This window comes from Cryobacterium sp. Y50, assembly GCF_002929805.1.
GTDB lineage: Bacteria > Actinomycetota > Actinomycetes > Actinomycetales > Microbacteriaceae > Cryobacterium.
In genome coordinates, this window is record NZ_PJJM01000080.1 from 1 (window position 1) to 57,671 (window position 57,671).

The 57,671-nt window shown below is 63.3% G+C and carries 54 protein-coding genes and 1 pseudogene (1 of these 55 running past the window's edge); 40 read left to right on the plus strand and 15 right to left on the minus strand.

Annotated elements, in window-relative coordinates; all coding sequences use genetic code 11:
* The 4 genes from CXY73_RS21885 to CXY73_RS06320 all read left to right on the plus strand — a co-directional run.
* A partial coding sequence (locus CXY73_RS21885) for a hypothetical protein (protein ID WP_158254046.1) occupies positions 1 to 291 on the plus strand: 291 nt, incomplete at its 5' end.
* A gap of 44 nt (positions 292 to 335) precedes the next feature.
* Positions 336 to 989 (plus strand): signal peptidase I, encoded by a 654-nt coding sequence (locus CXY73_RS06310; RefSeq protein ID WP_104177181.1) that lies wholly within the window; start codon positions 336 to 338, stop codon positions 987 to 989.
* A 189-nt stretch (positions 990 to 1,178) separates the two neighbouring features.
* On the plus strand, positions 1,179 to 1,850 hold the full coding sequence (locus CXY73_RS06315) for a hypothetical protein (protein ID WP_104137789.1): 672 nt from the start codon (positions 1,179 to 1,181) through the stop codon (positions 1,848 to 1,850).
* 85 nt (positions 1,851 to 1,935) lie between these two features.
* Entirely contained in the window at positions 1,936 to 2,451 is a 516-nt protein-coding gene (locus CXY73_RS06320) for a signal peptidase I (protein WP_104137786.1), read from the plus strand.
* On the opposite strand, the gene CXY73_RS06325 is transcribed toward CXY73_RS06320, so the two are convergent.
* Positions 2,448 to 3,869, minus strand: coding sequence for a deoxyribodipyrimidine photo-lyase (locus CXY73_RS06325; protein ID WP_104137782.1), 1,422 nt, complete (start codon positions 3,867 to 3,869; stop codon positions 2,448 to 2,450). The two genes, CXY73_RS06320 and CXY73_RS06325, sit on opposite strands and share 4 nt — an antisense overlap.
* Before the next feature lie 475 nt (positions 3,870 to 4,344).
* Between CXY73_RS06325 and CXY73_RS06330 the strand changes: the two genes are divergently transcribed.
* The 5 genes and pseudogenes from CXY73_RS06330 to CXY73_RS22635 form a co-directional block, all read left to right on the plus strand.
* Positions 4,345 to 4,962 carry an alternate-type signal peptide domain-containing protein gene (locus tag CXY73_RS06330; RefSeq protein ID WP_146071656.1) on the plus strand — a complete coding sequence of 206 codons (618 nt, stop codon included), beginning with the start codon at positions 4,345 to 4,347 and terminating at the stop codon, positions 4,960 to 4,962.
* Positions 4,963 to 5,053: 91 nt separating this feature from the next.
* A complete protein-coding gene (locus CXY73_RS06335) occupies positions 5,054 to 5,587 on the plus strand; it encodes a hypothetical protein (protein ID WP_104177183.1) in 534 nt (177 codons plus the stop codon).
* Between the two features lie 3 nt (positions 5,588 to 5,590).
* The gene (locus CXY73_RS06340; RefSeq protein ID WP_146071657.1) at positions 5,591 to 6,904 is read left to right on the plus strand and encodes a fibronectin type III domain-containing protein; all 1,314 of its coding nucleotides are present in this window, start codon (positions 5,591 to 5,593) and stop codon (positions 6,902 to 6,904) included.
* The gene (locus CXY73_RS06345; protein ID WP_104137770.1) at positions 6,901 to 7,647 is read left to right on the plus strand and encodes an LPXTG cell wall anchor domain-containing protein; all 747 of its coding nucleotides are present in this window, start codon (positions 6,901 to 6,903) and stop codon (positions 7,645 to 7,647) included. Before CXY73_RS06340 ends, CXY73_RS06345 begins: the two co-directional genes overlap by 4 nt.
* 86 nt (positions 7,648 to 7,733) lie before the next feature.
* Positions 7,734 to 8,135: pseudogene (locus tag CXY73_RS22635) on the plus strand (signal peptidase I); the annotation flags it as partial.
* A gap of 111 nt (positions 8,136 to 8,246) precedes the next feature.
* Here the strand turns inward: CXY73_RS22635 and CXY73_RS06355 are convergent.
* Entirely contained in the window at positions 8,247 to 9,224 is a 978-nt protein-coding gene (locus CXY73_RS06355; protein WP_233198174.1) for an NADP-dependent oxidoreductase, read from the minus strand.
* A 404-nt stretch (positions 9,225 to 9,628) separates the two neighbouring features.
* Positions 9,629 to 10,222: a YqaJ viral recombinase family protein gene (locus tag CXY73_RS06360; RefSeq protein ID WP_369831219.1), complete on the minus strand. Its 594-nt coding sequence runs from the start codon at positions 10,220 to 10,222 to the stop codon at positions 9,629 to 9,631.
* A 213-nt stretch (positions 10,223 to 10,435) separates the two neighbouring features.
* Here CXY73_RS06360 and CXY73_RS06365 point away from each other — a divergent pair, with 213 nt between their 5' ends.
* Positions 10,436 to 11,551 carry a hypothetical protein gene (locus tag CXY73_RS06365; RefSeq protein ID WP_104177185.1) on the plus strand — a complete coding sequence of 372 codons (1,116 nt, stop codon included), beginning with the start codon at positions 10,436 to 10,438 and terminating at the stop codon, positions 11,549 to 11,551.
* Positions 11,552 to 11,564: 13 nt separating this feature from the next.
* On the opposite strand, the gene CXY73_RS06370 is transcribed toward CXY73_RS06365, so the two are convergent.
* Positions 11,565 to 12,440 (minus strand): hypothetical protein, encoded by an 876-nt coding sequence (locus CXY73_RS06370; RefSeq protein WP_104177186.1) that lies wholly within the window; start codon positions 12,438 to 12,440, stop codon positions 11,565 to 11,567.
* A gap of 198 nt (positions 12,441 to 12,638) precedes the next feature.
* Here CXY73_RS06370 and CXY73_RS06375 point away from each other — a divergent pair, with 198 nt between their 5' ends.
* Both CXY73_RS06375 and CXY73_RS06380 read left to right on the plus strand, forming a co-directional pair.
* Positions 12,639 to 13,385 (plus strand): response regulator transcription factor, encoded by a 747-nt coding sequence (locus CXY73_RS06375; RefSeq protein WP_104137758.1) that lies wholly within the window; start codon positions 12,639 to 12,641, stop codon positions 13,383 to 13,385.
* 23 nt (positions 13,386 to 13,408) lie between these two features.
* Complete coding sequence (locus tag CXY73_RS06380; protein WP_199185300.1) at positions 13,409 to 14,926, plus strand: HAMP domain-containing sensor histidine kinase; 1,518 nt, start codon at positions 13,409 to 13,411, stop codon at positions 14,924 to 14,926.
* 155 nt (positions 14,927 to 15,081) lie between these two features.
* Here CXY73_RS06380 and CXY73_RS06385 read toward each other — a convergent pair whose 3' ends face one another.
* Positions 15,082 to 15,522, minus strand: a complete 441-nt coding sequence (locus CXY73_RS06385) for a MarR family winged helix-turn-helix transcriptional regulator (RefSeq protein ID WP_104137752.1) — start codon at positions 15,520 to 15,522, stop codon at positions 15,082 to 15,084.
* A complete protein-coding gene (locus CXY73_RS06390; RefSeq protein WP_104177201.1) occupies positions 15,519 to 17,156 on the minus strand; it encodes an MFS transporter in 1,638 nt (545 codons plus the stop codon). The genes CXY73_RS06385 and CXY73_RS06390 overlap by 4 nt, the downstream gene beginning before the upstream one ends.
* Before the next feature lie 381 nt (positions 17,157 to 17,537).
* Between CXY73_RS06390 and rplJ the strand changes: the two genes are divergently transcribed.
* From rplJ to CXY73_RS06465, 15 genes are all read left to right on the plus strand, one after another.
* Positions 17,538 to 18,053 carry a 50S ribosomal protein L10 gene (gene rplJ / locus CXY73_RS06395; protein WP_104177188.1) on the plus strand — a complete coding sequence of 172 codons (516 nt, stop codon included), beginning with the start codon at positions 17,538 to 17,540 and terminating at the stop codon, positions 18,051 to 18,053.
* Between the two features lie 54 nt (positions 18,054 to 18,107).
* Positions 18,108 to 18,491: a 50S ribosomal protein L7/L12 gene (rplL, locus tag CXY73_RS06400; protein ID WP_092340409.1), complete on the plus strand. Its 384-nt coding sequence runs from the start codon at positions 18,108 to 18,110 to the stop codon at positions 18,489 to 18,491.
* Positions 18,492 to 18,771: 280 nt separating this feature from the next.
* The gene (locus CXY73_RS06405) at positions 18,772 to 20,079 is read left to right on the plus strand and encodes an ABC transporter substrate-binding protein (RefSeq protein WP_104137747.1); all 1,308 of its coding nucleotides are present in this window, start codon (positions 18,772 to 18,774) and stop codon (positions 20,077 to 20,079) included.
* Positions 20,080 to 20,114: 35 nt separating this feature from the next.
* Positions 20,115 to 21,476 (plus strand): ABC transporter permease subunit, encoded by a 1,362-nt coding sequence (locus CXY73_RS06410; protein ID WP_233198175.1) that lies wholly within the window; start codon positions 20,115 to 20,117, stop codon positions 21,474 to 21,476.
* On the plus strand, positions 21,473 to 22,354 hold the full coding sequence (locus tag CXY73_RS06415) for a carbohydrate ABC transporter permease (RefSeq protein WP_233198176.1): 882 nt from the start codon (positions 21,473 to 21,475) through the stop codon (positions 22,352 to 22,354). The genes CXY73_RS06410 and CXY73_RS06415 overlap by 4 nt, the downstream gene beginning before the upstream one ends.
* 166 nt (positions 22,355 to 22,520) lie before the next feature.
* Positions 22,521 to 23,837: an ABC transporter substrate-binding protein gene (locus CXY73_RS06420; RefSeq protein WP_104177190.1), complete on the plus strand. Its 1,317-nt coding sequence runs from the start codon at positions 22,521 to 22,523 to the stop codon at positions 23,835 to 23,837.
* A 23-nt stretch (positions 23,838 to 23,860) separates the two neighbouring features.
* Positions 23,861 to 25,222 (plus strand): ABC transporter permease subunit, encoded by a 1,362-nt coding sequence (locus CXY73_RS06425; RefSeq protein WP_104177191.1) that lies wholly within the window; start codon positions 23,861 to 23,863, stop codon positions 25,220 to 25,222.
* On the plus strand, positions 25,219 to 26,097 hold the full coding sequence (locus CXY73_RS06430) for a carbohydrate ABC transporter permease (RefSeq protein ID WP_104177192.1): 879 nt from the start codon (positions 25,219 to 25,221) through the stop codon (positions 26,095 to 26,097). The genes CXY73_RS06425 and CXY73_RS06430 overlap by 4 nt, the downstream gene beginning before the upstream one ends.
* A gap of 84 nt (positions 26,098 to 26,181) precedes the next feature.
* Positions 26,182 to 28,092, plus strand: coding sequence for an ABC transporter ATP-binding protein (locus CXY73_RS06435; RefSeq protein ID WP_369831218.1), 1,911 nt, complete (start codon positions 26,182 to 26,184; stop codon positions 28,090 to 28,092).
* Positions 28,093 to 28,329: 237 nt separating this feature from the next.
* A complete protein-coding gene (locus CXY73_RS06440; RefSeq protein ID WP_104137730.1) occupies positions 28,330 to 29,487 on the plus strand; it encodes an extracellular solute-binding protein in 1,158 nt (385 codons plus the stop codon).
* Complete coding sequence (locus CXY73_RS06445; protein WP_104177193.1) at positions 29,484 to 30,425, plus strand: ABC transporter permease; 942 nt, start codon at positions 29,484 to 29,486, stop codon at positions 30,423 to 30,425. Before CXY73_RS06440 ends, CXY73_RS06445 begins: the two co-directional genes overlap by 4 nt.
* Entirely contained in the window at positions 30,425 to 31,270 is an 846-nt protein-coding gene (locus CXY73_RS06450) for an ABC transporter permease (protein WP_233198177.1), read from the plus strand. Before CXY73_RS06445 ends, CXY73_RS06450 begins: the two co-directional genes overlap by 1 nt.
* Positions 31,271 to 31,307: 37 nt before the next feature.
* On the plus strand, positions 31,308 to 32,384 hold the full coding sequence (locus CXY73_RS06455; RefSeq protein ID WP_104177194.1) for an ABC transporter ATP-binding protein: 1,077 nt from the start codon (positions 31,308 to 31,310) through the stop codon (positions 32,382 to 32,384).
* Positions 32,381 to 33,919 carry an inositol monophosphatase family protein gene (locus CXY73_RS06460; protein ID WP_104177195.1) on the plus strand — a complete coding sequence of 513 codons (1,539 nt, stop codon included), beginning with the start codon at positions 32,381 to 32,383 and terminating at the stop codon, positions 33,917 to 33,919. Before CXY73_RS06455 ends, CXY73_RS06460 begins: the two co-directional genes overlap by 4 nt.
* Entirely contained in the window at positions 33,919 to 34,710 is a 792-nt protein-coding gene (locus CXY73_RS06465) for a DUF6454 family protein (protein ID WP_233198178.1), read from the plus strand. The genes CXY73_RS06460 and CXY73_RS06465 overlap by 1 nt, the downstream gene beginning before the upstream one ends.
* Positions 34,711 to 34,804: 94 nt before the next feature.
* Here CXY73_RS06465 and CXY73_RS06470 read toward each other — a convergent pair whose 3' ends face one another.
* Positions 34,805 to 35,497, minus strand: coding sequence for a DUF305 domain-containing protein (locus CXY73_RS06470; protein ID WP_104137928.1), 693 nt, complete (start codon positions 35,495 to 35,497; stop codon positions 34,805 to 34,807).
* A gap of 25 nt (positions 35,498 to 35,522) precedes the next feature.
* The gene (locus tag CXY73_RS06475) at positions 35,523 to 36,203 is read right to left on the minus strand and encodes a DUF3105 domain-containing protein (RefSeq protein ID WP_104177196.1); all 681 of its coding nucleotides are present in this window, start codon (positions 36,201 to 36,203) and stop codon (positions 35,523 to 35,525) included.
* A gap of 269 nt (positions 36,204 to 36,472) precedes the next feature.
* Here CXY73_RS06475 and CXY73_RS06480 point away from each other — a divergent pair, with 269 nt between their 5' ends.
* Positions 36,473 to 37,837, plus strand: a complete 1,365-nt coding sequence (locus tag CXY73_RS06480) for a cystathionine beta-synthase (RefSeq protein WP_104177197.1) — start codon at positions 36,473 to 36,475, stop codon at positions 37,835 to 37,837.
* Positions 37,838 to 37,860: 23 nt separating this feature from the next.
* On the plus strand, positions 37,861 to 39,006 hold the full coding sequence (locus CXY73_RS06485; RefSeq protein WP_104137712.1) for a cystathionine gamma-synthase: 1,146 nt from the start codon (positions 37,861 to 37,863) through the stop codon (positions 39,004 to 39,006).
* Positions 39,007 to 39,092: 86 nt separating this feature from the next.
* Here CXY73_RS06485 and CXY73_RS06490 read toward each other — a convergent pair whose 3' ends face one another.
* On the minus strand, positions 39,093 to 39,911 hold the full coding sequence (locus tag CXY73_RS06490; protein ID WP_199185299.1) for a shikimate 5-dehydrogenase: 819 nt from the start codon (positions 39,909 to 39,911) through the stop codon (positions 39,093 to 39,095).
* A gap of 124 nt (positions 39,912 to 40,035) precedes the next feature.
* Here CXY73_RS06490 and CXY73_RS06495 point away from each other — a divergent pair, with 124 nt between their 5' ends.
* The 11 genes from CXY73_RS06495 to nrdF all read left to right on the plus strand — a co-directional run bounded on the left by CXY73_RS06495 (position 40,036) and on the right by nrdF (position 51,093).
* Positions 40,036 to 41,073 (plus strand): LacI family DNA-binding transcriptional regulator, encoded by a 1,038-nt coding sequence (locus tag CXY73_RS06495; protein ID WP_199185301.1) that lies wholly within the window; start codon positions 40,036 to 40,038, stop codon positions 41,071 to 41,073.
* Positions 41,074 to 41,517: 444 nt separating this feature from the next.
* Positions 41,518 to 41,679: a hypothetical protein gene (locus tag CXY73_RS21890; protein WP_158253134.1), complete on the plus strand. Its 162-nt coding sequence runs from the start codon at positions 41,518 to 41,520 to the stop codon at positions 41,677 to 41,679.
* Complete coding sequence (locus tag CXY73_RS06500; RefSeq protein ID WP_104137709.1) at positions 41,676 to 42,386, plus strand: L-ribulose-5-phosphate 4-epimerase; 711 nt, start codon at positions 41,676 to 41,678, stop codon at positions 42,384 to 42,386. The genes CXY73_RS21890 and CXY73_RS06500 overlap by 4 nt, the downstream gene beginning before the upstream one ends.
* Positions 42,386 to 42,595: a hypothetical protein gene (locus tag CXY73_RS06505; RefSeq protein ID WP_104137706.1), complete on the plus strand. Its 210-nt coding sequence runs from the start codon at positions 42,386 to 42,388 to the stop codon at positions 42,593 to 42,595. The genes CXY73_RS06500 and CXY73_RS06505 overlap by 1 nt, the downstream gene beginning before the upstream one ends.
* A gap of 26 nt (positions 42,596 to 42,621) precedes the next feature.
* On the plus strand, positions 42,622 to 43,746 hold the full coding sequence (chvE, locus tag CXY73_RS06510; RefSeq protein ID WP_304481834.1) for a multiple monosaccharide ABC transporter substrate-binding protein: 1,125 nt from the start codon (positions 42,622 to 42,624) through the stop codon (positions 43,744 to 43,746).
* Between the two features lie 144 nt (positions 43,747 to 43,890).
* Positions 43,891 to 45,420, plus strand: coding sequence for a multiple monosaccharide ABC transporter ATP-binding protein (mmsA, locus tag CXY73_RS06515; protein ID WP_104137700.1), 1,530 nt, complete (start codon positions 43,891 to 43,893; stop codon positions 45,418 to 45,420).
* A gap of 30 nt (positions 45,421 to 45,450) precedes the next feature.
* On the plus strand, positions 45,451 to 46,680 hold the full coding sequence (gene mmsB, locus CXY73_RS06520) for a multiple monosaccharide ABC transporter permease (protein ID WP_104137697.1): 1,230 nt from the start codon (positions 45,451 to 45,453) through the stop codon (positions 46,678 to 46,680).
* Between the two features lie 453 nt (positions 46,681 to 47,133).
* Complete coding sequence (nrdH, locus tag CXY73_RS06525) at positions 47,134 to 47,367, plus strand: glutaredoxin-like protein NrdH (RefSeq protein ID WP_092448338.1); 234 nt, start codon at positions 47,134 to 47,136, stop codon at positions 47,365 to 47,367.
* Positions 47,368 to 47,416: 49 nt separating this feature from the next.
* A complete protein-coding gene (nrdI, locus tag CXY73_RS06530) occupies positions 47,417 to 47,821 on the plus strand; it encodes a class Ib ribonucleoside-diphosphate reductase assembly flavoprotein NrdI (protein WP_104177198.1) in 405 nt (134 codons plus the stop codon).
* Between the two features lie 26 nt (positions 47,822 to 47,847).
* On the plus strand, positions 47,848 to 49,953 hold the full coding sequence (nrdE, locus tag CXY73_RS06535) for a class 1b ribonucleoside-diphosphate reductase subunit alpha (RefSeq protein WP_104177199.1): 2,106 nt from the start codon (positions 47,848 to 47,850) through the stop codon (positions 49,951 to 49,953).
* 165 nt (positions 49,954 to 50,118) lie between these two features.
* Positions 50,119 to 51,093, plus strand: coding sequence for a class 1b ribonucleoside-diphosphate reductase subunit beta (gene nrdF / locus CXY73_RS06540; protein WP_104137685.1), 975 nt, complete (start codon positions 50,119 to 50,121; stop codon positions 51,091 to 51,093).
* Between the two features lie 165 nt (positions 51,094 to 51,258).
* On the opposite strand, the gene CXY73_RS06545 is transcribed toward nrdF, so the two are convergent.
* The 6 genes from CXY73_RS06545 to CXY73_RS06570 form a co-directional block, all read right to left on the minus strand.
* A complete protein-coding gene (locus CXY73_RS06545) occupies positions 51,259 to 52,422 on the minus strand; it encodes a hypothetical protein (protein WP_104177200.1) in 1,164 nt (387 codons plus the stop codon).
* Positions 52,423 to 52,666: 244 nt separating this feature from the next.
* Positions 52,667 to 54,112, minus strand: coding sequence for an ABC transporter permease (locus tag CXY73_RS06550; protein ID WP_233198179.1), 1,446 nt, complete (start codon positions 54,110 to 54,112; stop codon positions 52,667 to 52,669).
* The gene (locus CXY73_RS06555) at positions 54,109 to 54,789 is read right to left on the minus strand and encodes an ABC transporter ATP-binding protein (RefSeq protein ID WP_199184333.1); all 681 of its coding nucleotides are present in this window, start codon (positions 54,787 to 54,789) and stop codon (positions 54,109 to 54,111) included. Before CXY73_RS06555 ends, CXY73_RS06550 begins: the two co-directional genes overlap by 4 nt.
* On the minus strand, positions 54,786 to 56,351 hold the full coding sequence (locus tag CXY73_RS06560) for a hypothetical protein (protein ID WP_233198180.1): 1,566 nt from the start codon (positions 56,349 to 56,351) through the stop codon (positions 54,786 to 54,788). The genes CXY73_RS06555 and CXY73_RS06560 overlap by 4 nt, the downstream gene beginning before the upstream one ends.
* Positions 56,352 to 57,314, minus strand: a complete 963-nt coding sequence (locus CXY73_RS06565) for a hypothetical protein (RefSeq protein ID WP_104137672.1) — start codon at positions 57,312 to 57,314, stop codon at positions 56,352 to 56,354. It lies immediately after the preceding gene.
* 201 nt (positions 57,315 to 57,515) lie between these two features.
* Positions 57,516 to 57,671: the end of an MBL fold metallo-hydrolase gene (locus CXY73_RS06570; protein WP_104137669.1), read on the minus strand. It continues 630 nt past the right edge of the window; only the last 156 of its 786 coding nucleotides appear in the window; its start codon lies beyond the right edge, outside the window; the stop codon is at positions 57,516 to 57,518.

Genomic DNA, 57,671 nt, shown 5'->3' on the forward strand with positions numbered 1-57,671 from the left:
ACCCTCGCCACGCCCGCAACCAAACTCCCACTCAGATTTCACCGACTCCGCACACTCAAGGCGGACCGGTGGATCGAGGCTAAGGCGACCACTGTTGAGGTGGTTGACGGTGGCGGGGTTGGCGCCAGTGTCGGCGTTGGTCGCACCGGGTTCGACCTGGTTGCTGGCGAGCATGAGCTTCTCGTTACCGTCACAATCGCATTCCCAGAAAACGCCGCCGATGACGACGATGCGAAGACCGGGTCGGTCTACCTGTCCGGCCTTGCGGTGATCCTTTCGCAGACGCTGTAATTGCCCCCGTGCCCAGAAAGGAGAGTCGCGTGAGGAGTAAAGCTTTGAGCGCGACTCTCCCGGTCGATCGGCATCCGCTGCCCGAGTCGGCCAGGAAGGCTGCTGGTCTGTGGCGTCAGATCAGGTTTGCACTAAGCCTGGCCGTGTTGCTACTCGTGATCGCAACCGCTGTGGTGCTGATTGTGATCCCAAAGGTCACCGGATCGATCCCACTGACCGTGCTCACCAGCTCGATGGAGCCGGGCTTTCCGCCCGGCACGCTCATCATCGTTCGGCCGGTTGAAGTGGATGCCCTGGTGCTGGGTGATGTCATCACCTACCAAATGGAGACCGGAAAACGCGGCGTCATCACCCACCGCATTATCGCCATCAATACCTCGGCGGGTGGTCGCACGTTCGTCACAAAGGGTGACAACAACGGGGCGGCCGACGCGGATGCCGTGCTTGAAGCGCAGGTGCAGGGCCGGCTTTGGTACTCCGTTCCGCTGATCGGCTACGTCAATAGTGCGGTCAATGGTTCTAACCGGGCCTGGCTAATTCCGGTGGCCGCTTCATTGCTGTTCGCCTACGCGGGCTACATGATCCTGGTCGGCGTTGTAGCCAGTGTGCGCAAGCGCCGCAGAGCGGATCAATTGGGCGGAAAAACGCTCGATTCGGCTGGGGCTGATCCTGGCGTGAAAGTCGACGAACGAGGCTAAAAAAACGCTATCTTGTGCACTGGTCGGTTTCGATGCCGCAGTCAGCAAGCGGTCCAGCCCCCAGATTGGGGGAGGGAAACACCCAATGGGGGGCATACGTGAGCATTGCTCCACCCTATCGTTCTGGGTGGGGATAGTGAAAATACGTCATTATCCACTCCAAAACTGACTATTTGAGATGAGACTGACGTGAAACTTCTGTTAAACCGCAAGAAAACCATCATTGGGGCCGGAGGCGTCGCCGTAGCGCTGACCATGGCCCTCGCGGCATTGGGCCCGACCGGTGCGTACTTCAGCGACACCGAGCAGGGCCGCATCGACGGCACCATCGGCTCGATCCAGGTCGATGGCGTTGACAGCCTTAACCTGCACTTCACCAATCTGCTCCCCGGTGAATCCCAGACGGTGTCCGAGCGTTACAAAAACACCGGGCTGAACGCGCAGGATGTCTGGGTCGTCTTCAATGATGCCGAGGCTCTGCATGCGTTGAATGACCTCGGTAATTATGGTGAATTCCACGTAGCGGCGAATAACAATGCAGTGTTCGATTCAGCGAACCTCAACGACGACGGCGACCTTCAGTCTCCTCCAGGTTGTAGCGGGATATTCGACCCGGCCGGGTGCTGGCCCGTTCCGGAAAAGATCCTGCTTCAGTCGAACCTGGCACCCTCGGCGATGGGTACCGTATCCTTCCGCTTCAATTACAACGGAGTATTGATGACGGGCCAGTCTGAGGCTGGCGGTGGCGTCTGGAATTCCTATCCCCTCCCGACTCCGGCGAACCCGGATGCAGTGGCAACCGAAAGCGGCCTGCCGTACCAGATCGTTGCAACTCAGGTTGGACAGGAACCGGGCCTCTAAGGCTTGAGCAAGTGGCTCGGATGTCGCTGTCGGGTAGCGACGTCCGGGCCACTTTCCATTCCATTTCGAGCTTGAAAGGCGCACCGTGAAGCGATTCAAAGGCACCGTGATTCTGCTGCTCGTGCTGGCCGCCGTGCTCACACCGGTGGCCCTCGTGGCCACGGGCGCCCTGCCCTACCGGGCCTACGTCGTACGCACCGGGTCGATGTCGCCCACCATTTTGCCGGCCAGCGTCGTGATCGTTGAGGCCGACCAGTACGCGGTTGGCCAGGTCATCACCTTTCGACGCGCCGACGATCGCACCACCCACCGACTCGTGGCCATCAACGACGATGGCACCCTGACCACCAAGGGCGATGCGAACGACACGATCGACCCCTTCACGGTGCCGGCCGCCGATGTCATCGGCGGAGTTACCGCCTTCGTGCCCCGCTTCGGGTATCTCGTGGTCTACCTGCAGAACCCGCTGGCCTTCGGCTCCCTCATTATGTGTGTGCTGAGCCTGTGGTACGTCGGGTCGTCCGAACAGAAACCGGAACAGAAGCCCGAGAAGAAACCGTCCAAGGGGTCCAGACGAATCGCGTCCGTTCTTGCCGCTTAGCTTGCAGACTGGGCCTTCACCTTGTCGTAGGCGGCGAGGGCTGCTCGGCGGGTTTCGCCGAGGTCTACCAGGGGCGCGGGGTAGGAATCCGTGCCGTATTCGGGCACGTTGGCGCGGATGTACTGCTGGTGTGGGTCGAACTTGGCCGCCTGCAGATCAGGATTGAAGATGCGAAAGTAGGGCGCAGCATCCGCCCCGGAGCCGGCTACCCATTGCCAGCCGAATGGGTTGCTGGCGGCGTCGGCATCGACGAGGGTATCCCAGAACCAGCGCTCGCCCACCCGCCAGTCGACCAGCATGTTCTTGATCAAGAATGATGCGGTAACCATGCGCACGCGGTTGTGCATACTTCCGGTTCGCCAGAGCTCGCGCATGCCGGCATCGACCAAGGCGAAGCCGGTGCGACCCTGTTGCCACGCAGTCAGGGCGTCGTGGTCGAGCGACGGCCAAGGAAAGGCGTCGAAGGCGGGGCGCAGGTTCTTCGTCGCCAGATCGGGAGCGTGAAACAGTACGTGGTATGCGAACTCGCGCCAGCCGACCTCGGTGAGAAACCGGGTCGCACTCGTGAGCGCCGGGCCGGAGAGTGAGCGTTGCGCCTCCTGGGTGGCAGCCCAGATCTGATGCGGGCTGATCTCCCCCCACCGCAGGAACGGCGACAGACGCGACGTCGCGTTCTGGGCCGGTTCGTCACGTTCGGCCCCATAGCGGGGGAGTGATTCGGCCAGAAAGCGCCCAAGCGTTTGCTGAGCGGATGCCTCGCCGGGCTGCCACGCCGCGCGGAGCCCGTCGGCCCAATCGGGTGCGCTGGGCTCGAGGCCCCAATCGTCGAGGCTGTCGGTGGCGAGGTTGCCCGACCACCCGGAGACGGTATCGGGGGAGGGGTAGGGCGCGCGCGGCGGCGGACCGGCCTGGCAGGCACGCCAGAACGGCGTGAACACCGAGTAGGAGCCGCCTTGACCGGTTTGGATGGTCCACGGTTCGAACAGGAGCGAACCCGCGAAGCTGTGAGCATCAACGCCGTCGGCGCGCAGCTCGGCCTTGATCGCGGTATCGATCGTGCGTTCTGCAGAGCCGTACCGGCGATTCCAGAAGACGGCCGCGGCATCCGTTTCACGGACGATTTCGGCGATGATCGGTGCGGCCGGGCCGCGGCGCAGAATCAGCCGGCCGCCGAGCGCCTCGAGCGTTGCACCGAGCGATCTGAGACTCTGGTGGAGCCACCAACGGGCGGCGCCGCCGAGCGGGCGCACTCCGGGGGACTCGTCGTCGAACACATACACGGCCACGATCGGCCGGTGTCGGGCGAGGGCTGCGTGCAGCGCCGGGTGGTCGCCGACGCGCAGGTCGTCGCGAAACCAGACGACCGAGGGACCGGCGTGCTCGTTGGATTCTGCCGGGGTAAGGGGAAGTGAAGTCATGGGCTCTCCTCGTGAGAACTCCAGTGTGTACCCTGCCGCGGATGAGACCAATTCGGAGGTAGAACGGTTCGTCGCGCCAGCGTCGGCCGAGGTTCGACCAACGGAGCCAGACGTTGAAACGTCGGTATATCTGCGGAAAATAGAGCTAAACGGCGTAAATCTTTGTGCGTACAGACCAAATCGTCGCCATTTGCCCAAAAACTCAATTCCCCATTCTGGGGGTTGGAGCAGGACAGACAAATTTGTCTGTCCCATCTAGTGTGTGAATCGCGGATGGAGCTGCAGCCCCAGAAAACACCATCGGACTGTAGCAAATTCATGGCCCAATACCCAGGGTTGTGGACGACCGGCCGCATCACCGTCGCGCTTACCCCGCGGCGATCACGTAGCGGGCTTCTTGCCGTTGCTCCACGCCTGCCGCTCGCTGGCCTGCGACCACCCGAAGTTTTCAGACCAGTACCCGAAGGGCCTCAACATGAACAAGCTCACCAAAGGCGCGATTGCCGGCGCCGCCGGTCTCACCCTCCTGCTCGGCGGCGGCACGACTTTTGCGCTGTGGAACTCCTCGGCCGAGGTGGCCGGCGGCACGATCGAAGCCGGCAACCTGGTTGTTTCTCCCAGCGCCATCGACGGCGTTGAAGTTGCCGGTGTTTGGACGGACCAGAACGATGTAGTCCTGAACCTCGAAACATTCGCGGCCTCGCCCGGCGATGTGCTGGTCTATACCAAGAAAATGCACGTCCTGGCCGAGGGTGACAACCTCGTCGCCGAGCTGACGCTCGATGCGGGCTCCATCAGCGCCACCACGCCGGGTTACAAAGCCGACGACGCACTGGCCGCCTACCTCATCGGGACCGCAGTTTTGACAGTGACGCCCGATGGCGGCATCAAGGATAACTTCTCCCAGATTGAGCGTTCAGTGACCACCGGCCCGACGGATTACACGATCACACCCGGAGCGGGAATCGTCGAGGAAGACGTCACCGTCGAGGTCACGATCACCTTCCCGAACGGCGCGCTGGGCGCTGAGAACACCATGATGCTCGGTTCGGTCACCCTCAAGGACGTGGCGGTCAACCTCACCCAGATCTAACCGATCGGTGCCCGGGTGCCCACCAACGGTGGGCACCCGGAAACGACCAGCAGGCAGCATCCACTTTTGATTTGCGAAAGCCGGTGATCTCTTGAAAACGTTTCTGTTCGCGAGTGCGGCGATTCTCGGTGCGACCCTGCTGGCCACTGCCGCCGTGGGCGGAACCTATGCCCTGTTGAACTCGAGCGCTTCGGCCGGCCCCGCAGTCACGATTCAGGCCGGATCCGCCGAGCTCAGCATCACGTCAGACCTCGAGATGTCGAATACCCCGCTGTATCCCGGAGCGAGCAAGGTCGGCACGGTCACCGTGCTCAATGACGGCACGGTGCCGCTCGCGCTCCGTCTCGCCGGCCTGACCCGACCGACCGTTTCGACGCTATTTTCGGAGGTCCTGATCTTCGGGGTGAGCGCCGTTTCGACGGTACAAGAGTGTACGTCGAACCTCACGCCCACCATTGCCGGCACCTTCGCTGACGCGCCGACTGACGAGCTCGGTACGACCCTGGCGCCCGGATCCAGCGCGATTCTGTGCGTCTCAGTGAGGCTGTCAGCGGATGCCCCGAGCGGCAGCCAATCCCAGACCGCGACGAGCTTTGGACTCCTGATTGACGGACGGCAGGACTAAGCCATGACGTCGAACCGTCATCGTTCTCTGCGGCTGCGCACCCGGTCTGCCTGCCCGGCACGTTGGCCCGCTGCTCGAGCCGCCGTGGCGATCGCGAGCGTTCTCTTTCTGACCCTCGCCGGTACCGGAGTGGCGCAGGCGGTCTGGACCGCCGCGGCGGTCAACCCCACAGCATCCGCTGTCTCGGGCGCCGTGACCATCAGCCAGGACGGGTTCGCCGCGCTCGCGACCGACTACACGTCCCTCCTGCCCACGACCACGAAGCCGATCACCCTGACCAACGGCACCGTGCCTGCCGCCTACGACCTGAAACTCGGTTCGGTCTCCGCGACCGCGTTTGCCGAGGAAGTCAGCGTTCGCGCCTGGTCGATCGCCGCAACCGGCAGCTGCCCCACGGCGCCCCCGACCGGAACAGCGAGCACCCCCTTGGCGACGGGACTCACCCTGAGCGGCGACCTGGCGGCGAGGGCTTCGGTGCGCTACTGCGTGCAGACGTCGATCGCCAACACCACCGCCGGCACCATGGCCAGCACCTCCGTAACGGCGCAACTGGAATTGCAAGCGCGAACGGGCAACTGGACGTCACCCATCTCGCTCGTCACCGCCGCGCAATCTGTCACCAACACCGCGCCACGCGATCTGGCGGCGGTCAGGAAGACGCACAGCTCCATCTCCTTGACCTGGGCCGCTGCCCAAGACCGAACCGTGACGCGCTACGAGGTCTGGCGAAACGGCACGCGGGTTGCAAACGCACAAAGCGCCACAACCTTCACCGACACCGGCCTGACGGCGAACACGCGCTACACCTACCTGATTTACGCCGTCGATGCGAACGACAATCACTTGGCCGCCTCGAACGAGCTCGCCGTGTCTACGAACAAGCAGCCACCGGCCCCTGGCTTGTGGTACCACGTCGTCACCGCCGCCGGGACCTGTGTCGATGCGGCCGCCCCGCAACAAAAGGGACGAGTGTTGGCGACGAAGGAGTGCTCGACCGCCTCAACCTCACGGTTCAGCTTCGTTGCGGACAGAAACGGTTCCGAGTATGAAATCGTCGCCGCTGACGAGAACCTGGTGTGGACTGCGGAAGGCACGTCTCCCCTGTCGCTCAGCACGCAGAGTGGCCCAGCAGACAAAGCCAAGCAACGCTTCACGCTCGCCCCGATCAGCTTGGGCAGTGCCACCTTTCAGATTCGCAGCGTGAAGGACGACACGAAGTGCCTTGAGTCAGGCAACGCGCTCACCTTGAAGACGTGCGACACCACGGTACCCATCCAGGAAAACCAGCTATTCACCCTCGACGAGGTGACTTCATGACCGGATTCCTGATCCGTGCCCGGATCGCAGCGACCGTGGGCGCCGTGTTCCTGCTGACCGTGAGTGGGACCGCCGCCCTGGCCCTGGCGGCGCCGGGCGCCGAGTCCGCTCCCGACGTCTTGGTCAGCAGCGATGGCGAACATTTTGCCAGCAGCCTGCCCGTCGGACTGTTCGGATCGTACGGCCTGCTGATTCCGGATGGTTCGATGCAATCGAGCCTGTGGATTCAGAACCCGAGCGACCGGCCCGCGAACGTGCGGGTGAGCCTGCGGGAGCCGGGCGGAGCATCCGCTGATCGAACGGTCTCTGACCTTCGGGAATACCTCATCCTGACCGTCGAAGACGCCGCGGCGCAGACGGTGACGACCGTTCCGCAGCTGGCCAAAGCGGGCTGCGCCGTGCTCGCGCCCGAGCAGCCGCTCGCGGCCGGTGCCACCTTGCAGGTCGCGTTCACGATCGAGATGATGAATGTGACCGGACTGACCGCTCAAAACGCGCGTGCAGAACTCGGCGTTCTCGTTGCGCTGCGCGATGTCGAGGCCGGACCCTTCGCGGCATCGGCTTGTAACGACGATGGCGTGCTCATTCCGGCCATCGCCGGGCCGTCAGAGTCCCAACCGTCGGATGCTCTGCCCCGCACCGGGGTTGACCTGCCCGTTCCAGCCATCATCGGGGGCGGACTGCTGCTCGGTGTTGGCGTGCTTCTGGTCACCCGGCGGCGCCGTGACCGGCGTGAACCGTGACGCAGCTCGCTGACGAAAGTATCGCGCCGACCGATTCGCCCGCTCCCAGCCTCTGGCGTTTTCTGCGGACCGCGCTCAGCGCTGCCGTGCTCCTGCTCGTCGTCGGGCTCGGCCTGGCGCTCGTTGTCATTCCCAAGTCGACCGGTGCGACCCCGCTGACCGTGCTGACCAGCTCGATGGAGCCGGGACTTTCGCCCGGTACTGTCGTGATCGTGCGCCCGGTCGACGCCAACGCGCTGCAGATTGGAGACGTCGTTACCTATCAAATGGAGTCCGGCGACGCCAAGGTCGTGACGCATCGCATCCTCTCGATCATTTCGAACTCAGAAGGATCACGTTCCTTCATCGTGCAGGGTGACAACAACAGTCTGCCCGACGACGACCCCGTGCTGGCCGAGCAAATTCATGGTCGGCTCTGGTACGCGGTACCCTTCGTCGGCTACGTCAACAATGTGATCACCGAAGCAAACCGGGCCTGGATCTTCCCCGTGGTGACCGTGGCCCTGTTCGCCTATGCCTGCTTCATGGTGGCCGGCGACATGCTCGACCGCAGAAAAACCCGCAAAGGGGCAGCGGATGCCGACGACCAGGCCCTCGGGTTACGAGACGCGCAGCACGATCTTGCCGCGGGTGTGACCCTGTTCGAGCAGCCGGTGCGCGGCGGCGCCCTCGGCGAGTTCGAACACGGAATCGACGTGCACACGCACGGTTCCGCTGGAGAGTAGGGCCGAGATCTCGTCCAGCGCGCGCGCGTCGGGGGACACCTTGAAACCGGTCGCGCGGCGGCCGGCGGCTGTGGCATCCGCTGCCATGGTCGGCCAGCTGCCGGTCGGTGCGTTCACGAGCAGGCCGCCGGGGCGCAGGGCCGTGAGCGAGCGGGTGCCGGTGTTGTCGTGCACGTTGCCGATGAGGTCGATGACCGAGTCGAGATCGTGGGCCACTTCCTCGAAGCGGGTTGTGCTGTAGTCGATGACCTCGTGTGCGCCGAGCTCGCGCAGAAAGTCGAGGTTGCGAGTCGACGCCGTCGCGGTCACGTGCGCTCCCAACACCCGGGCAAACTGTACCGCGAAGTGACCGACGCCGCCGCTGCCAGCGTGCACGAGCATCCGCTGCCCGGAAGCTGCCCCGGCGAGTTTGACCATGCCCCAGGCGGTCAACGCCGCGATCGGAACGGCGGCCGCTTCGGCGTGGCTGAGCCGGGCCGGTTTGTGCGTGACGCTCATGCTCGAGACCGAGACAAACTCGGCGAAGCTGCCGCCGGTGCGCGGCACCCGACCCATGCCGTAGACGGCGTCACCGGGCTGCAGCGGCGAGGCGTCGAACGCCGCGCGCACGACGATTCCGCTGAAGTCGTTGCCGAGGATGGTCGGATAGCTCTCGATCGCGGCCGCGACGCCCTTGCCCGCACGGGTCTTGGCGTCGATCGGGTTGAGACCGGCGGCGACGACCTTGATGAGCACCTCGTCGGAAATCTGTCGGGGCAGCGGCCGATCGACCAGGTGCAACACCTCGGGGGCGCCGGTCTCGTCGATGATGAGGGCGCGCATGGTCTCCGGCAGTTCGTATTCAGTAGCCATGCTCCCCATTCTGCCGCTTCGCGCCCGCCCCATCACTTTTCGGGCCTGAAAAGTGGGCCCACGGAGCGGGAGCGGGCGCGCTCCAAACATTGAACTGGCTCGCTCACTCTTGGGCGGTGAAGGGTCGCAAAACGTCCGAAACCGACTCCGAAAGGACGATTTGCGACCACTCATCCCCGTTGCCCACATATTCGCCGATGGAGCGCACGTTAGTACCCGAGCCCAGGCGTCGAGCCGGGCTCGGGCTGGAGATGCGGTGGTTTGCGTCGCGTTCCGCGGGACATGCGCCAAAGCGCGGGACCTGCGCCAGTGTGCGGGAGTTTCAGCGAAGAGCATCCGTCGGTCGACAACGAACTGCGCGGGACCGACGCCCGTGCAGCGCGAAATCCAGCGCGGCCGGGTCGCTACCGGCGAGTCTGCTCGTCGAGGTTGTCGATCAGGGCGTTCGCGAGGCCGACCAGTATGGCGATTTGGTCTTCGTCACGTTCGATCCAGCGACATTCGGGCACCGGGGCCACCGGCACGAAGCCCCGGTGCTCTTCCCAGACCAGAAGCGTGCGGTCGGCCCCGAGCACGTATTGCTGCCACCATACCTGCCGCAAATAACTGCGCGGAATGCTGCGCCACGGCTTGCTGGTGGTCTTGATCTCGGCCAGGTGCAGATCGCCATTGGGCGCCACGCCGACGCCGTCGGGCGTGGCCAGGTGCCGCGGGTGCCCGAGCGACCGGAACAGGTTCGTGCTCGGCTCGATGCCGTAGTGCTCCAGCACCCAGGCAGCGATGACCGGCTCCCGAGCCCGCCCGTGGTCGGTGTAGCTGTTGCCGGTGAAGCTCGTGCCGTGCATTTTGTCGTGCGCCGCGTTCAGAATGGATTTCGGAGTCGACAGTTTCGCGACATCCGTTGCGGTGATTCCCTGGTTGCGCGCCCGAAGCCAGGCCACTCGGTCGGTCGAGTCAGCGACGATGCGCAGTGTGTGCGGTGCCGGTGCCGGCAGCAGAACGGATGCTTCAAGGTGCGGCTGGTCCAGATCGAAGAGGGACAGCGTTGAATTCGGCACCCCTCTATTGTGTGCCCGCGCGCCCGGTCGGCGCGCCACCGCCACGGGGTGCCGCTCGATTGCTTCACCCCGTCGTCGAAACCCTGAGAATTGTTATCGCGAAGTGACCTGAGTTCGCTAGCGTGAGTACACGGCAACCAATCGGGGAACACCATGTCGCATCGCGTACGCACAGCTCGAGGCGCGGTCGCGATCACGCTCGCCGTTTTTCTGAGCGGATGCGCTGGCCTCCCCGGCTTTCCCGCCGCGACCGACTCCCCGGTTGCGCAACTCGTCGCCGGCGTCGACTGCCAGGCGCCCAACCTCAATCACGAAATCGTTGAGCAGGACGGTGTTCCGACCCAGACCGACCTGACCGCCGAGCACCCGGCCGCGCCGGATCCCAGACGGGTTCCGGCCGACTTCGATCCCGTCGCCGCCTATCGCTGCACCTTCTTTGGCAGCCTCGACGACGCGCAGGGCCGCTGGTCGGCCGTGCAGGTCGAGACCCTCGAGGGCGACTTCGGCGCGCTGCTGTCGGCGCTCGCCGAACCCAGCGACCAGGCGGGCCCCAATCAGGCCTGCACCGCCGACATGGAGCTGGTGCCGGAACTCTGGCTCGAAAACACCGACGGTGACGCACTTCGCGCCGCCTGGCCGCGCACCTCCTGCGGCAAAACCAAGCCGGCGACCCATACCGCTCTCGACGAGCTCGAGCTGACCGACACGACCCTGCTTCCGCTCGTGTTGCAGGTCACGCGAGAGGCGCTCGACGCCAATTGTGCGATGGGCACCGGCGCACCCGAACAGTCCCTGCTCTTTGGCACTACCGGCCTGCAGACGTACCTAAATCTCGGAGATATCGGGCAGGACGTGCAGATGATTCCCGCGTCGCCGGCCAAGACCCCGTCCTTGGCCGGCGTCGACGGCGCGAGCGTCTGCGTCTACACGGTCGATCCGCAGCAAGACCCCGACCTCAGCGAGCTCAACTCCGTCGAGGGAATCGATGACCTCGCTCTCGGCGCAATGATGAACCTGCAGTTCGGCACCTTTGCTGGCGCGAGCACCCTTGAAGCGGATGCGGCGGCGCTGCTCGCCGCCGCAGCATCCGCTTCGCAGGCGCCCGATTGCAGCACCGACCCGACCCGGTTTGCGGTGCTCTGGCCGGAGCACGCAGGCACACGGCTCGACACGTCGATTCAGGTCGAACTCGACGGCTGCCAGCGGCTGTTCCTGCCCGGCAGCCACGCGCTCGTGCCCGCGCCGGAACTGCTCAACATCCTGAAATAAACCGCGAGCGCGCTCAGCCAATCGACGCACGAAGTGGCGGGGCATTCGTTTGATGCGTGTGCAGTCGTCCGGTGCGGTCGAGAAAGTACAGACCACCCCGAGCGATGTTGATCTCCCCACTCAGCGGCGGGGTGTTTGCGAGCTCAGAGAAGCCGGTGCGGTCGAGTACCCCGAGCTTGCTCGTGCCGTAGGCCTTGGCATAGAGCACCCCGTTGTAGGCCGCCAGCGCGGTGAATCGCCCGCTCGAGGCGAGGCTGAAGGTCGACCGTGCCCAGACGTAGACGTGACGGCGCGTACGAATATAAAGCGCCTCATCGAGGGCGGCGAACTCGAACGGCCCGTCGGCGGGAACACCGTCCAGCCGGGTAAACGATGACCCGCGATAGCTGGAGATGGCGCACACCTCGGAATCATGATGACCGACATAGAGTTCCTGCTCAAATACCGTCAGGGCGAGAATGTCGATCGGGGACCCGACCACTGGAACCAGGTCACGGCCGTTGATGTACCAGAGGCCGGACTGTAAGCGAAAGTACGCGCGTCCGCAAAAGCTGGTCAGGAGCAGTTGCGAGGCCTCGGTTGTGGCGATGAAGGTGAACCGGCCGTTGCGATAGCGATGGATCGACGTGAGACCCGGATACCGGTCGGACTCGGCCGTCAGATATAGGTCGGTGCCCACGGCGACGATGCGCGTGATTCCCACTGGGGCCTGAGGCACGGCGGCCAGGCTCGAACCGTCGAAGCAGAACAGTGCATCTCGTCCGTAGACCAGCAAGTAGGTCTTTCCACCGACGTCGGTCAGATTGTGGGAATCGGCCGGGGCGCGGTCTACGAGTGCAGCAGGGCTGGACGGTATTGCGCGGCGGCGGAGCAGGGCTGGCAAGGTCATGGCCGGTGTCCCCCCTCTGGCGTACTTCGTGTCTGATCGATGTTGCCCGTTCCACCTCAGGATTTACGGCAGAATTTGGGACGAAACCTAAGGATTGCCCCAGCACGCGGAAAATTCGCACGCCCGGGCAAGTTTGCTCACAGTGCGGGCTGGGGTAACGCATAGTCGACTCATAGAAAAGTAGCGATACTTACTACTATGAGCGCACGTGAGAGCACGCACACCGGCCACGGCCCCCGACTGACCAAGGCCGATGGCAGTGCCATTCGCGTACTCGTCGTCGACGACGAACCGACCCTCACCGATCTGCTCTCGATGGCGCTGCGCTACGAGGGCTGGGAGGTGCGCACTGCCGGCGAAGGCCGCCAGGCACTCACCATCGCCCGCGAATTCCGCCCCGACGCCATTGTGCTCGACATCATGCTGCCCGATATCGACGGCCTGCAGGTGCTGCAGCGGGTGCGCGCCGATGGCTACGAGACACCGGTGCTCTTTCTCACCGCCAAGGACTCGCTCGACGACCGCATCGCAGGCCTTACCGCCGGCGGCGACGACTACGTCACCAAACCCTTCAGCCTCGAGGAGGTCGTCGCCCGGCTGCGCGGCCTCATTCGACGTTCCACCCTTGCTGTGGCCGACTCGACCGATCCCCGCATCACCGTCGGCGACCTCACCCTCGACGAAGACAGCTACGAGGTGTTTCGCAACGGCGACGCCATCGAGCTGACCGCGACCGAGTTCGAACTGCTGCGCTTTCTCATGCGCAACCCGCGCCGGGTGCTCAGCAAGGCCCAGATTCTCGATCGGGTCTGGAGTTACGACTTCGGCGGCAAGTCGAGCGTGGTCGAGATCTACATCTCCTATCTGCGCAAGAAGGTCGACGCTGGCCGCGAGCCGATGATCCACACGGTGCGTGGCGCCGGGTACATGCTCAAAACTGCATGATGCTTAAACTTCGATCAAAGCGGATGCCCAGCCGCCGCTTGCCTTGGACCCTGCAGCGCAGTCTCGTGCTCACCGTCGTCGGGCTGCTCGCGCTTGTGAGCATTACAATCGGCATCGTCAGCGTGGTCATTCTGCGCGCCTCCCTGGTCGACCGGCTCGACCTGCAGCTGGCCTCGGCCGCTGACCGCTCCAGGACCGCGCTCGGCGACGGAATCGGTGACAATGACGGCGACAGTCTCGGCGACCTGCCGGGCAACCCCCACTTCGGCACGCCGACGGCCGACAGCATTCTCAGCGGCCCGGCCCAGCCGCCTGGACTGCTCGCCCTCGTCTACGACGGAACCAGCATCACGACCGGCTACACCGACGACGCGAGCGGTGAAATCGAGTCGCTCACGTCGGAGCAGGTACAGCTTCTCGCCGACCACGTTAATCAGTCGACGCCGGTCACTGTGCACCTTGGTGGCGAACTCGGCGAGTACCGGGTGCAAGCTGAAACGTCCCGCACCGGCACGCTCTATCTGGTCGGTCTTCCGCTTTCCGGAGTTGCTGCCACGGCCGCCCAACTGGCCCTGATAGTCGGTCTTGTTTCGCTCGTCGGGCTCGTGATCGTCGCCATCATCGCCGCCTGGGTGGTGCGGCTGGCCCTGCGCCCGCTGCAGCGGGTCACGGCGACAGCCATCCGGGTCGCGCAGCTGCCGCTCGACCGCGGTGAAGTCTCGCTCGACGATCGGGTTCCGTCCGGCGATACCGATCCACGCACCGAGGTCGGCCGGGTCGGCGCAGCCCTCAACCGCATGCTCGACCACGTCGACCTCGCTCTAGAGGCTCGCCAGGCGAGCGAGCGCAAGGTGCGCCAGTTCGTCGCCGACGCGAGCCACGAACTGCGCACGCCGCTGGCATCCATTCGCGGTTATTCCGAACTCACCCGCCGCAGCGGCCAGGAACTACCGCCCGACGCCATGCACGCGCTCGGTCGCATCGAGTCGGAGTCCGTGCGCATGACCGGGCTGGTCGAAGACCTGCTGCTGCTTGCCCGCCTCGATGAGGGCCGCGAACTCGACCTGCAGCCGGTGGATCTCACAATGCTGCTCGTCGACGCCGTCAGCGACGCCCACGCTGCCGGCCCCGATCACGTCTGGAACCTCGAACTGCCCGAAGAACCGATCGAGGCGACCGGCGACGAACCGCGCCTGCGCCAGGTCATCGCCAATCTGCTCGCCAACGCCCGGGTGCACACGGATGCCGGCACCACAGTTCTGGTCGCGCTCGCCGGGCACGACGAACGCGCGGTGATAACGGTGACGGATGACGGTCAAGGCATCCCCGAGGAGCTCACGGCCACCCTGTTCGAGCGTTTTGCCCGCGGCGACAGCTCGCGCTTTCGCGCCGCCAACACCACAGGCGCACCGAGGAGTACCGGAAGCACCGGTCTCGGTTTGGCCATCGTGGCCGCGGTCATCGCCGCTCACCACGGCGAGGTCACCGTCGACAGCCGCCCCGGCCGCACAACCTTCCGCGTAGCCCTTCCCCTGGCCTGACTCGTTGGTCAGACGCGGTGGGCCGGGGGGCTAATTCAGGACATCCAGCAGCGGGGCATCCGCTCGCCGCGCAGTCTGGTGAGTGTCGAGGCTGGCGGCCGGCAGATCTCCTGAATTAGCCCCGCAAGAAGGCAAGGGGGCAGGTTCGACGCGGGTCAGTCGGGAGTATTCAGGCGGGCGAGTAGCTCGGCGAACCGGGTGAGGTCCTCGGCGGGCCAACTTTGCAGCCGGTTGAGTAGGCGCGTCGACTTGTTGGCGCGCACCTCCGCGAGTTTCTGCACGGCCAAGGGGGTAAGCGCAAAATACTTGACCCGACCGTCGTCTTCATCGGCCTGGGTTGCTATCAAGCCGAGGTCAAACAGCGCTCTGGCCTGGCGGCTGATGATGCTCTTGTCGACCACCAGATTCTCGGCCAAGGCTCCAGCGTGGGTCGGACCGCAACGCTCGAGCGTGCGCATGAGCTTGAGCCCGAACGGTTGCAGGGTCGGGTCGATGAACAGGGCAGTGTCGCGCATGCTCGCGCGGATGTTCCCCGCCAGCACCGTTATCTGCTCCTCAACGGCCGCCACGGCAGCATCCATGGTGATGATGGTCATGATCGAATTTTACCTTCACCCGATTCGGGCTCTGACGGCGGCAGGGCAACGGATGCCGTACTCACGTCAACCAGGATCCGGCCGGTCGCCGGTGAAGTGGCCTGGTCAGCCGCCGCGCTCCGCTCCCGATCAATGCCGGTCATGGTTCCCAGTGGAATGTTGGGCAGCAGAGCGATCGTCACGAGGGTGATCACGGCCAGCGGCACCATGAGCAGGAACACGTTGCCCACTCCGATTCCGTAGGCCGACTCGACGACAACGCGCAGGGCCGCCGGCAGCAGCGACACCTGTGGAATGGTGCCATCGCCGAGGGTCTCTGCGGCGACAGCTTGATTAGTTGGGCTGAGAGCGCCGGTACCGTCACGGATGTACTGCGCCACCACGGTGCCGAGCACGGAACCCATCACCGCAACACCCACGGTGCCGCCGAGACTGCGAAAGAAGGTGACAGTGCTCGTGGCCACGCCGAGTTGGGTGATTTCTACGGTGTTCTGCACGACGAGCACGAGGTTTTGCATGATCATGCCAACACCGGCGCCGAGGATGAACATGAACACGCCCACGAAGACCAAACTCGTGTCGTAGCGCAGCGAGCCGAGCAGCAGGGAGCCGGCCAGCACGAGCACGCTGCCGGAAACCATGATGGACTTCCACTTGCCGGTGCGACTGATCAGGTTGCCGAAGAAGGTGGAGGAGATCAGCAGCCCGCCCATCATCGGGATAGTCAACAGGCCAGACTCGGTCGGCGTGGCACCGCGAGCAAGTTGCATGTACTGGCTGAGAAAGACCGAGGTGCCGAACATGGCCACGCCCACCGAGAGGCTCGCGATAACGGCCAGGGTGACAGTGCGGTTCTTGAACAGATCGAGCGGGATGATTGGCTCCTTCGCCTTGAACTCGACGATCACGGCTGCGATCAGCAAGACGGCTGAACCGAGCACCATGGCAAATGACGGCAGCGATGCCCATTCGAACGAGTTGCCGGCCAGGGTGACCCAAATCAAGAGGAGTGACACGCCGGCACTGATCAGCACAATGCCCAGGTAGTCGATGCTCACCACACGCTTGACCCGTTCGGGCAGGTGCAGGGTCACCTGCAGCAGGATGATGGCTATGACGGCGACGGGCAGCGCGATGAAGAAGTTCCAGCGCCAGCCGAAGGCATCCGTTACGACGCCGCCGAGCAGCGGCCCGCCAATGGTGCCCAGGGCCATGACCGCGCCGAACAGGCCGGCGTAGCGGCCGCGGCCGCGGGGGCTGATGATGTCGGCCATGATGATCTGGCTGAGGGCGGCAAGACCTCCGCCGCCGAGCCCCTGCATGATGCGGAACACGATGAGCGTGTCGGTGTTCTGAGCGAATCCGGCCAGGGCCGAGCCGAGCACGAAGACCACCAGGGCGAGCTGAATGAGCAGCTTGCGATTGAATAGGTCGGCAAACTTACCCCAGATGGGCGTCGAGACAGTGGTCGTCAGCAGGGTGGCTGTGACCACCCAGGTGTAGGCCGACTGGTCGCCCTCAAGGTCGGAGATGATCAGGGGCAGCGAGGTGGCGACCACCGTGCCGGCCAGAATCGACACGAACATACCCAGCAGCAGGCCGGAGAGGGACTCTAAAACCTGGCGATGGCTCATTGACCCGTCGGCGTTCGGGGTGTGGCGAACGGACGCTGTGCTGCGGCGAGATGCGCGACTCATGAAACTCCTGCGATTAGTTAACAACAGTCAACTATACGTAACTAGTAGACCAATGTCAACCATTTATTATCCGCTCGCGATTTGCACAGTACTGAATGCTCGCCTATGCTGAACCCTAGCCACAGACCGCCGGTTGCTGCGCTATGTCGAAAGACAAAAGTGCAGACGAAGGTTCATTCACGTGAACGGCCCGCGCAGGTGTTCGAAGTTCAGTTACAGTCTTTTGGATTGTTCCCCAAGCTCCGGCGCCCTGCGCTGGAGCTTTTTTCATGTCTGCGCCCCGGGCTACCCGGCACATGATTATTAATGAGGAGCACCATGGCGAACAAGGAAGCAACGGTCGCCGAGCTTACGGAGAAATTCCAGAGCTCGACCGCCGTTCTGCTCACCGAGTACCGCGGTCTCACTGTTGCGCAGCTCAAGAGCCTGCGCAAGTCCATCAGTGAGGACGCCACGTACGCCGTGGTAAAGAACACGCTCACCAAGATTGCGGCCAACAAGGCCGGCATCACCTCGTTCGACGAGGAACTTGTCGGCCCGTCCGCTATCGCCTTCGTGCACGGAGACCCCGTCGCCGTCGCGAAGACCCTGCGTGCCTTTACCAAGGCAAACCCTCTCCTGGTGGTAAAGGGCGGTTACTTTGACGGTAACCCGCTCACCGCAGCGGAGGTCGGCAAGCTTGCCGACCTCGAGTCCCGCGAGGTGCTGCTGGCCAAGCTGGCCGGCGCCTTCAAGGCATCGCTGTTCGGAGCCGCTTATCTCTTCCAGGCACCGCTGTCGAAGGCTGTTCGCACCATCGACGCGCTGCGTGAGAAGCAGGAGTCCGCGAACTAGGCACCTGCCTACACCGCGGTTCACGAATTTTTAAGAAACTAATAGGAGTACATCATGGCAAAGCTTTCCACTGAAGACCTGCTTGAGCAGTTCAAGGGCCTGACCCTCATCGAACTCTCCGAGTTCGTCAAGGCGTTCGAGGAGACCTTCGAGGTCACCGCAGCCGCTCCCGTCGCCGCTGCCGGAGCCGCTGGCCCCGCCGCTGCTGCTGAAGAGGTCGAAGAGCAGACCGCGTTCGACGTCATCCTTGACGCCGTTGGCGACAAGAAGATCCAGGTCATCAAGGTTGTGCGCGAGCTCACCAGCCTGGGCCTCGGCGAGGCCAAGGCCGTTGTCGATGGCGCGCCGAAGGCCGTCCTCGAGGGCGTTGCCAAGGACGCTGCCGAGAAGGCCAAGGCTTCCCTCGAAGAGGCCGGCGCAACCGTTACCCTCAAGTAGGTTTACACCAACTGCGCAGCGCCCCACAGGGCTCTGATTGAGGCGCAGCCGACCGGCCTTCGGGCTGATCAGCGCGCAAAGGGCGTCGTTTCCAAAAGGAGACGGCGCCCCTTTTTTCGTGCCAAGGGGCATCCGCTGGCCCAGGTAAATCTGAGCCTTCGTCGCGAATTTGGTGTGAATGCCAAGCGACTCTAGATTGAGAGAGGAAGTGCTGACCCCGGCCACTTGACCGAACACGAAATCGGGAGCGCTTTCCCTAACTCGATGAAGAGGATCAGCAATGCGCTCCACCATGCACCACAGCCTGCTCACGCCACTGGCCGGCGCGGGAATTCTCGCCCTAACCCTGGCGGGGTGCTCCTCAGCCACACCGGATGCCGCGGGTTCCGGCGAATTCGCCGGTGATACCCTCGACGTCTCCGCAGCCTGGTCGGGTGCCGAGCAGACCAACTTCGAAGCCGTGCTCGCTGCGTTCGAGGAACAATCCGGTGCCACGGTGAACTACACGAGCTTCGGCGACAACGCCGCAACCACGCTCGGTACGCAGATCGAGGGCGGCAGCCCGCCCAACGTTGCCATGCTGGCCCAGCCGGCCCTGATGAACCAGCTCGCCGCCGACGGCAACCTGCAGCCGCTCTCCGACGAGGCCAGCGCTGTGGTTGCCGAGAACTACTCCCAGAGCTGGGTCGACCTCGGCACGAGCGACGGCACCCAATACGGTGTCTGGTTCAAAGCCTCGAACAAATCCACCATGTGGTACAACGCCGATCTCTACGACGCGGCCGGGGCATCCGTTCCCGAAGACTGGGACGACTTTCTGGTGCAGCTGCAGCTCGTGGCCGACTCCGGCTACGCCGGCATCTCCATCGGGGCAGATGTCGGCTGGCCGCTGACCGACTGGTTCGAGAACGTCTACCTGCAGACCGCCGGTGGCGATCTGTACGATCAGCTCACCAACCACGAAATTCCGTGGACTGACCCCTCAGTGACCGTTGCACTCGATGCCCTCGCGACCCTGTGGGGCAACGACGCTCTCGTGCAGACCGGCGCAGCCCAGCGCACCTTCCCGGAATCAGTCACCGAGGTCTTCGGCGCCGACCCACAGGCCGCCACCATGTTTGAGGGTGACTTCGTGGCCGGCAACATTACCGATGACGGCAGCTCCGTCGTCGGCGAGAACGCCCTGTTCTTCGACTTCCCGTCCGTCAACGGCTCGGCACCGGCCGTCGTCGGAGGCGGCGACGTGGCCGTCTCCTTCACCGATGATGCCGCCACCGACGCGCTCATGCAGTTTCTCGCCTCGCCCGAAGCGGCCGAGGTTTGGGTGCCCGAGGGTGGCCTCACCTCGCCGAACAACAATGTCGACACCGCGCTTTACCCCGACGAGACCAGCCGTCAGATCGCCGAAGCACTCACCGGCGCCGAGACCTTCCGCTTCGACATGTCCGACCTCACCCCGAGCGCCTTCGGTGGCACTCCCGGCCAGGGTTTCTGGCAGATCATGATTCAGTTCCTACAGGACCCGAGCGATGTTGCCGGAACCCAGCAGGCCCTTGAGGACGCCGCTGTCGCCGCGTACGTCGACTAAGTCCAGCACGCCGAATCAGCACCGGGACCAGCACCGTGAGCTCTACGACAGTAACCGCACGCCGTAACGCAACATCCGGGGGTCGCCGCCCCCGGATGGGCGCCAGCCGTCGACGCATGTTCCTGATCGCCCTCGGCTTTTTGGCGCCCGCGCTTGTACTGTTGGCTGGCCTGGTTCTGTACCCCATTCTGTACACGGTGGTGCGGTCGTTCTTCAGCGCCGAGGGTGGAGCCTTCGTCGGCTGGGACAACTACGTCACCATGTTCACCAACGACTCGACCTTCACGGCCATTCGCAACAACGTCATCTGGGTGCTCGTGGCTCCCGTTGCCTGCACCGTGCTGGGCCTGCTGTTCGCGGTGCTGCTCGAGAAGATCAAATGGTCGACGGCGTTCAAGCTCATCATCTTCATGCCGATGGCCATCTCCATGCTCGCCGCCGGAGTCATCTTTCGTGGAATGTTCCAGGAGAGCCCGAACCTCGGCGTCGTGAACGCAGCCGCCGTGGCCGTGAACAGCGCGTTCGGCGGCGGCGACGCCGCTTACCCCGGAGCGACCCCGCGGGGTGATTCCGGGCTGATCGACGACAGCGGCATACTCGCCGGCGAAACGGCCGTTACTGCCGGTTCCGAACAGAACTTTCCGCTCGTTGGCCTGCGTGCCGACGACGTGCCCACCAGTGCCGCGCAGGCCGAGGACGCGGCGTCGGCCGGTGCCGACCAGATCACGGGCACGGTGTGGCTCGACGTCGTGGTCGGCGGTGACGGCACCGTTGGCCAGATCGACGACGGAAAATCCGGGCTCCCCGGCATCAAGATTGACGCGGTCGCCGCTGACGGCACGATTGCTTCCACTACCAAAACGGATGCTGCCGGCCGCTACGTTCTCGACGACCTCGGTAAAGAGGCCTACCGTATCGCCCTGCCGGCCTCGAACTTCGACGAGGGCTACCAGGGGGTGTCCTGGCTGAGCTCCGGTCTGATCACCGCGGTGATCATTCTCTCCTACATCTGGATCTGGGCTGGTTTCGCGATGGTCATGATCGCCTCCGGGCTCAGCGCCATCGACCGTTCCCTGCAGGAAGCGGCGCGCATGGACGGCGCCAACGAGTGGAAGGTGTTCTCCCGCATCACGGCGCCACTGCTCTCACCGGTGCTGATCGTCGTGTTCGTGACCCTCATCATCAACGTGCTGAAGATCTTCGACCTGGTCTATGTGATCCCGCCTGGCTCCTCGAAACCGGCGGCCAACGTCATCGCCGTCGAAATGTGGACGGTGTCCTTTGGCGGCGGCAGCAACCAGGGCCTCGGCAGCGCCCTGGCCATCCTGCTCCTAATCCTCGTGCTGCCCTCGATGATCATCAACGTGCGCAAGTTCCGCGAGGAGAGAAAATCGTGAGCGGCCCCGCGACGCACGTGCGAGGCAAGAAAACGCTTGCCCGCAGCATCCTCGGTTTCGTCGACAAAGGTCTGGTCAATGCCGTTCTGGTGATCGTCGCGATCTTCTGGCTCGTCCCGACTCTCGGCTTGTTTCTGTCGAGTCTGCGCACGGTCGGCGATAGCGCTTCAAGCGGCTGGTGGACGGTGTTCACGACGCCGGCGCAGCTCACCATCGAGAACTACGCGAGCCTGCTGAGTAACCCGACCATCACCGGTTCGTTCTGGAACACCATCCTGATCGCCGTGCCCACGACCGTCTTTGTCGTGATCTTCGGCGCGCTGGCCGGCTACGCGTTCGCGTGGCTCAAATTTCCGGGCCGGGACTGGCTGCTCATCGTTGTCATCGTGCTGCTTGCCGTTCCGCTGCAGGTCGCGCTCATTCCGCTCGCCCGCATGTTTGGCACGCTGGGCATCTTCGGCTCCATCTTTGGAGTGATCCTGTTCCACGTGGCATTCGGGCTGCCGTTCGCAATTTTTCTGTTGCGCAACTTCTTCACTCAGATTCCCGCCGAACTGCTCGAAGCGGCCCGCATCGACGGTGCGAGCGACTGGCGCATCTTTGTACAGGTCATCTTGCCGCTTGGTGGACCGGCCATCGCCTCGCTGGCCATATTCCAGTTTCTATGGACCTGGAACGACATGCTCGTCGCCCTCATCTTCACCAACTCGGGCTCGCAGCCACTGACCGTGGCGATTCAGAGCCAGCTTCGACAGTTCGGGTCGAACATCGATGTACTGTCGGCCGGAGCGTTCCTGTCGATGATCGTGCCACTCATCGTGTTCTTCGCCTTCCAGCGCTTCTTCGTGCAGGCCCTGCTGGCCGGCTCGCAGAAATGATGCTGCTCCACAAAAAACAGCGCCAGGAACGGCGGGCGCGGGCGTAACTCACCGGCCGAGTAACGATTTGGCACCCACCGGCGCCGTGTGACCTTGCCGGGCAATGCGGTCCCTCCTAGGTTGGGCACGAAAAACCCTTTCGTGACAGCTCTATGAGGAGAAGACCATGCGTTTCATGCGTCATCAACGACTGATTGTCCCCGTCGCCATTGCGGCAGCAGCAGGGTTGGCCCTCGCGGGCTGCACCTCCGGGGAATCGACTCCAGACGACTCCAGCGGCAACGGCGAATTCGCCGGAACGACACTCGAAGTCTCCGCCGCCTGGTCGGGCGCCGAGCAGACCAACTTTGAAGCCGTACTGGCCGCCTTTACCGCAGAGTCGGGTGCGGCCGTGAACTACTCCAGCTTTGGCGACAACGCCGCCACGACCCTTGGTACCCAGATCGAGGGGGGAAGCCCGCCCAACGTCGCCATGCTCGCCCAGCCGGCCTTGATGAACCAGCTCGCGGCCAACGGAAACCTCCAGCCGCTCTCCGCGGAAGTCATCGCGGCCGTCGCCGAGAACTACTCGCAGAGCTGGGTCGACCTCGGAAGCTCAGACGGCACCCAGTATGGTGTCTGGTTCAAGGCCTCGAACAAATCGACCATGTGGTACAACGCCGATCTCTACGATCAGGCCGGGGCCGCCGTTCCGGAAGGCTGGGACGATTTCCTCGCGCAGCTGCAGATTGTCGCCGACTCCGGCTATGCCGGAATCTCCATTGGCGCCGACGTGGGCTGGCCGCTCACCGACTGGTTCGAGAACGTCTATCTGCGCACGGCCGGCGGTGACCTGTACGACCAGCTGACCAACCACGAGATTCCGTGGACCGACCCATCGGTCACCGAGGCCCTCGATGTTCTCGCCACCCTGTGGGGTGACGACGCGCTGGTTGAGGCGGGTGCGGCGCAGCGCACCTTCCCCGAGTCGGTCACCGAGGTGTTTGGGGCCGACCCGAAGGCGGCGACCGTCTACGAGGGTGACTTCGTGGCCGGCAACATTGCCGATGACGGCACGTCAACGGTCGGAGAGAACGCCCTGTTCTACGACTTCCCCGCCGTAAACGACTCAGCTCCGTCCGTGGTCGGTGGTGGCGACGTCGCTGTGTCCTTCACCGACGATGCCGCCACCGACGCACTCATGCAGTTCCTTGCCTCGCCCGCGGCGGCCGAGGTTTGGGTGCCAGAGGGTGGACTCACGTCGCCGAACAACAACGTCGACACCGCGCTGTACCCGGACGACACCAGCCGTCAGATTGCCGAGGCGCTGACCGGTGCCGAGACGTTCCGCTTCGACATGTCCGACCTCACGCCAAGCGCGTTTGGTGGCACGGCGGGCCAGGGCTTCTGGCAGATCATGATTGAGTTCCTGCAGAACCCGTCTGATGTTATGGGCACGCAACAGAAACTCGAGGATGCCGCGGCTGCGGCGTACGCCGGCTAAGCCCACACGATCGGAGTAGAGCGATGACTCAGTTGGTTGCTCCGGTAGCGAATTCTCCGGCGGGGGGCGACAAACGTCGTCCCCCGCACGGGTCATCGCGCCGCCGGATGTTCATGATCGCGCTGGGCTTTCTTGCCCCGGCCCTGGTATTTCTGGGAGCGCTCGTTCTCTACCCGATCGTCTACACCGTCGTGCGGTCGTTCTTCAGCGCGGGTGGTGGTGAATTCGTCGGCTGGGACAACTATGTGACCATGTTCACGAACGATTCGACGTTCACGGCCATACGCAACAACGTTCTGTGGGTTCTCGTTGCCCCGGCGGCGTGCACCATTCTTGGGCTGATCTTTGCGGTTCTGCTGGAGAAAATAAAGTGGGCGACGGCCTTCAAACTGATCATCTTCATGCCGATGGCAATTTCGATGTTGGCCGCCGGGGTGATTTTTCGGGGCATGTTTCAGGAAAACCCCAACCTGGGCGTGGTCAACGCGGCCTTGGTGACGGTCAACAGCGCCTTCGGTCAGGACGCCGCCTACCCCGGTGCCGCCGGCCGGGACGGACTGGGCCTCGTGCAGGACCGGGGCGTCATCGCCAGCGAAAGTACGGTCGAATCCGGCTCCGAGCAGAACTTCCCGCTGGTAGGCATCCGTGTCGACAGCGTGCCCGCGGCGGCCGCGCAGGCGGAACCAGCCGTGAACGCCCGGGCCGGCCAGCTCGTGGGCACCGTCTGGCTCGACGTCGTGCGGGGTGGCGGTGGAACGAGTGGCCAGATCGACGACGGAAAAACGGGGCTGCCCGGAATACTGGTCGATGCCGTGGCCGCCGACGGCACGATCGCAGCATCCGCAACCACCGATGCAGCCGGGCGTTACGTCATCGACGGCCTGGCGGAAGGGGCCTATCGCGTTGCTCTGCCGGCCGCGAATTTCGATGAGGGCTATCAGGGGGTGTCCTGGCTCAGCTCGACCTTCATTACCGGGGTCATCATTTTGTCGTATATCTGGATCTGGGCTGGATTCTCCATGGTCATGATCTCGTCTGGCTTGTCGGCCATCGACCGTTCCCTACAGGAAGCGGCACGCATGGACGGGGCGAACGAGTGGAATGTCTTCACCCGCATCACCGCGCCGCTGCTTTCTCCGGTGCTCATCGTGGTCTTCGTGACCCTCATCATTAACGTGCTCAAGATCTTCGATCTGGTCTACGTCATACCACCGGGCTCGGCGAAACCGGCGGCCAACGTGATCGCGGTGGAAATGTGGACGGTGTCCTTCGGCGGTGGCAACAATCAGGGGCTCGGTAGCGCGCTGGCCATTCTGTTGCTGATTTTGGTTCTGCCGTCGATGATCATCAATATCCGACGGTTCAGGGAGGAGCGGCAGCAATGAGCGACCTCACCATTGTGCGCGGCAAGCAGACCGCCGCTCAAAAAATCCTCGCTTTCTTCGGTAAGGGCTTCGTCAATTTTCTGCTGGTCTTCGTGGCCATTTTCTGGCTGGTCCCGTCGGTGGGGCTGTTCATTTCTTCCCTGCGTACGGTCGGGGACAGCGCGTCGACCGGGTGGTGGACCGTGTTCACCACCCCGGCGCAGCTGACCGTAGATAACTACGTCAATCTGCTCTCCAACACCGCGATCACCGGGTCATTCTGGAACACGATCATGATCGCGGTACCGACCACGGTGTTGGTGGTGGTGATCGGGGCTCTGGCCGGTTATGCGTTTGCCTGGCTGCAATTTCCCGGCCGGGACTGGCTGCTGATCGTTGTGATCGTGTTGTTGGCCGTGCCCATCCAGGTGGCGCTCATCCCGCTCGCGCGTATGTTCGGCGCTCTCGGAATCTTCGGCTCCGTGCTCAGCGTCATCCTGTTTCACATCGCTTTCGGGTTACCCTTTGCCATCTTTCTGTTGCGCAACTTCTTTATGCAGGTTCCGGCTGAACTGCTCGAAGCCGCCCGTATCGACGGGGCGAGCGACTGGCGCATCTTCGTGCAGGTCATTCTTCCGCTCGGCGGCCCGGCCATCGCCTCGCTGGCGATCTTCCAGTTTCTGTGGACCTGGAATGACATGTTGGTGGCGTTGATCTTCACGAATTCGGGGTCGCAACCGTTGACGGTGGCCATCCAAAGCCAGTTGCGGCAATTTGGGTCGAACATCGACGTTCTCTCCTCTGGCGCATTCCTGTCGATGATCGTGCCGCTCATCGTGTTCTTCGCCTTTCAGCGCTATTTTGTGCAGGCGCTCCTGGCCGGCTCGCAAAAATAGGCAACATCAGAAACGGATGCCAGTGGTCGAGCCGACCACTGGCATCCGTTCTGCCGAGTCTCTGCTGACGTTTAGAGTGAATGCATGAGTGGAATGCACGGTGCCCCTGGTCATGGCCCGCGGCAGCAGGCGGGCGTTGAGCGCCCACGCAAGCGAGTCAGTGGAGCGGATGCCGCAGCGCAGCGCGCCGAGAATGCGCTCGCCCCGCGCATTCCGCACCTGCTCGCTCGCATCACCCAACTGTTCGCGCCGCACCGCAACACCCTCATCGTCACGATCGTTCTTGTTCTGATCAGCGCAGCCCTCTCGGTAGTGCCGCCGCTTCTCACCCAGAAAGCCTTCGATGACGGCCTCTTTCCGCCCGGCGACACCCCCCCGAATCTCTCGGTGCTCGGTGTGCTCGTGGCGCTCATGCTCGGCGTCTTTCTGGTCAACGCGCTGCTCGGCGTCTGGCAGACCTGGCTCACCGCGAGCGTTGGTAACAAGGTGATGGGTGCCCTGCGGGTGCGCCTGTTCACGCACCTGCAGGCGATGGAGCTGAGCTTCTTCACCAAGACCAAGACCGGCGTCATTCAATCGCGGCTGCAAAACGATGTCGGCGGCGTCGCGACGGTGCTGACCAACACGATTTCCAGCATCCTGGGCAACACAGTCACGGTGATCGCGGCTTTCGTAGCAATGCTGCTGCTCAACTGGCAGCTGACCATTGTGGCCGTGGTGCTGATGCCGGTTCTGGTATTCGCCCAGCGCCGGGTCGGGCAGGTGCGGGCGCGCATCGCCGGAAAGACGCAGGAGTCGCTCTCGGACATGACTGCGATCACGCAGGAGACGCTGAGCGTGTCGGGCATTCTGTTGTCGAAGAGCTTTACCCGGCAGCAGAACGAGATCGACCGGTATGCCGGGGAGAACCGCAACCAGGTGCGGCTTCAGGTGAGCCAGCAGATGAGCGGCCAGTGGTTTTTCGCCACGGTGAGCGTGTTCCTGTCGGCGATTCCTGCGATCGTCTACCTCGTGGCCGGCGCGCTCGTGTTCAACGGAACGACAGAGATTACCGCGGGCACGATCGTGGCCTTCACGACCGTGCAGTCTCGGCTGATTTTTCCGCTACTCGGACTCATGCGGGTCACCCTCGACCTGCAAACCTCGTCAGCACTGTTTGCGCGCATCTTTGAGTACCTCGACTTGAAGCCGGCGATCAGCGACAAGCCCGACGCGGCGCTCGTGCCCTCGGTCGGCTCCGGTCGGGGCCGGGTCGAGTTCGACCACGTGCGGTTTGCTTACCCGGATGCCGGCGGCGACGCTCGACCGACTCTCGACGACGTGTCGTTGACGATTGAGCCGGGCCAGTTCGCGGCGTTTGTCGGCCCGTCCGGTGCCGGTAAAACCACGGTTTCCTACCTGATTCCGCGCTTTTACGAGGTCGTGGACGGCCGGGTGCTGTTCTCCGGGGTTGACGTGCGCGACCTTCAGCAAGAGTCACTCGTCTCCCACATCGGCATCGTCAGCCAGGAAACGTACCTGTTTCACGCGACCATCGCCGAGAATCTGCGTTACGCCAAACCGGAGGCAACGGATGCCGAGTTGGTCGCCGCAGCGCGCGCCGCGAACATCCACGATACGATCGACTCCTTTCCGGAGAAGTACGACACCATGGTGGGGGAGCGCGGCTATCGGCTGTCCGGCGGCGAGAAACAGCGCATCGCGATCGCCCGGGTGCTGCTCAAGGACCCGCCGGTGCTCATCCTCGATGAGGCCACGAGTGCTCTCGACTCCATCTCGGAGAGCGTGGTGCAGGCCGCCCTCGACACGGCCAGTCACGGCCGCACGACCATCGCGATCGCCCACCGCCTGTCGACGATCGTCGACGCCGACGTGATCTTCGTCGTCGACGCCGGCCGCATCGTGGAGCGCGGCACGCACGCCGAGCTGCTGGCCCAAGGCGCCTTCTACGCCAGCCTCTACGCCCGCCAAATCACGTCCAGCCCCGCCCCCTAAACTTTCCGGGTCCGGGTCCGGGTCCGGGCTCGGAAAGGGCCTCCATGATCGATCATGGGCCCGGTTTCCGAAGGTGTGCCCGGCGATCGCGACACCACATGGCCTTGTTCACCTTCGCGTTGAAGGGGCAACGTTTCGTGTTTACCTTTGGGCAATGTGCTGGTCGCCTGCATTTTGGAAGATCGGTGTGCCCCACATCGGGGTTTACCTAACACCACTAATAGCAGACGGACAGTAATGAAAACTACTCGGCTCCTTGCCACCACCGCCGTTGCATCAGTCGCGATCCTGGCCCTCGCCGGATGCGTGCAGAGCAGCGCCGCAACATCTTTGGGCTCCGATGAATCAGCCGATCAGGCCCTCACGGTCCTCATCAGTGGCGGTGAAAACATCCAGGCACTGTGGGAAGACCACCTGATTCCGGCTTTCGAAGCGGAGAACCCCGGATACACGGTCGCGGTCAACCTCGATCTGCACGGCGAGCACGATGCCCAGACGATGGCCAAGCTTACGAGTGCCACGGAGCAGGAAAAGGACCCGGGCTTCGACCTCGTTGACGGCGGATTCGTGCCCATGGCCGCCGAGGCCGGGTTGCTGACACCGATGACCGCTGACGAAATCTCCGCCTTCAACGACATTCCTGAAGACGTCGTCGAGGCCGGTGGTGCCGGTGGTATCGCCTACCGCGGCTCCGTCGTTCTGCTGGCATACGACACCGTCACCATCCCGACACCGCCGAAGACCCTCGACGAGCTGCTGGCATGGATTGAGGCGAACCCGGGCGAATTCACCTACAACTCCCCGAAGTCCGGCGGATCCGGCTCGGCCTTCGTCGCGACGGTCCTCGACAAGTACGTCTCTAACGATGCCCGCGCGAAAATGACCGTCGGGTACGAGAAAGAACTGGAAAGCGAGTGGACCGAAGGGTTCGAAACGCTCCGCAGCCTGAACCCGTACATCTACCAGAATGGTTTCTACCCCAACGGCAACCAGCAGACGCTGGACCTGCTGGCGAGCGGTGAAATCTCGATGGCGCCGGTCTGGTCCGACATGTTTATCTCCGGCAAGAAGAACGGCGCGATTGGCGAGTCCGTGGACTACACACAGATCGCCGATCCGTCCTTCACCGGCAGTGCGGCCTACCTCGGCGTTCCGGCTGCCAGCCCACGCCAGGAGGGTGCGCTCAAGCTCGCCAACTTCGTTTTGACCGCTGACGCCCAGGAAATGATCGTGAACGAGATCGCCGGCTTCCCGGCAATCAGCCTCGATCTGCTTTCGGCGGACATTCAGAACGAGTTCAAGGATGCCGATACCGGCAACCTGCGCAAGGGTTACTTCTCTCAGATGGGCAGTGACTTGAGCAACCTGTGGGATCAGGAAGTTCCGGGACAGTGACTCTCGCCCCGACCAGGGGCTCAAAGCGACGCGCCATCGCCACTCCGGCTGTGGCGCGTCGCCCGTTGGGCTTCTTTCTCGCCCTTCCCCCGATCATTCTGATTCTGCTGTTCGTGGGATTCCCGATCGTCCTGGCTTTTGCGTTCAGCATTGGTCTGACCGGTGGCCTGAATCATGTGATCGCCTCGATCGGCCTGAACGTGCACGAAGCCGAGAACTGGTGGGGAACACCGGCGGCTTATATCGAGGTGCTCTCCAACTCCCGCATCCTGCGCGACCTCTCGGTCACCGTCGGCGTGACAGCGCTCAGTACGGTCACCGTTATTTTTCTGGCCCTGGGCATCGGGTTGTTCCTCAAACTGCGGGGCGGTCGAATAGCCCGGCTGCTGTCCGGTCTGGCGATCATCCCGCTGTTTATCCCGGTGGTCATCGCTTCCTGGGCGATCGTCACGTTCTACTCCGGTGACGGCTTCGTGCGCAGCGTCTTTGCGCAATTCGGTGTCGAGGCGCCGGTGTGGGCCTTCACCATGGTCGCTGTGGTGATCGGATCCGTCTGGACCTCACTGCCCTTCGCGGTACTCATGATCACCTCCGGTCTGCAGGCGATCCCCAACGCCATGATCGAAGCCGCGCGGGATGCCGGTGCCGGCTTTCTGCGCATCGTAGTGTCCATTCTCATTCCCATGGCTTTCGTGCCGATCCTGATCGCGGTCACGTTCACCGCGATCGGCGTGGTCGGCTCCTTCACGGTTCCGTACTTCACCGGGCCGAATGCGCCCAACATGCTCGGCGTGAGCATGTCCAACTATTTCTCGGCTTTTAACCAGCCGCAGCAATCCGTCGTGATGGCCTTCATCGTCTTTGTGATCGCATCCGGTATCGCCGCAGCGTATGTCTGGGCCAACTTTCGATCAGCAAAGGATCAGGGAAAAGTCTGATGACGATGATCACCAAGCGCGCGCGGAAATCTGCAGCGCGGCTCAACTTCAGCCGTCCGCTCAGCGGCCTCTTTTGCGTCCTCATGGTCGTTTTCATTCTCGGCCCGCTGGCCTGGCTGGGCATTCGAGCATTCGCCGAATCCTGGACTTTCCCCAACCTCGGCCCGGACGGCTGGACCCTGCGCTGGTGGAGCGTGGTGCTCGGCGACGAAACGCTCGGCCGGGCGGTGCAGAATTCGCTTGCGCTCGCCGCGTTGACCGTGCTGGTGTCGGCCTGCATCTGTCTGCCTGCGGCGTATGCCTTCGCGCGTTACGAATTCTGGGGTCGACGAACCTTTCTGATTGGGCTGTTCGCCCTCAACGCCTTCCCGAAAATGGGTCTGTACGTCACCATTGCCTCGCTGTTTTACGCGTTGAACTTGATGAGTACCGTGCTGGGCGTGTTAATCGTGCATGTTTTGGGAACCGTGGTGTTCATGACCTGGATTCCCGCCGCGGCCTTCGCTGCGGTGCCTCGCAGTCTCGAGGAAGCGGCGCGCGACGCGGGTGCCTCGAAGCTGCGGGTGTTCTTCAGCGTGACGTTTCCCTTGGCACTGCCCGGAATTTTGGTGGCCGCGGTGATGTCGTTCCTGGCGTCGTTCGACGAGGCGCAGGGCTCCTACCTCATCGGCGCACCCGACATTATGACCATGCCAACGCAGATGTATACCCTCGTGCTCAACTACCCAAATCAGGTGGCGGCCGTGTTCTCTATCCTGCTGGCCATCCCCTCGGTCGCCCTACTGCTGGCGGCGCACAAGCACATCGTCGGCGGCACGCTCGCTGAGGGATTCCAAATCAAATAGCCCCGCTCCGGCAATCGCAAGAACTGTAGAGAAGACCATGACTTTGATCGAAGAAATACATTCCACGACACCCATACACCGTGAAACGGATGCCGGTGGCTTGCGCGGTCTGCGCGTGCGAGGCCTGCACAAGGTGCTCGGCGGTCGTACCATCATCGACAATCTCGACCTGACTGTGCGTGACGGGGAGCTGGTCTCCCTGCTCGGCCCGTCCGGCTGTGGAAAAACCACGACCTTGCGCATGATCGCCGGGTTCCTCGCGCCCGACGCTGGCTCGATCCAGGTGCACGACCGCGAGGTATCCGACCTCGGTGCCGAGAAACGGCCCAGCGCCATGGTGTTTCAGAACTATGCACTGTGGCCGCATATGACGGTCCAGAATAACGTCGGCTTCCCCCTCAAACTGCGTCGACTCGGCAAGAAGGAAATCGAGCAGCGAGTGGACGCTGTCCTCGCGCTGGTCAACCTGCTGCACCACAAGAACTCGCGACCGGCCCGAATCTCGGGTGGTGAGCAGCAACGCGTCGCCCTGGCGCGCGCGCTCGTGCAAGAGCCGGAGCTGCTGTTGCTGGACGAACCGCTCAGCAACCTGGACGCGAAGCTGCGGGTGAAGGTGCGTGAGGACATCCGTGAAATTCAACAGCGGCTGGGCATCACGACTCTGATCGTGACGCACGACCAAGAAGAGGCGATATCGATGTCCGACCGAATCGCCGTGATGAACGCCGGAAAGATCGAGCAGTTTAGCCGCCCGGCCGAGCTGTATTCCCGGCCGGAAACCGAGTTCGTAGCGACCTTCATCGGCAGCCTTAACCGGATCGAGGGTGCGCTGGTGAACGGCGTCATCGTGCCCGGTGACGACGTCGTCGGCATTCGCCCGGAAGACGTGGTGTTCACCCTGCACGCATCATTCGATGCGCGACCTGCCGTCGTCGAGCGCGTCGTGCCTCACGGGCACTTTCACGAAATCTACCTGAAGCGCGATGACGCAACTCTTCGCGCCTTCGCCTCCGGGTTGCCACCGGCGCCCGGCGATCGCGGTCACGCTTCCATCCAGAACGCGCTCACCTTTCGGCAGGGCCGGCTCGTCACGACCACCAGGGTGACGGCATGAGCGCGCGCGACGCGACCGCCCAGCGGGTCGCCGCCGTCACCGCTCACCGCGGGGATTCCCAGAATTTTCGGGAGAACACCCTCGCAGCGATTCGATCGGCGATTGCGGCGGGAGCGGACTACGTCGAGGTGGACGTGCGGGTCACCAGTGACGGCCAGGTGGTGTTACTGCACGATGCGAGTCTCCTTCGGCTATGGGGCCGGGAAGCCGCCATCTCCGACCTGACCTATGAGCAGGTCACCGCGTTGGGCGCCGGGGACCTTCGAATTCCCTTGTTGCGAGACGCCCTGCAGTTGTTCGAAGATTCCGCTGCCTTATTGCTCATCGACATGGATGAGGAAGCACCGGCCGCACCGGCTTTTGAAGTAGTGCGTGTTAGCGGAGTGGACGTCGCGTGGTGTGGAAGTTTGGCCGGGATGCGGCGCATCCGCTCTCTGGATGCGCAGGCTCACATCTGGCTGCCGTGGGACCGGCGCGAGGCGCCACCGCTCGAATTGATCGATGAGCTCCGACCGGATTTTGTGAACGCGGAGTATGTCGTGCTCAGCCGGAAACTTGTGGACGACATTCATGCCCTGGGCTTGCGCGTGGCCTGTTGGACGGTCGATAGCGCCGCGGTAATGCGGTGGGTGCTCGCGCTGGGCGTGGATTCCGTGACCTCCAATCGGTTGGCTCTGCTCGCCGAGACCGTGCACGAGGCAGTCGGGCCTGAGGAAGCGCCGATACCTTTCTCGGCGGAGGAGTTGCGCGAGGCCAGTGCAATTGCGCGGGAACTCGCGATCTGGGCGCAGGAATACAGCCGATCCGCCGATAAGGGAACGATTTCGACCAAGGCGAACCCTGGCGACCTCGTGACCGAGGTGGACATCGCTGTCGAGCGCCACGTGCGCGAGCGCATCGCAGCCATATTTCCGTCGCACAACTTCGTCGGCGAAGAAATGGGCGGCGAGGCGCAGGCCGGTGTGCCGTGCTGGTACCTCGACCCGGTCGACGGCACGACGAACTATGCCAACCTCATTCCGTGGACGTCGTTTTCACTCGCCCTGGCGGTGGATCACGTTCCCTACGTCGCCGTCGTGTCCGAACCCTGGCGTGGCGACCTGTTCGAAGCGGTGGCCGGGCAGGGCGCCCGACTTAATGGCGCTGCCCTGTCGCTGCCTCGACCCGAAAAGGGACCCCTGTCGTTGGCCGGACGGGTCGTGCACACGGAGCTCGCCGGACACTTGCCCTGGCCGGGCATGATCGAACTCCTGACCGCGCTGGGCGAGCGGTTCAGCATTATGCGGGTGATGGGCTCAGCCACGCTGACCGTCGTGGGAATAGCCGCCGGAAGGGGAGCCGCCTCGGTGATCGGTCAGTTCAGCGCCGTCGACCATCTGGCCGGCACGCTGATCGTGCAGGAGGCCGGTGGCGTAGTGCTCGACGAAGACGGGATTCCGAACGCATTTCCTCGCCGCGGCGGTATTCTGGTGGCCGCCCCGGAGGCCGCGATGGAAGTGTACGGCCTATGGCGCGCCGCCGTGCGCGCGAGCTGATGCCCGCACTCGACGGCCTCGACCGGCACACAGCCTGGCACCTGATCGACCGGTTACCGCTCGACTTCGCCACCTTCCACCCGCAGGGACTGACCTTCGCCGCGGGGCTCACCTTTCTGTCTTCGGTGGAGATTCAGTCGGAAACCCGTGGAGTGGGTCACGTGTTTGTAATCGACGAGCGTGGAGCGCTGCAGCGGGACCTGATCGTGGGTGACGGCGAGATGTACCACCCGGGCGGCATCGACTTCGACGGCAGTTCAGTGTGGGTTTCGGTGGCGCAGTACCGCCCGGGCGGCCAGAGCATAATCATGACAATCGACCCGGAGACCGGCGAGGTTCGGGAGCGCTTTCGGGTCGCCGACCACGTGAGCTGGGTGGTCTGCGACCGGACGAATGGCCTGGTGCACGGCGCTAGCTGGGGCTCACGGTTCTTCTACACCTGGACTCTCGCTGGGGCGTTGGTCGCGTACTGGCCGAATCCGAGCGGGTTCATCGACTATCAGGACTGCCGCTTTCTCGGTGAGGGTCTCATCGCCGCGAGCGGAATCGCGGTGCTGAGCGGGGCATCCGGAGCCTTTGAGCTGGGCGGGTTGGCACTCATCGACACCGCACAGCACACGATTCCTCAGGAATTTCCGATCGGTCTGTACTCGACGAACGGGCACACGATCACTCGAAACCCCTTCGCGATCTCGTTCGACTCGGGCTGCGTGACGATGTGGGTGGCCCCCGACGATTTCGCTGAAGGTAACGGCACCGAGATTCTGACCTACCGCGCCACCCCTGCCTGACCCCCGTTTCCGGGCCCATGATCGGGCCCGGGCCCGGTTTCGTAAGGTGGGCTCGGCGATCGCGCCCGGCCCGAGCGGAGGCGCATCGGGAGCGCTACGAACGGTCGGCGAGCATCCCGGTCATCAGATCGATCTCGGACTCCTGGCTCAGCACTACCGAGGTCGCGAAGGTCTGCACGGTCGCGTTGGTGCTGCGGCTCCGCACGGCCTCGGCCATCTCGATCGCACCGTGGTGGTGAGCGATCATGATGGCGAGAAACTGGCGTTCAGCTTCGACCCCGGATGCCGCGGTGAGCGTGGCAATTTCGGCGGCGGTCGCGAGCCCGGGCATCGGCTCCCCGGCGACGTGTGCGGCGTCGGAACCGGCCGTGTGCTCGCCGTCGTGGGTCGCGCCGGAGAGGCCGGGCCGGGTCATCCAGGTCATCGACGGCTCCGGGGCGAATTGCGGCAGCCCCCACACGGCGAGCCACCCCGACATTTGCCCGCTCTGCTGGGCTTGCGTGACTGCAATGTCGTAGGAGAGCAGCCGCACCGGTTCATCGTCGGTTCGATCGCGGATGATCAGGGCGAGTTCGACCCCCTGGTTATGGTGCTCCTGCATGTCGCGGGCAAAGCCGGCCTCGGCGCTCGTTGTCTCGGGCGTCGCGTCGACGATCGTGCTCAGTCTCCCGATCGAGAATGCCACCGCACCGACCGAGAGAGCCGTCACCAGAACGGATGCCGTGATCGCACGAATTAGGGTGCGGCGCGGTCGCGACGGTCGGACATTCGCTGGTCGCGCATTCATTGTGGGCTGCACGCTGTCCCGCGCTCTAGGAGACCTTGCCGGGTGCATCGATCGCGCCCGAGCATGGGCTGCCGTTTTCGGGCACGTTCGTGCTCTTCCAGAATTCGGTGAAGAACTCGGCGATGCGCGTGTCGTCGGCGCTGTCGATCTGCAGCTGCGAATTCCAGCCGCTCAGCACGATCGGAGCGGGGAGGTCGTCATACGGCGAGAGGATGACGTAGGTCGAGGGCAGCTTGGTCTTGAGCGTGTCAAGCTCAGCGTCGGAGATTGACGGGTCATAGGTAACCCAGAGCGCTCCGTGCTCGAGCGAATGCACCGCATTCTCGTTCGGGACCACCTGGTCGTAAACGCCGCAATTGAGCCAGGCCGCGCTGTGCGGGCCGCCGGCGGGCGGGGTCTGCTCGAAGGTGACTGCGGTCTCGATGTGACTGGTTGTGTTGCTGAAGGTCTGAACGCCGTCGATCGTGGACGCATCGCCGGCGCCGCCGCCCGCGTAGTTCGCCGCTTTCGGGGCGAACGCAAAAGTGGCGACTAGGAGGGCGATGATGGCGACCGCGGCGACAGAACCAGCGATGATGCCGATTTGTCGGTTGCGCTTGCTGCGCTTTTGCTGGCGGTGATATTCCTCCAGCTTTTTTGCACGCTTAGCAACGCGCTCTTCCTTGATCGACGCTTTATTGACGGGGGATCCGGGCTGGGGGGTCACGACGGCCTCTCTATGGGAACTACCTCCATGCGAACGTATCAGTCGCCCCTGTACCTTCCCTCTGATCCCGCTCTCGCAGGTATTTCTCAGGCTGGTCGCCTGATCGCGCCGCCCGATAGACTGGATACGTGCCCGTTCACTCGTCGTGTTGCTGCTGTCGCTAGCCGACCTTCCACGAACGCGCCCGGCCAACGCCCAAAACGCGATGCGCCGGTGCAACCCGAGGCTGCGCCTGCCCACTGGCGCGCGGCTCGACAGAAGGAATTCCCATGAAAATCTCTGACACCATTCTCGACCTCATCGGTGACACGCCGCTGGTCAAACTTCATAAGGTTACCGCGGGATTGACCGCGACGGTGCTGGTGAAGCTGGAATACCTTAATCCGGGCGGCTCGGCGAAGGACCGCATCGCGGTGCGCATCATCGATGCGGCCGAGCGCGACGGATTCTTGAAACCCGGCGGTACGATCGTCGAACCCACCTCCGGCAACACCGGGGTGGGTCTGGCCCTGGTGGCGCAGCAGCGCGGCTACAAGTGCGTGTTCGTGTTGCCCGACAAGGTTGGCGAGGACAAACGTAATGTCCTCACGGCATACGGCGCCGAGATCGTGGTGACGCCGACATCCGTTTTACCGGAGGACCCTGAATCGTACTACAGCGTCTCGGACCGGCTCGCCCGGGATATTCCGGGTGCGTTCAAGCCCAACCAGTACTTCAACCCGAACGGCCCGCTCAGCCACTACGAGACCACGGGCCCCGAGATCTGGCGCGACACCGACGGCACGGTCACGCACTTCGTCGCCGGAGTTGGCACCGGCGGCACCATCACCGGAACCGGCCGATACCTGCGGGAGGTGTCGAACGACGCCGTGCGCATCATCGGAGCGGACCCGGAAGGTTCGGTCTACTCCGGTGGTACCGGCCGGCCCTATCTGGTCGAGGGCGTCGGTGAGGACTTTTGGCCGGGCGCCTACGACCCCACCGTTGTGCACGAGGTCATCGCCGTCTCGGACGCCGACTCCTTCGCGATGACCCGCCGGCTCGCGCTTGAAGAGGGAATTTTGGTCGGTGGCTCGAGTGGAATGGCCGTCGTTGCCGCCCTGCGTGCAGCTGAAAAGCTCGGACCGGACGACACAATCGTGGTGTTGCTGCCCGATGGCGGGCGCGGTTATCTCGGCAAGATCTTCAACGACAAGTGGATGTGCAGCTACGGTTTCAGCGCAGCCCCCGCCGGTCACACGGTCGCGAATTTGCTCGAATCGAAGACGGGGACTCTGCCGGCCCTGGTCTATGTGCACCCGAGCGACACCGTGCGCGACGCCATCGAGACCATGACTAGCCAGGATGTATCGCAGCTGCTCGTGCTGAGCGCCAAGCCGCCCGTCGTCATGGGGGAGGTGCTTGGCGCGGTCGATGAGCGCGCCCTGATGAACCGGGTTTTCTCCGGCGATGCCAGGCTCACCGACCGGGTTGGGGAGATCTTGGGTGTGCCGCTGCCGCTGATCGGCGTCAACGAGCCCGTCGCTGCCGCCCGCACCGCCTTCGCCACCCACGACGCGCTGCTCGTGACCGACGGCGGCAAACCACTCGGCGTCATCACCCGGCACGACCTGCTCAGCTACCTGAGTGTCTAATCATTTCTACAGAGGGAATATTCATGGCTAACAAGTTCGACACGATCGCCATCCACGCCGGTCAGGCATTCGACCCGACCACCGGTGCCGTCATTCCACCGATCTACCAGACCTCCACCTATGTACAGGAGAGCATCGGCAACCTGCGCGGCGGCTATGAGTACAGCCGCGGCGGCAACCCCACCCGTACCGTGCTCGAATCTCTACTCGCCGCGCTGGAGGGGGGCAAGCACGGCCTGTCGTTCGCAAGTGGTCTCGCTGCGGAAGACACTATTTTGCGTGCCATCCTCAAGCCGGGCGACCATGTGGTACTCGGTAACGACGTTTACGGCGGAACCCACCGGCTCATCAACCAGGTGCACGGAGCCTGGGGCGTGCTCAACACGACCGTTGAGATGAGTGACCTCACGGCGGTTGAGGCGGCTATCCGCCCCGAAACCAAGATCCTCTGGGTGGAGACGCCGAGCAACCCGCTGATGAAGATCAGCGACATCGCGGCACTGTCCGAGATAGCGCACCGGTACGGTGTCATCGCGATCGTCGACAACACGTTTGCGTCGCCGGCCCTGCAGCATCCGCTTGCCTTCGGCGCTGACGTCGTCGTGCACTCGACAACGAAATATCTTGGCGGCCACTCTGATGTGCTTGGCGGCGCACTCATCATCAACGATGACGAGCTGCACGAGAAGGCCAAGTTTCTGCAGTTCGCGGCCGGGCCGGTGTCGGCCCCGCTCGATTCCTGGTTGACCGTGCGCGGCATCAAAACGCTCTCGGTGCGCATGGAACGGCACTGCAAGAACGCTCAGGCCATCGCCGAATTTCTCGACGGCCACCCAGCCATCGAGCATGTCTACTACCCGGGGCTGCCCGGTCACCCCGGCCACGAGCTGGCCAAAAAGCAGATGTCCGGCTTTGGCGGCATGATCTCCATCGCGTTCGCCGGTGGTGCTGTGGCCGCACGCCAGTTCGCCGAGTCGATGCACCTGTTCCAGCTCGCCGAGTCACTCGGCGGCGTCGAGTCGCTCGTGAACTACCCCTCGGAAATGACGCACGCCTCGGTGCGCGGCACCGAGCTCGAGGTACCCGACAACATCGTGCGCCTGTCGGTCGGCATCGAAGACGTCGAGGACCTCATCGCAGACCTGAAGGGTGCGCTGCCCGGGGCCTGAATAGGGGCCACGCGTTCGTCGCAAGGCCCGCTTTCCGGACCCGGGGCCCGTGCAGAGGGACGGCGAATGCAAGAGAAACGCGAGGGTCAGTGCTCGCGGGAGAAGGCGGAGGCGCGGCGCACCTGATCGGGCGTTGGGCGAATTCCGGTGTAGAGAAAGAACTGCTCCTCGGCCTGCAGTGCGACGACCTCGGCTCCCGTGATGACCGGCTTGCCGAGCGCTCGCGCCGCCAGAATGAGCTGAGTTTCGGCGGGGGAGGCCACAACGTCGAAGACCAGGCGTGCCGCCGCTATTGCTTCCGGCAGAAATGACGTGACAGCGGATGCCGCGCCGCCGGCCATTCCCACCGGCGTGACGTTGACGATCAGGTCTGCGGTGAGCGCACCGACCTCGGGCACCCAGCCGTAGCCGTAGAGTGCGGCCAGCGCCCGGCCGGTGCCCTCATTACGCGCCACAATCGTGCCGTCGGCAAACCCTGCACCGTGCAGGGCCGCCGCAACGGCCTTGGCCATGCCGCCGCTGCCGCGCAGCATGACCGAATAGTTCGGCGGCACGGCGTGCTCGACGAGCAGGCGCTGCACGGCGGAATAGTCGGTGTTGTACGCCGTGAGGTGGCCCGCGTCGTTGACGATCGTATTGACCGAGTCGATGGCCGACGCCGAGGCATCCATTTCATCGATGAGAGCGATGACGTCTTCCTTGTAGGGCATCGATACGGCGCAACCGCGAATGCCTAATCCGCGCACGCCGGCGATCGCATTCGCCAGGTCGACCGGAGCGAAGGCCTTGTAAATGTAATTCAGGCCGAGTTCTTCGTAGAGATAGTTGTGAAATCGGGTGCCCAGGTTGCTCGGGCGGGCCGCGAGTGAGATGCACAGGGTCATGTCTTTGTTGAGAATGGGCATGAATCCAGTGTGCCGTGCTTTGCGACACGAGCCGGGCCGGGCGAATGTGACCGTCACAATGTGACTGTCACATCGCGCTCTGTGGCTGCATAATGTAAACGCGGGCCAATTTGTGACCGTGCACATGACTTCGGGGGTGACCGTGTCGGACGACTCAACGAAAGAGCGTGCGCCGAGCATCCGCGACGTCGCGCGCCTCGCCGGGGTCTCCTACCAGACTGTATCGCGCGTGCTCAACAATCACGCCAGCATCCGCGATTCCACCAAAGCCCGGGTGCTCGCGGTCATCGAAGAACTGCAATACCGGCCCAATCGGGCCGCCCGCGCACTCTCGCGCGGGCGATCCCGCACGATCGGTGTGCTGTCCGCGTCGAGCGCCGAATACGGCCCGGCGAGCAGCATTGCCGCGATCCAGGACGCGGCGCGGGACGCCGGATACTTCGTGAACACGGCGAACCTCAATCGTGGGGAGCCCGGGTCCATCGCGGCGGCCGTTGACCACCTGATGTCCCAGTCCGTGGAAGGGATCGTTGTGATCGCACCGCAGATGCGGGTGTTTAATGCCCTCAAGCTCCTGTCGATCGATGTGCCGTTCGTGACGCTGCAGTCCTCCGCGAACGTAGGCGCGAACGCCCTCACCGTGGACCAGATCGCCGGTGCACGACTGGCCACTCGGCACCTCATCGACCTCGGACACCGCGACATTTATCATCTCGCCGGGCCGCAGGACTGGATCGAGGCCGAGGCTCGCATGCACGGCTTCCTGGAGGAGATGGGGGCCAGGGACATTCCGACCACGGCGCCGATCCTCGGCGACTGGACTGCGGAATTCGGCTACCACGCCGGGCGCGAGCTGCTGCACGTGCGGGACTTCACGGCGATCTTCTCATCCAACGACCAGATGGCTCTCGGCCTCATGCACGCCATCCGGGAAGCCGGGCTCGAGGTGCCCCGCGACGTGAGCATCGTGGGCTTCGACGACATCCCGGAGGCGGCTCACTTTTGGCCACCACTCACGACGGTGCGCCAAGACTTCGCCGAGCTCGGCCGGCGCTGCGTCGCGCTGCTGCTGGCCAACATCGCGGGCACCACCGCGGAGAACCAGGGTGCCATCATGCCGGAGCTCATCGTTCGCGGCTCGACCGCGCGCCCGGCATTCTGAGGGTCGGCGTGCGGGTCGATCGCTTCTTTCTAGCGCCTCGACAGACTAGCGCCTCGACCGACAGTTGCCCTCGCCGCCGCCCCCGAAACGGGCGCCCGCTACGGTAACTAACGAACCGCCGTAGCGGCTACCCATATCGGGCGCACTCACGCCCGCCGATCCTCAGACGTGGCCACGTTGGTCTCAGTCACTCCTTCGTCGGGCCTCGATCAGCGGGTCGTCGGGCCGGGCCTCGATCGGCGGGATGCGCGATTTCGAGCGTTATTCAAACGAGACAAGTCGTTCTTGACACAGTGTGTCCCGATGCCGCTAACATAAGCACACAGCAATGTGACCGATCACATTCGGTCATCGCAGTCAGACGCTTCAGCTGGCTGCACTGTCGTCAACGCCGAACCATTCGCGGTACTGTCCGCGCTTAGACCTGACATAGGAGTCACTTCCGTGAGTACAACCGATGCGCTCTCCCGCGCCGAGTCTCTGGCTTCGGTCGACAGCGGGACCCGCGCGATGAGCGTAGCCAACGCGAGCCGGGCCGTTTTACGGCGGGTCGCTGGCGGCAGCCGCGCCGCGGCTAACGACCGCGCTACGCTGGTGGTCGCGTGAGCACCTACGGCCCCCAGATCGAGGTCGCGGTCGCCCGCGTTCGCGCTGAAATCACCCGCCTGCACGCGGAGCTGTTTCGCAACGGGCTCGTGGTCTGGACCGGCGGCAACGTCTCGGGCCGCGTGCCGGGCGCCGACCTGTTCGTTATCAAGCCCAGCGGAGTCGACTACGCCGACCTGGCGCCGGAGAACATGATTCTCTGTGACCTCGACGGAAACGTCATCCCCGGTACGCCGGGCGCCGACCGCTCGCCGTCGAGTGACACCGCAGCACACGCCTACGTCTACCGGAACATGCCCGATGTCGGCGGAGTCGTGCACACGCACTCCACCTACGCCACGGCCTGGGCCGCCCGCAATGAAGCGATCCCGTGCGTTATCACGGCCATGGCCGACGAATTTGGCGGCCCGATCCCGGTCGGACCTTTCGCCATTATCGGCGACGACTCGATCGGCCGCGGCATCGTGGAGACCCTCACCGGCCACCGTTCTCGTGCCGTCTTGATGGCGAACCATGGGCCCTTCACAATCGGCAAGGACGCTCGCGATGCCGTGAAGGCCGCGGTGATGGTGGAGGACGTTGCGCGCACGGTTCAGCTTGCCCGCGTGGGCGGTGAACTCGTTCTGATCCCACAGGAATCCATCGATTTCCTGTTCGACCGCTACCAGAACGTCTACGGACAAGCACCGCAGGGGGCGTTGCAGTGATGGCAGCCGACCGCACCACCGCAACGTCGTCTGCCGGCGGCACCGAGGTGCTCTACGATTTCGCCGAGATAGCTCGCACCGAGCTGCTCGTGCTTAATAAAACCACCACCCTGCGCGATTTCACCCGCGAAGTGCGTTGGAATCAGGCCTACTATCGACTGGCACCAGGCCTGCAACTGTTCCACAATCCTGCAATTTCACATCAATGACGATAAACAGAATGAAAGGTAACACAGTGAAAAAGAACGTATTCTTCGCAGTCGTGGCCGCGGGTGCCCTCGCGGTATCGATGGCAGCCTGCTCATCCGGCGGCACATCCACCAGCCCCGGCGGAAGTGGCGACAAGGGACTGATCGGCGTGGCCATGCCGACCAAGAGCTCCGAGCGTTGGATCGCCGACGGTAACGCCGTCAAGAGCCAGCTCGAGGAACAGGGCTTCACCGTCGACCTCCAGTACGCCGAGGACGATATACCCATGCAGGTCTCGCAGATTGAGAACATGATCACCAAGGGTGCCGAAGCCCTAATTGTGGCCTCGATCGACGGCACGACGCTCACGAGCGTGTTGCAGGACGCCGCTGACGCGGACATTCCCGTCATCGCATATGACCGTCTCATCCGCGATACCGAAAACGTCGACTACTACGCGTCCTTCGACAACTTCAAGGTCGGACAGCAGCAGGCCTGGTCGGTCCTGAACGGCCTCGGACTTGCCGAACTCGACGGAACGCCCATCGAGGGCGCGCCTGCCGGTCCGTTCAACCTTGAGCTCTTCGCCGGCTCGCTCGATGACAACAACGCATTCTTCTTCTTCGACGGTGCAATGGATGTCTTCCAGCCGCTGATCGACGACGGCGTCCTCGTAGTCAAGAGCAACCAGACCGACATCGAACAGGTCGCTACCCTCCGCTGGGCCGGAGAAGAAGCACAGGCTCGCATGGAGGACCTCCTCACCGCCCAGTACTCGGACGGCACCGTGGTCAACGCCATTCTTTCGCCGTACGACGGCATCTCCCGTGGAATCATCTCTGCCCTCGAGGGCTCTGGCTACTCCGTCGGCGACGGCTGGCCCGTCATCTCCGGCCAGGACGCCGAGATCGACTCGGTCAAGGCGATCAACTCGGGTGAGCAGTACGGCACCATCTTCAAGGACACGCGCGAACTCGCATCCGTCGCCGTGAACATGGCCGTCGCCCTGCTGAATGGCGAGACCCCCGAGACCAACAACTCGGAGGACTACAACAACGGTGTGAAGAACGTTCCGTCGTTCCTGCTCGACTCGACGATCGTGGTCAAGGACAACATCCCGGCCGTGCTGATTGATTCGGGCTACTGGACAGAAGCAGAAGTCAACGGCTAGGTTTCGCTGCCTCCTGTTTGGCCCGTGCCCAACGGTCGGTGGGGTAGTTTTACCCCACCGACCGTTGTGCCACCCATATTTTTACCGGCCGCCGAAATCGCCCGGGTTCTGACCATGCAGTAGAGGAATGAAGAAGGTGCTTACGTGACTACGAACATCCTTGAGATGCGCGGCATCACCAAGACGTTTCCCGGAGTAAAGGCGCTCTCTGACGTGACACTCGACGTCAGTCGCGGGGAGGTCCACGCCATCTGCGGCGAGAACGGTGCAGGCAAGTCAACCCTGATGAAGGTGCTCAGTGGCGTGTATCCGCACGGTACCTACACCGGCGACATCGTCTTCGAAGACGAAATCGTTGAGTTCAAGAGCATCAGCGATTCCGAGGCCAAAGGAATCGTGATCATTCACCAGGAGCTCGCGCTCAGTCCGTACCTCTCTATTGCCGAGAACATCTTTCTGAACAACGAACAGCGCGGCGCCTTCGGCCTCATTGACTGGAACAAGACCAACTCTGAGGCTGCCAAGCTTCTTGCCCGGGTGGGACTGCGCGAAAATCCAACGACGCGCATCATGGACATCGGCGTCGGCAAGCAGCAGCTCGTCGAGATTGCTAAGGCGCTCTCGAAACGGGTGAAATTGCTGATCCTGGATGAGCCAACGGCGGCCCTCAACGATGACGACTCCGACCACTTGCTCGATCTCATCCTGCACCTCAAGGGCCAGGGCATCACGTCGATCATCATCAGCCACAAGCTCAACGAGATCAAGAAAGTCTCCGACGCGGTCACGATCATCCGTGACGGTCGGGCCATCGAAACCATCGCCAAGGTCGACGTCACCGAAGAACGCATCATCAAAGACATGGTCGGTCGTGACCTCGAGCACCGCTACCCGGATCACACTCCCGACATTGGGGAAGAGATCCTTCGGGTTGAGGACTGGACCGCCTTTCACCCGCAAGACGTGACGCGCATGATCGTTGACCACGTCAACCTCAGCGTACGTGCCGGTGAGATTGTGGGAATAGCCGGCCTCATGGGGGCTGGCCGCACGGAATTCGCAATGAGCCTGTTTGGGCGTTCCTACGGGAGCCGCATCACCGGCAAGGTATTCAAGCATGGCACTGAGATCAAGACTCGCACCGTGACCGAAGCCATCGACAACGGCATCGCCTACGCCACTGAGGACCGCAAGACCTACGGCCTGAACCTGATCGAAGACATCAAGCGCAACGTCTCTATGGCGGCGCTGCATCGGCTGGTACGCAAGGGCCTCGTGAATGACAACGAGGAGTATCAGGTCGCCAACGAATACCGCACAAGCATGAATATCAAGGCTCCGAACGTGCTCGTCAAGACCGGCAAACTCTCTGGTGGCAACCAACAGAAGGTGGTGCTATCGAAGTGGATCTATTCCAACCCCGACGTTTTGATTCTTGACGAGCCCACCCGCGGGATCGACGTGGGGGCCAAGTACGAAATTTACACAATCATCAACAAACTTGCCGCGGCCGGTAAGGGCGTTATTGTCATCTCTTCGGAGCTGCCGGAACTGCTCGGCATTTGCGATCGCATTTATACCCTGGCTGAGGGCGCCATCACCGGGGAATTCCCGATTGAGACCGCAACGCCGGAGACCCTCATCAAGCACATGACCATGGAAAAGGCCCGCTAGCGCCGGCGCTAGCGGAAAAGGAGAACCCCAATGAGTGATCAAGAGACCACGCCGGCCACGGGAGGCCTGGTCAACCCGAGTGAGAACAAAGCCACTTCCTGGCTGAGTCACGTTTTGGCCGACCTGGGCAAGAACGGTATTTTCATTGCCCTCGTTCTGGTGGTGGTGCTGTTTACGGTCCTGACCGACGGCATCCTCTTACGCCCGCAAAATATCTCCAACTTGATCGTGCAGAACGGCTACATTCTCGTTCTCGCCATTGGCATGGTGATGGTGATCGTCGCGGGCCACATCGACCTGTCGGTGGGATCGGTGGCCGCTTTCGTCGGCGCATGTTCCGGTGTCTTCGCCGTGCAGTGGGGCCTGCCGTGGTGGCTGGCCATCATTATGTCGCTTGGCATCGGCGCTCTCGTTGGCGTGTGGCAGGGCTTCTGGATTGCCTATGTGGGAATCCCGGCGTTCATCGTGACCCTGGCGGGCATGCTCATCTTTCGCGGCCTGGCGCTCGTTGTGCTCGGAAATACGAATATCGGCTCATTTCCGGCCGAGTACCGTGCGCTTGGCAACGGCTTTCTCACCGACGTGTTCGGCGAGTTCGACCTCGACCCGCTCACCCTCGGAGTCGGACTGATCGCCGTGATTGCTCTGATTGTGCAGCAGGTGCGCACGCGCCTGGGACGGTCCAAGTACGGCCAAGAGGTCGAGCCTTTGGTGTGGTTCGTGACCAAGCTAGTTCTGATCACTGCGGCACTTGGATTCTTCGCCTATGCTCTCGCGAGCTACAAGGGTATCCCGGTCACCCTGATCGTGCTCGCCGTGCTCGTGCTCATCTATGGTGTTGTGATGAACCGGACGGTGTTCGGCCGCCACATCTACGCGATCGGCGGCAACCGCCACGCAGCCGAACTCTCCGGCATCAAGAACCGCAAGGTCGACTTCTACCTGTTCGTGAACATGGGTGTTCTCGCTGCCCTGGCGGGCCTCATCTTCACCGCCAGGCTTAATCTCGCTGGCCCGAAGGCTGGTGATGGCTTCGAACTCGAGGCCATTTCGGCAGCGTTCATAGGTGGTGCGGCCGTGCAGGGTGGCATCGGCACGGTCGGCGGCGCCATTATTGGCGGTCTGATCATTGGTGTGCTCAACAACGGTATGTCGATTCTCGGCATTGGTATCGAGTGGCAGCAGGCCGTCAAAGGTCTCGTGCTTCTTCTCGCTGTGGCTTTTGACGTGTACAACAAGCGCCGGTCGGGCGGTCACTGACCGTTCTCGCGTTGGCAGTACCCACCCGAAGGCCGGAACGCGTGAGCGTTCCGGCCTTTCTGTGTGCCGTGCGCGCTCGGTGTGGGGACCGGCCGCGACACGCCGTCGGACATTCCACAGGCAAAATATAGTCAGGGCAACGCCCTGTGGATAACTGTCCGGGTTTCCGCGGAATTCGGGCGGTCTGGGGCCGGTCGGCGGTGTGCGGCTTGTGGAATCTCGGTGGATAACTACACAAATGTAATTACTGCATGTAGTGGCTCTATCCTTCGTCGATCACTAGATGTAGTATTGAGACTGTAGCTAAGCCGGATTGCCGGTCGAAAAACTTACTCACTTTGCATCATGCTGTATGACGGGTTTCCGTCTTTGATCCAAGTGTTTTATAGAACATAGTTGCGAACTATCGCGAACAGAATTAGACTGAATTTGCCAAGAAAAGAGGCCATAACCATGGCAATCACCGTTTACACGAAGCCCTCCTGCGTGCAGTGCACGGCCACCTACCGTGCCCTCGACAACAAGGGCATCGAGTACGAGGTGCGCGACCTCTCAGTCGATGAGAACGCTCTCGACGCGGTCAAGGCCCTCGGTTACTTGCAGGCGCCCGTCGTCATCACTGACGAAGAGCACTGGAGCGGCTTTCGCCCGGACAAGATCAACGCGCTCGCCGCTCGCCTCGCGTAGTTTAAACTCCCAAAATCAACGCCAACAAGCACAGGATCGATACGCACGGATGACTGAAATCGTGTACTTTTCCAGCACCTCGGGCAACACCGCGCGGTTCGTCGAAAAGCTCGGCCGGTCGGCCGCGCGCATTCCGCTCCACGCCCGCGACGAGCCACTCGTCGCCAAGGCTCCGTTCGTGCTGTGCGTGCCCACCTATGGCGGCGGCAACACCGGCGGGGCTGTACCCAAGCAGGTCATCAAGTTTTTGAACAACGAGACCAACCGGTCGTTGATTCGCGGCGTCATCGGCGCCGGCAACATGAATTTCGGTACGGCCTACTGCCTGGCCGGCGACATCATCGCAGCCAAGTGCAAGGTGCCGCACCTGTATCGCTTTGAAGTATTTGGAACACCGGATGATGTGCGCATCGTTCACGACGGATTGGAAGAATTTTGGAAACAACAGCCGTGAAGGTCACACCAGTGGATGCGCCGGGCATGGATTACCACTCACTCAACGCCATGCTCAACCTGTACGGGCCGAATGGGGAGATCCAGTTCGACAAAGACCAGGAAGCCACACGCGAGTTCTTTCTGCAGCACGTCAACCAGAACACGGTGTTCTTTCACTCGCTGCGCGAGCGCCTCGACTACTTGGTCGAGAAGGAATACTACGAGCAGGCCGTGCTCGACCAGTACTCGTTCGAGTTCATCACGAGCCTGAACGACCTCGCCTACTCCAAAAAGTTCCGCTTTCAGAGCTTCCTCGGCGCATTCAAGTACTACACCTCGTACACGCTGAAGACCTTCGACGGCAAGCGTTATCTCGAGCGTTTCGAAGACCGCGTCGTCATGACGGCCCTAGGTCTCGCATCCGGTGATGAGAAGCTCGCCGTCGAACTGGTCGAAGAAATCATCGCCGGTCGTTTTCAGCCCGCGACGCCGACCTTTTTGAACTCCGGCAAGGCCCAGCGGGGCGAACTCGTCTCCTGCTTCCTGCTGCGTATCGAAGACAATATGGAGTCGATCAGCCGCGGCATCAACTCCTCGTTGCAGCTGTCCAAGCGTGGCGGTGGCGTGGCGCTGCTGCTCAGCAACATCCGCGAGGCCGGCGCCCCGATCAAGCAGATCGAGAACCAGTCCAGCGGCATCATTCCCGTGATGAAGCTGCTCGAAGACTCGTTCAGCTACGCCAACCAGCTCGGTGCCCGCCAGGGCGCCGGAGCCGTCTACCTGCAGGCGCACCACCCCGACATCATGCGTTTTCTTGATACCAAGCGTGAGAACGCCGACGAGAAGATTCGTATCAAGACGCTCTCACTCGGTGTCGTCATTCCCGACATCACCTTTGAGCTGGCCAAGAACGACGACTGGATGTACCTCTTCTCGCCCTATGACGTGGAAAAAGCCTACGGCGTGCCCTTCGCCGATATCTCGGTGACCGAGAAGTACCACGAGATGGTTGACAACCCCCGCATCAAGAAGTCGAAGATGAAGGCGCGCGAGTTCTTCCAGACGCTCGCCGAGATTCAGTTCGAGTCCGGCTACCCGTACATCATGTTTGAAGACACGGTGAACAAGGCGAACCCGATCGAGGGTCGCATCAACATGTCGAACCTGTGTTCCGAGATTCTGCAGGTGAACACCCCGACGACCTACAACGAAGACCTCTCGTACAACGAGATTGGCAAGGACATCTCCTGCAACCTCGGGTCGATGAACATCGCCCTGGCGATGGACTCCGGCGATCTCGGGCGCACCGTCAACGCCGCCATTCGTGGCTTGAACGCCGTGTCCGAGCAGAGCCATATCAGCTCGGTCCGCTCCATCGAAGACGGTAACGACCGCTCGCACGCCATCGGCCTCGGCCAGATGAACCTACATGGCTACCTCGCCCGTGAGCGCATCTACTACGGCAGTGAAGAGAGCATCGACTTCACCAACATCTACTTCTACACGGTGTTGTTCCATGCGCTGCGCGCCTCCAACGCCATCGCTATCGAGCGCGGCCGCACCTTCGAAGGCTTCGAAAACAGTACCTATGCCTCCGGTGCATTCTTCGACAAGTACACCGAACAGGTCTGGGAGCCGACGACAGCTCGCGGTGCCGAGCTGTTCACCCAGGCTGGAGTGTCGATTCCGACGCAGGCGGACTGGGCTGAGCTCAAGGCATCCGTTGCTCTGCACGGTATTTACAACCAGAATCTGCAGGCCGTGCCGCCGACCGGGTCGATCTCGTACATCAACAACTCGACCGCGTCGATTCACCCGATCGCGGCCAAGATCGAGATTCGCAAGGAAGGCAAGCTGGGCCGGGTCTACTACCCGGCGCCGTTCATGACGAACGATAACCTGGACTTCTATCAGGATGCCTACGAAATCGGCTATGAGAAGGTCATCGACGTCTACGCCGCGGCGACGCAGCACGTTGACCAGGGTCTCTCGCTGACCCTGTTCTTCAAAGACACCGCGACCACCCGCGATATCAACCGCGCCCAGATCTACGCCTGGAAAAAGGGCATCAAGACGATCTACTACATTCGTCTGCGCCAGATGGCCCTCGAAGGCACGGAGATTGAGAATTGTGTCTCGTGCGCGCTATGAGTGAGTTCGCTGAACGCACGCTGAGTTGAAACACCGTTGGTCGAGCTTGTCGAAACCGTCATATGAATGCTGTGGCCGTCTCGGGAAGCTCGACCAGCGGCGGCTGGGTTTCGTATACTGGCGACCGAGATAAACGACCAAAGCAGTAGCCGAAGAGGACCTCCTATGATTGACAAGCTCAAGCTGGTGTCGCACGTTGACGCGATCAACTGGAACAAGATCGAAGACGATAAAGACGTCGACGTCTGGAACCGCCTGACCAATAACTTCTGGCTGCCGGAGAAGGTTCCGCTCAGCAACGACATCCAGTCGTGGAACCAGCTGACGCCGGTGGAGCAGCAGCTCACGATGCGCGTCTTTGCCGGACTGACCCTGCTCGACACGATCCAGGGCACAGTGGGCGCCGTCTCGCTCATCCCCGATGCGATCACCCCGCACGAAGAGGCCGTCTACACGAACATCGCGTTCATGGAGTCAGTGCACGCCAAGAGCTACTCCTCGATCTTCTCGACGCTGGCCTCCACTAAGGAGATCGACGAGGCGTTCCGCTGGTCGACCGAGAACGAGAACCTGCAGCGCAAGGCATCGATCGTGATGGATTACTACCAGGGCGACGACCCGCTCAAGCGCAAGGTCGCCTCGGTGCTGCTCGAGTCGTTCCTGTTCTACTCGGGCTTCTACCTGCCGATGTATTTCTCCAGCCATGCCCGCCTGACAAACACTGCCGACCTCATCCGTTTGATCATTCGGGATGAAGCCGTGCACGGGTACTACATCGGGTACAAGTTTCAGAAGGGGCTCGAGAAGGCGACGCAGGCGCGTCGCGACGAGATCAAGGACTACACCTTCAATCTGGTGTTTGAGCTTTACGAGAACGAGGTGCAGTACACGCAGGACCTCTACGACGAGGTCGGTCTGACCGAAGACGTCAAGAAGTTTCTGCACTACAACGCCAATAAGGCGCTGATGAACCTCGGCTACGAGGCGATCTTCCCGAAGGACGTCTGCGACGTGAACCCGGCGATTCTCTCCGCCCTCTCACCCAACGGTGACGAGAACCATGACTTCTTCTCGGGCTCTGGTTCTTCGTACGTGATCGGCAAGGCCGTGAACACCGAAGACGACGACTGGGATTTCTAGGTATCCCGACTCATCGTTGTAAAAGACCCCCGAGATAGCTCGCGGGGGTTCACAACGCCGCCCATGAAAGGCATTGTAAGAATATTCTTTCCTGGCGCAAAGCACGCATATGCTCACGGCAGTTCTGGGCCGAGGTGATTTGTGCTCGATGTCACGCGCCGCAGCTCAGTACCAGTTGTGCTCCTCGGAGTGCGCCCAGGCGTCACAGGGGGTGCCGTAGCGGGAGGCGATGTAGCCGAGGCCCCAGCTGATCTGGGTGGCGGGGTTGGTCTGCCAGTCGTCGCCCGCGGTCTGCATCTTGCTGCCCGGCAGCGACTGGGGAATTCCGTAGGCACCGCTGGATGTGTTGTAGGCGCTCACCCGCCAGCCCGATTCCCGTTGCCAGAGCTGAACCAGACAGTTGAATTCGGCGGTGCCCCAGCTCCGGGCGGCGACCTGGGTTGCGGCGATCGCCTGCGCGCCGCCGCGATCAATCACGGCTCCGACGGGCGGTACGGGCGACGACGCGGGTGACTCGGGTGACTCGGGTGACTCGGATGCCACAGCCGATGCGGTGGCCGCAGCCTGGCGCTGCTGCTCGAGATACTGCTGTTGGGCGACCACGCCGCTTCGATACTGTCTCTCCACATCGGCGGATGAGTTCTTCAATGACGCGAGCTGGGCGTAGAGCACCTCGCTCGCGGACTGCTTCACGACGACCTCCGCGTCGGCCGCCTGCTGGGCCGCGCGCGCAGCCGTGAGGCCGGCCAGTGCCGCGGCTTGTAGTCGGTCGCGCTCCGTGGTCATCGCTTCGGCTTGCGCGCTGAGCGCTTCAGCCAAGTTGCGTTCGGTTTCAGCTTCGGCGGTGAGTCGCCCCGCCTGCTCAGTGAGCCGCTCCATCGTGCCGAGCCGAAACAACAGGTCGTCGGAATGCGTGCTGTCGAAGAAGGCACCCACACTCAAATCGGTGCCTGCGGCGCGGTAAAGCTGGGCACCCAACGCGCCCAGGCGGGCGCTGCTGTCGACGGAGCGAGCGGATGCGGTATCCGCCTGAACAGAGAGCACTGCCTGCTGGGCTGCGGCTGCGCTGTAATCCGCCTGGGTTTGCTCGTGGGCGGCGCCGAGCGCTACGGCGTCGTCGCCGAGGGTGGCGGTGCGGGTCTGCAACTCGTCGAGGGCGAGTTCGATCGAGGACACCTCGGCGAGTGTGGCGGCGACGCTGCTCTTGGCGGCTTCCACCTGCTCCCAGGTTGGATAGTCGTCGACTGCGGCGGCCGAACTCGCGGCGAGGCTTCCGGCCGCGATGGCGGCGGCGGTCGCGAGGCAGAGAAAAATGCCCGGTTGTTTCATGGAACTGATCCTCACCCCGTAGACGGCGAGTTTAGCCGTTGGAGCCGGAAAAACCTGTGGGTGGGTGAATCCGCGCGGACTGCGACGGTCGAAGCGGCGAAACTGTGTGCCATTAACGGATACCCCCGGCTCTGCATGCAGGTTCGCATCGCACGTCGTCGGTCTGGCTGAGTCGAACCGTCGGGGAAGGTTTGACGAGGCTTTAGGGGCATGTTTACCGCGGGTGCCCGGCGCGCCGAGCTCATCAGGTGCCACCGCGGAGAGCGGTGATCGGCTCGATATTGGAGGCGCGCACGGCGGGATAGGCGCCCGCGGCGAGGCCGACGATGGTTCCGAGCAGGGCGGCGCCGATGGCGACGAAGGGGTCGAGAATGGGCGTCCAGCCCTGCAGCAGCGAGACGGCGACGACCGCGAAGACCCCGAGCGCCGAGCCGATCAGGCCGCCGAGCAGGCCGATCACGGCCGACTCCACGATGAACTGCCGGGCGATGTCGTGCTTTGTTGCTCCGAGCGCCCGGCGCAGGCCGATCTCGCCGACCCGTTCCATTACCGAGAGCAGGGTGACGTTGGCGATACCGAGGCCGCCGGCAAGTAGCGCAAGAATGCCGAGGGTGAGAAAGACGATGTTGATGTCGGCTTGAATGTTGTCTTGCAACGACGATGCCGCAGCGGGTGCCTGCACCGTGAAATTCTCCGGTGCGCTCGGGTCGAGTGCGATCGGCGCCTGCCGCGACACCAGCGTGCCGGCACCGACCTCAATTTGCACGTGCAGTTCGGCCGGGGCTGTCAGGCCGAACTGCACGCGGGCGGTGTTCAGCGGCACGATGACGGCATCGAGCAGATTGGCACGTCGTTCGACGCCGTCGATGATGCCGATGACGGTGTACGACACCTCGCCGATGAAGATCGACGGCTGGCTGTCGACCCGATTAATGCCGAGCGTTTCGGCGGCCCGCTCCCCGAGCACGGCCACCCGGTCGCCGCGCTCGTCGTGACCGGCGTCGAAAAAGCGCCCAGTGACGACCTGCCCGCGCACCGCGGCGAGAAGCCCCGATGAGGCGGCGATGACAGCGGGGCTCAGCGTCTGCGCGGCCGATGGATCATTGACCGGAACGGAGGTCACGGGCTGGCCTGCAACATCGACGTCCGCCACGAGACCCGCGCGTTCCACCCCAGCGAGGCGATCGACCCGCTCCGGGGCATCCCACGGCAGCCGGCCGGTGGCCTGTTCGGCGCCGCTCGAGTTGCGGGTCGCGGCCGGTTCGATCAAAATCTGGGTCGCGGAGACGGCATCGAACTGGTTGGAGATCTGCCCGGCGGCGGTCTGTGCGAAACCGATGGTAACCACGAGTGAGGCGATGCCGAGCACGGTGCCGAGGGTCGTCATGACGAGCCGGCTCGGCCGGGCGCCGACGCCGTAGCTCGCCTCGACCAGCAGGTCCTGCACCGAGAACCGGTCGGCCCGGCGAATGACCGGAACGATGATCGGGGTGCCGGAGAATGCGTCGGACTGTGCGGCGGACTGTTCGTCGGCGGTGGGCCCTGAGCGAGCGGATGTTGCCGCGGAGGGCGCTGAGACGTGCGATTCTGCGCCGGAGGGGTCCACTGCAATGGACGCCAAGCCCGCGGGTGCATCCGCGTCGGTGTGTGCGGAACGGCGGCGGAGCATCCGTTTAGAAGAGAAGGTCATGACAGCACGCTCAAGCGACCGTCGGTGATGCGCACGCGGCGGTCGGCCCGGTCGCTGACAGCCTGGTCGTGGGTGATGACGATGAGGGTGAGACCATCGGCGTGCAGTTCTTCGAACAGGTCCATGACCTCGCTGCCAGTGGTCTCGTCGAGGTTTCCGGTGGGCTCGTCGGCGAGCAGCAGTTCGGGCGAGGCGACGACGGCCCGCGCGACGGCGACCCGCTGGCGCTCGCCGCCGGAGAGGGTACCGGGCAGAAAGTCGAGACGATGATTGAGGCCCACCCGGTCGAGGGCTGCGCGGGCCCGGTCCTCGCGCTCGCCGCGCGGAACTCCGCTGTACAAGGTGGCGAGCAGCACGTTATCGAGTACGGTGCGGTGCGGCAGCAGGTGGAAGGCCTGAAAGACGAAGCCGATGGTGCCGCCGCGCACGATGGCGCGCTGTCTTTCGTCGAGCAGGCTCGTGTTGCGGCCGTCGAGGTGGTACTCGCCGACGCTCGGCCGGTCGAGCAGGCCGAGCAGGTTGAGCATGGTGGACTTGCCGGATCCACTCGGGCCGACGATTGACAGGTAGTCGCCGCGTTCGACCCGCAGGTTGACCGATTTGAGAGCCTGCACCTCGGGCGGGCCGGGAAACGATCTCGTGACGTTGACCAGTTCGACGACGGGGGCCGCGATCACCGGCCCACCACGACGAGGTCCCCGACCGCCAGCGAGCCGTCGACGGCGGTGATCTCGACGAATCCTTCGGCGGCGAGGCCGGTCGTGACCTCGACCAGCACGGTTTCCCCGCCGTCGCCGGGGTCGAATTCGACGCGGGATTCGCCCCCCGGACCGGCGGTGAGGGCGGCGAGCGGAACGGCCAGAACTTCTCCCTCGGTCGAACTGACCGGGATGCGTACGCGCACGTTGGTGCCCTGCACGGCCTGGATCTGTTCGTCGGTGAGCGCGTCCGGGGCGAACAGAACGGTGAAGCGGCCGCTCGCTGCTTCACCACTGGCCGCTTCGACGGGGAGGATCGAGGTGATCGTGGCGCCCTGGTCGCCATCAGGCATGGCGAGAATGGCCGGGGCCCCGACCTCAAGCAGGGCGGCGTCGTTCGCCGTCGCCGATCCGGAGATGACCAGGGTCGCGCCCGAAACCCGCATGACCGGGCCGGTGATGCTCGATCCGCGTTTCACGCTGATCTCGTCGACTCGGCGGGGCAGTCCCGGCAGGTAGAGTACCTCGCCGGCGGGCAGGTAGGCCAGCGCACCGTCGCGGGCGTCGTTCAGATTCTCCCCGGCGCGCGTCAGTTCGGCCTTGGCCGCGGTAACGGCGGCCGTCTCCGCGCTCGAGTCCCGCGGGGCGAGGGCCTGGACTCGGCGCGCGACGGCCAGAGTGACGGCCTCGGCGGCATCCGCTATCTCATTGGGTGTACCGTCGGCCCGGGCCGAAGCGAGCGCCCGCTCGGCGCTGCGCACGAGGTTGCCCTGCTCGACCACGTCGACGTTGGACGCCGCACCCTGAACGGTGGCGAGTGCATTATTGGCACTGTCAACGGATGCCTGCGCGCTCGAGACTCCGGCTTCGGCGCCGCTCACTGCGCTCTCGACCTCGGAACCGCCGGTAGGTGCCGGGTAGCCAACCTTGGCGTAGAGCGCGGTAACCGCGCTCGCGGTCTGGGCGTCGAACACGTCGGAGTCGAGCGCACCGGCATCGATTCCGGCCACGCTCAAACCCTGCTTGAGCTGCAGCACGTCGGGACCGGAGACACCGACCCGCAGGGTGCGGTAGACCGGTAGGTCGCCTGGCAACACGATCACCGGGCGACCGGTGACCTCGAGCGCGATCGACGCGGTGTCGAAGATTGCAGCGACCTCTGGGACCTGCCCGGTGACGATGGGTGGCCCGGCGAGTTCACCGGTTTCGATGCTCACTTCGACGGCGTCGGCATAGGTCGCGTCACCGCGCATGGTGACGTCGTTGGCGAGCTGACGATTCTCGACCGGAACGGTGATGAGGCCGGCGGCGGGAGCATCGGCATCCGCTGCGGCCTGCCCGGGCGAGACGATGAGCTGGCCGAGTCCGAGGCCGGCCACGAGGGCGACGATGGCGACCGTGGCCATGACCCAGATGACGCGGTTTCCGACGAACAGGCGGCGCCAGCCCTGGCTACGTGAGTGGGGTTTTAACGCGACCGATTCGGCGGCGGGCGCTAACTCGTCGGGCGCGCTCTTTCTCTGACCGAACCGGCGCGACACCTACTTGCCTTGCTCGGTGTCTGCGATGAGCGCGTCCAGCTCGGACTTGTGATCAATGATGAACTGCTCTTCGAGGTCGAACTGCACCTTTGTCGATGCTTCGGTATAGTCAATCTCTTCGGCGCAGGTGAAGTCGGCCATGGCAACGGCGAGTTCCTTTTCGCGCATCTCGGCGAGCACCGCCTCATCGGGGCCGGCGCCGGTCTGGTTTTCGTAGAGCTCGCTCTGCGCGGTCGAAATCGACTCCTGCGCGTCGGCCTTCTTCGTGAAGGTCGCATAACCGGCGTCGGCCATGCAGACTGCCCACTCGGAATCGAGCTTCACGAGAGTAGCGGAGGACTGCGCCGTTTCGTACATTGCACTCATCGCTTCATAGAGGGCTGCATGTTCGTCCGGTGAGGGCTGGTCGCCGTTGATCTCGTGACTGGCGAAACCCTGGCAGCCCGACGTCTCCCAGCTGTACTCGTAAGAACCGTCTTCACCCATCTCCTCCTCGGTGGGCGTAACGCCATAGAGCACCTCGTAGTAGGCGGCTTGCTCGCCCTCGGAGAGGCTCATCACGTAGTCCTGGTTCGGGTCGACGAACTCCTGGCTCTGCTCCTGCTGCTCGGCGATCTGCTCCGGCGATTGGCTCATGCCGTAACCGTTCTCAGCGACCCACTTCTCGGTGCCATATTCTTCACCGTCGTCGGCGCTCATCATGCCGCTGTACTGCGAGTTGTCGACCGGAACGTAGTCGAAGCCCTCGTCAGCCATGCAGGTCGCCGTCAGTTCTTCTTGCTCCTTCTGCTGCGCCAGCATGGAATCTTCGTCGTAGCCCTCGTTCATCGCCGACATATATTTGGTCAGCGGGCTCTCTGCCGGGTCGAGCTTGGCTTTCGCATCCCCGCCGCCGCATCCCGCGAGCGTCAGTGCGAGCAGTGCGGCAGCGGCGATAGAAGTGAGCAGCGAGCGTTGGCGCATGAATTTCCCCTTTTACGATGATGGCGACGATGCCCGTTTCCCAATAAGATAGCGCATTGCTATGGCCGATTAGGGGTGAACGCTGCTTTGGAGCAGTACAAGAACCATACCGCTTGGTCTGTTTTACACGCAAAGTCAGAGGAGGGTTGGTGGGCCGCCACCTGGAGAAGAAGAAGCCCGGCAACTAGATTCGCGAGCACGTCAGCTCAATCCGCTGCCTCCGCGAAGATAAGCCAGCTGTGCGCGAACGGATGCCTCGGCGGCGAACCGCACCGCGGCATCCGTTTGTGCGTAAACCACGTCGGTAACCCGGGCCGCGCTGGCGTCTTCGCCGAGCTCTCTCAGTGCGGCACGAAC

Excerpts from the sequence above, each read along its gene's own strand:
- CXY73_RS06325 (WP_104137782.1), bottom strand. The coding sequence starts at position 3,869 with ATGACTTCACTTCCCCTTACCCCGGCAGAATCCAACGAGCACGCCGGT.
- CXY73_RS06330 (WP_146071656.1), top strand. The coding sequence starts at position 4,345 with ATGAACAAGCTCACCAAAGGCGCGATTGCCGGCGCCGCCGGTCTCACC.
- CXY73_RS06340 (WP_146071657.1), top strand. The coding sequence starts at position 5,591 with ATGACGTCGAACCGTCATCGTTCTCTGCGGCTGCGCACCCGGTCTGCC.
- CXY73_RS06345 (WP_104137770.1), top strand. The coding sequence starts at position 6,901 with ATGACCGGATTCCTGATCCGTGCCCGGATCGCAGCGACCGTGGGCGCC.
- CXY73_RS06355 (WP_233198174.1), bottom strand. The coding sequence starts at position 9,224 with ATGGCTACTGAATACGAACTGCCGGAGACCATGCGCGCCCTCATCATC.
- CXY73_RS06365 (WP_104177185.1), top strand. The coding sequence starts at position 10,436 with ATGTCGCATCGCGTACGCACAGCTCGAGGCGCGGTCGCGATCACGCTC.
- CXY73_RS06370 (WP_104177186.1), bottom strand. The coding sequence starts at position 12,440 with ATGACCTTGCCAGCCCTGCTCCGCCGCCGCGCAATACCGTCCAGCCCT.
- CXY73_RS06375 (WP_104137758.1), top strand. The coding sequence starts at position 12,639 with ATGAGCGCACGTGAGAGCACGCACACCGGCCACGGCCCCCGACTGACC.
- CXY73_RS06380 (WP_199185300.1), top strand. The coding sequence starts at position 13,409 with ATGCCCAGCCGCCGCTTGCCTTGGACCCTGCAGCGCAGTCTCGTGCTC.
- CXY73_RS06385 (WP_104137752.1), bottom strand. The coding sequence starts at position 15,522 with ATGACCATCATCACCATGGATGCTGCCGTGGCGGCCGTTGAGGAGCAG.
- CXY73_RS06390 (WP_104177201.1), bottom strand. The coding sequence starts at position 17,156 with ATGAGCCATCGCCAGGTTTTAGAGTCCCTCTCCGGCCTGCTGCTGGGT.
- rplJ (WP_104177188.1), top strand. The coding sequence starts at position 17,538 with ATGGCGAACAAGGAAGCAACGGTCGCCGAGCTTACGGAGAAATTCCAG.
- rplL (WP_092340409.1), top strand. The coding sequence starts at position 18,108 with ATGGCAAAGCTTTCCACTGAAGACCTGCTTGAGCAGTTCAAGGGCCTG.
- CXY73_RS06405 (WP_104137747.1), top strand. The coding sequence starts at position 18,772 with ATGCGCTCCACCATGCACCACAGCCTGCTCACGCCACTGGCCGGCGCG.
- CXY73_RS06420 (WP_104177190.1), top strand. The coding sequence starts at position 22,521 with ATGCGTTTCATGCGTCATCAACGACTGATTGTCCCCGTCGCCATTGCG.
- CXY73_RS06425 (WP_104177191.1), top strand. The coding sequence starts at position 23,861 with ATGACTCAGTTGGTTGCTCCGGTAGCGAATTCTCCGGCGGGGGGCGAC.
- CXY73_RS06430 (WP_104177192.1), top strand. The coding sequence starts at position 25,219 with ATGAGCGACCTCACCATTGTGCGCGGCAAGCAGACCGCCGCTCAAAAA.
- CXY73_RS06435 (WP_369831218.1), top strand. The coding sequence starts at position 26,182 with ATGAGTGGAATGCACGGTGCCCCTGGTCATGGCCCGCGGCAGCAGGCG.
- CXY73_RS06440 (WP_104137730.1), top strand. The coding sequence starts at position 28,330 with ATGAAAACTACTCGGCTCCTTGCCACCACCGCCGTTGCATCAGTCGCG.
- CXY73_RS06450 (WP_233198177.1), top strand. The coding sequence starts at position 30,425 with ATGACGATGATCACCAAGCGCGCGCGGAAATCTGCAGCGCGGCTCAAC.
- CXY73_RS06455 (WP_104177194.1), top strand. The coding sequence starts at position 31,308 with ATGACTTTGATCGAAGAAATACATTCCACGACACCCATACACCGTGAA.
- CXY73_RS06460 (WP_104177195.1), top strand. The coding sequence starts at position 32,381 with ATGAGCGCGCGCGACGCGACCGCCCAGCGGGTCGCCGCCGTCACCGCT.
- CXY73_RS06465 (WP_233198178.1), top strand. The coding sequence starts at position 33,919 with ATGCCCGCACTCGACGGCCTCGACCGGCACACAGCCTGGCACCTGATC.
- CXY73_RS06470 (WP_104137928.1), bottom strand. The coding sequence starts at position 35,497 with ATGAATGCGCGACCAGCGAATGTCCGACCGTCGCGACCGCGCCGCACC.
- CXY73_RS06480 (WP_104177197.1), top strand. The coding sequence starts at position 36,473 with ATGAAAATCTCTGACACCATTCTCGACCTCATCGGTGACACGCCGCTG.
- CXY73_RS06485 (WP_104137712.1), top strand. The coding sequence starts at position 37,861 with ATGGCTAACAAGTTCGACACGATCGCCATCCACGCCGGTCAGGCATTC.
- CXY73_RS06490 (WP_199185299.1), bottom strand. The coding sequence starts at position 39,911 with ATGCCCATTCTCAACAAAGACATGACCCTGTGCATCTCACTCGCGGCC.
- CXY73_RS06495 (WP_199185301.1), top strand. The coding sequence starts at position 40,036 with ATGACTTCGGGGGTGACCGTGTCGGACGACTCAACGAAAGAGCGTGCG.
- CXY73_RS06505 (WP_104137706.1), top strand. The coding sequence starts at position 42,386 with ATGGCAGCCGACCGCACCACCGCAACGTCGTCTGCCGGCGGCACCGAG.
- mmsB (WP_104137697.1), top strand. The coding sequence starts at position 45,451 with ATGAGTGATCAAGAGACCACGCCGGCCACGGGAGGCCTGGTCAACCCG.
- nrdH (WP_092448338.1), top strand. The coding sequence starts at position 47,134 with ATGGCAATCACCGTTTACACGAAGCCCTCCTGCGTGCAGTGCACGGCC.
- nrdI (WP_104177198.1), top strand. The coding sequence starts at position 47,417 with ATGACTGAAATCGTGTACTTTTCCAGCACCTCGGGCAACACCGCGCGG.
- nrdE (WP_104177199.1), top strand. The coding sequence starts at position 47,848 with ATGGATTACCACTCACTCAACGCCATGCTCAACCTGTACGGGCCGAAT.
- nrdF (WP_104137685.1), top strand. The coding sequence starts at position 50,119 with ATGATTGACAAGCTCAAGCTGGTGTCGCACGTTGACGCGATCAACTGG.
- CXY73_RS06545 (WP_104177200.1), bottom strand. The coding sequence starts at position 52,422 with ATGAAACAACCGGGCATTTTTCTCTGCCTCGCGACCGCCGCCGCCATC.
- CXY73_RS06550 (WP_233198179.1), bottom strand. The coding sequence starts at position 54,112 with ATGACCTTCTCTTCTAAACGGATGCTCCGCCGCCGTTCCGCACACACC.
- CXY73_RS06565 (WP_104137672.1), bottom strand. The coding sequence starts at position 57,314 with ATGCGCCAACGCTCGCTGCTCACTTCTATCGCCGCTGCCGCACTGCTC.